This is a genomic window from Aureimonas sp. OT7, from assembly GCF_014844055.1.
Classification (GTDB): Bacteria; Pseudomonadota; Alphaproteobacteria; order Rhizobiales; family Rhizobiaceae; genus Aureimonas; species Aureimonas altamirensis_A.
The window spans coordinates 3,087,535-3,140,996 of record NZ_CP062167.1; the positions used below are offsets into that span (position 1 = coordinate 3,087,535).

Sequence of the window (53,462 nt, forward strand, 5' to 3'; positions counted from 1 at the left end):
GACACGGATGGAGGCCGAAGGCAGGCGGCAGGCGCAGGCGATCTCGGCCCACAACAACCGCACGGCCCTGAACTTCGCCAGCGTCATGAATACATCGGCATCGGCACAAAGCTCCAGCGTCAGGCGCTCGGCTGCCCTGTCAGCAGGCAGGCCGACCCGCTCCATCGAACGCAAGGCCGCGACGGCGGAAGACAGCACCGCCGCGATCTCCTGCACCGCGTCGGCGCCGGCATCGTGATGGGCGCGCCCCGACGCACAGGCCAGCGGGCCCTGGAAGCCCGCTTCCAGCAGCCGCGCGATCGTCGGCGCATGGACCATCGCGGCATCGAGCCGGAACGACACTTTCGACAGCGAGGGCGGCAGCCGCGCGCCCTCCAGGCAGCGCAGCACGGCATCCACCGCATCCAGGCCATGGCCGTTCGCGCTGCAAATCTCGATCGGCTGGCGGTCGAGCTCCAGGCTCGCCAAGGCATCGGGCGCCTGCGATGCGCGCAATCCGAAGCCGAAGGCCGCGTCGCTGCCGGCAAGGCAAAGGCGCAGGACATCCGCGCCCTCGGCGATATCGGCCGTCGCCTGGCTCGCCGCTCGTGCGGGGTCCGTATCGTCGATACGCTGGACGATCTGCCACGGCGCCGCGCCAGCCTGGCGGAAAGCGCGCGGCCGGGCCTGCGGAGCCGGACGGTAGAGCGGCTCCAGTACCAAACCCTCGATGGTCGGCGAGCGCAGCGCGTCGAACGCCTGCTCGCCCAATACCCGGGCAACCCGCCTTCGCCACTCCTCTCCGGCGCTATCCAAATTCGACGTCACGCATCTCTCCCGACGGGCTCGCGGCTGCAGTCCGGTTGCCAGATTAGAGCCTTTCGACCCATGTGTGAAATCCGCGCGCAGTTGTGCCTTGCACCCGGCCTTGCCGCAACCAGGGCGGCATGCCATGGAACATGCGTCAGGCATCGAAAGGCGGATCATGGGCCCGGTCAATCAGGAGGCAGCGGATGTCGTGGTGATCGGCGCCGGCATCGTCGGCCTGATGGCCGCACGGGCGCTGCGCGCCGAAGGGCGGAAGGTGCTGGTGCTCGACAGAAGCGGGCCGGCCTCCGGCGCCAGCGCCGGGAATGCCGGCATCCTCGCCTTTCCCGAGATCCTGCCGCTCGCTTCCCCCGGAATTCTGCGCCAGGCCCCGCGCTGGCTTGCCGATCCGCTTGGACCGCTGGCGATTCGCCCCGCTTACGCGCTCAGGATCGCGCCATGGCTGCTGCGCTTCGCGGCCGCGAGCCGCCCCGCCCGCCATGCCGAAATCCTGGCCGCGCAGGCGACGATCATGCGGCTGGCCGAGGTGGAGATGCAGCGCGTCCTGCAGGATCCGGCCCTTGCCCGGCACGCGGTGACAACGGGCACGCTCGATCTGTACGACGGCGCAGCCGCCTTCGAAGCCGCCCGCGGCGACTGGGCGGCCAAGGAAAAGGCCGGCTTCGCCTTCCGTGTGGTCGGCGATGACGAAATCGAAGCGTTGCAGCCCGGACTGCACCCGCGTTTCCGGCAGGGGGCCGTCTATGCCGAGGACGGCCGCCAGATTATCGATCCTCGCCTGTTCACCCTCGCTTTGGCACAGAGGCTGGAGGCGGAGGGCGGCGCTCTCAGCCGGGACGAGGTCCTCAGGGTCGAGCCCACCGAGGCCGGCGCAGTGCTGGCCCTGCCGGGCAACCGGCACCTGTCCGCAAGGACGGTCGTCGTCGCGGCGGGCGCCTGGTCCAAGCGGCTCGCCGGCTGGCTGGGTGACGCCGTGCCCCTGGATACGGAACGCGGATACAATACGACATTGCCGCCCGGCGCTTTCGACCTGCGCCGGCAACTCTACTTCAACGGCCACGGCTTCGTCGCGACGCCCGTCGGCGGCGGCGTCCGGATCGGCGGCGCGGTGGAACTGGGCGGGCTGAACCTGCCGCCCAACTGGAAACGCTCGGACGCCATGCTGGCCAGGGCCGCCGCATTCCTGCCCGGGTTGCGGACGGAAGGCGGAACGCGCTGGATGGGGTTCCGGCCGTCGATGCCCGACACGCTCGCCGTCATCGGCTACTCGGCAGCCGGCAGAAGTATCATTCACGCCTTCGGCCACGGGCATCTCGGCCTGACGCAATCTGCCGCAACCGCCCGCCTCGTTGCGGAACTGGCCGCTGGCCGCACCCCATCCATCGACCTTGCCCCCTTCTCACCCCGACGCTTCAAGCAGACACGGTAGCGACATGGCACGACATTCCTTCTTCTGCCTCGACGGGCATACATGCGGCAATCCGGTGCGGCTGGTGGCCGGAGGGGGCCCGCTCTTGTCCGGGGCCAACATGATCGAGAAGCGTGCCCACTTCCTGGCCGAGTTCGACTGGGTACGCACCGGCCTGATGTTCGAGCCGCGTGGCCATGACATGATGTCGGGCTCGATCCTCTATCCGCCGACGCGGCCCGATTGCGATATCGCCATCCTGTTCATCGAAACCTCCGGCTGTCTCCCCATGTGCGGCCACGGCACCATCGGCACGGTGACGATGGCGCTGGAACATGGGCTGATGACCCCGAAGGAGCCCGGCACGGTGAGGCTCGATACACCGGCCGGTCTGGTCGTGGCCACCTACCGCCAGGTTGGCGCCCATGTGGAAGAGGTGCGGCTGGTCAACGTTCCGGCCTTCCTGCACTCCGAAGGGCTGGAGGTGGATTGCCCCGGGCTCGGCACGCTCACGGTCGACGTGGCCTATGGTGGAAATTTCTACGCCATCGTCGATCCGCAGGAGAATTTCCGTGACCTGGCCGATTTTGCCGCCGGGCAGCTCGTGGCCTTGTCCGGTCCGCTGCGCCGTGCGCTGAACGACAGGTACACCTTCGTCCATCCGGAGAAGCCGGAGATTTCCGGCCTGTCGCACATTCTGTGGACGGGCGCCCCCCGCCAGGGCGAAGCGCATGCGCGCAATGCAGTATTTTACGGAGACAAGGCCATCGACCGGTCGCCCTGTGGAACCGGCACTTCGGCAAGGATCGCGCAGTGGGCGGCCAAGGGAAAGCTGAAGCCCGGCGACGACTTCGTGCACGAGAGCATCATCGGCTCGCTCTTCAAGGGCCGGGTCGAGGCGGAAACCACCGTTGCCGGGAAACCCGCGATCATACCGTCCGTGGCGGGCTGGGCGCGTCTGACGGGCTACAATACCATCTTCATTGAGGATCGCGACCCATTCGCGCATGGGTTCCAGGTGATCTGAAAAAACGGGCGCCGAGGGTTTCCCCCCGGCGCCCGCCATCGGTCAAAAGACCGCGAGATATCGCAGCAGCGAAATGATCCCGATAATGATGACGATGGCCTGGACGATCTGCTTGATCCGGCCATCCAGCGGCAGTTGCTGGACGAGCCAAAGAACGAGGACCACGACCAGGAACGTGATCAAAATACTGATGAGTACGCCCATCCGCTTAAGACTCCCTGCCGCCAACGCGGCTTACCGACCCTTGCTGCTCAAGGGCCTTCACAGGCTTGTCATCTAGAGCGGACTCACCGCGCGGCGAGGGGTCGCACCGACGGAGGAACGCTTGGCGGCTTTGGGAAGTTTTGCCATCGGGCGCCAGGATCGAACAGGGAGGTTCGAAATGAGAACGCGATCGATCGTTGTCCTCGCAGCGTCCGCATTCATCATGATGCCGGCAGTCGCCTTGGCGGATTGCCACGACACGGCGGGAAAGACCGCGGGAACGATTTCCAAGGATGGAACGACGGCGCCGATGCAGGCGCCGGATCAGATGGCCGAACGCCAACCCGACGGCGGCACGACGACCAACATGGAAAGCGGCTCCATGGCCGCTGGTGCAGCCGGAAACGGCCAGGGCGACGGCATCGTGAAAGACGGTACGACCATGCCCATGGCGACCGAACCCGGCGAAGCGGACACGAACGTGGCGACATCGCCTGCCGATGTCGCGGCCCAGCAAGAGGGCGGCGAGACAGCCGCCGCGCAGGCGCGCGACGGCTGCACGAACTGAAGCCGGGGCACCGGGCAGGTCCTGCCCGGTGCCAACGCATCACATCGCCGGCATCAGCACCGTATCGATGACATGGACCACGCCGTTGGACTTCAGAACGTCGGCCTGCCCCGGCGAAGCGGACACGAACGTGGCGACATCGCCCGCCGATGTCGCGGCCTAGCAGGAGGGCGGCGAGACAGCCGCCGCGCAGGCGCGCGACGGCTGCACGAACTGAAGCCGGGGCACCGGGCAGGTCCTGCCCGGTGCCAACGCATCACATCGCCGGCATCAGCACCGTATCGATGACATGGACCACGCCGTTGGACTGCAGAACGTCGACCTGCCCCGGCGAAGCGGACACGAACGTGGCGACATCGCCTGCCGATGTCGCGGCCCAGCAGGAGGGCGGCGAGACAGCCGCCGCGCAGGCGCGCGACGGCTGTATGAACTGATGCCGGGGCACCGGGCGGGGGCTGCCCGGTGCCGACTCATCACATTGCCGGCATCAGCACCGTATCGATGACATGGACCACGCCGTTGGACTGCAGAACGTCGGCCTGCGTTACCGTCGCGACATTGCCGTTGGCGTCGGTGACGGTGATCGAGTTTCCGGCCATGCCCAGCGTCAGCTCCTCACCTTCGACCGTCTTGACCTTATGGGCGCCGCCATCATCGCGGATCATGCCCATGGCCGCTTCCGCGGTCGCGCGGGCCGGGACCACATGGTACGTCAGGACCTTGGTGAGCTGCCCTTTGTTTTCTGGCTTCACTAGCTCATCCACCGTACCGGCCGGAAGCTTTTCGAAGGCGGCATCGTCGGGTGCGAAGACCGTGAAGGGGCCCGGCCCGGCCAGCGTCTCCACTAGGCCGGCCGCCTTCACCGCCGCGACGAGCGTGGTCAGGTTGGAGGCATTCACGGCATTTTCGGCGATCGTCTTGTTGGCATACATCGGTGCGCCGCCGACCGTCACGCTGCCACCCTCCTGTGACATCGCCATGCTGTCGACAGGCATCGAGCTGCCCTTGTCGGCTTCGGCGAATGCAACGCCGCCGATGGCGAGGCCGAGAATACCGGCGAATAGGATCGTCTTCATGATTTTCTCCCTGTGTGTTCCCTACAGCAGGCAGATACGAAGCCGCGCCGCCACCGGATGCATGCCGGCGAAAACTTCGCCGCCTCCCCCACTCCCTGAAGCGGCAAGCCGCCCTAGTTTGCCGCCTCTGCAGCGATCCGCACCGGGAGCCGATGGGCATGACCCAGCAAGACACACGCATGATCCTTGCGGCGGCGCTGGAGCAGACCGGGCGCGGCGATCACGATGCCTTTGCGACCGTCTACCGCATGACGAGCGCAAAACTGTTCGGCATCTGCCTTCGCATGCTGCCCACGCGGCAGGAGGCGGAAGAGACCTTGCAGGACGTGTATGTCAGCGTATGGCGGAAAGCGGCGCAGTTCGATGCGGGCCGGGCAAGCGCGATCAGTTGGCTTGCGGCGATCGCGCATAACCGGGCCATCGACCGTCTGCGCGCCGCCAGGGCGCACCGGCCCCGCGAGGTGGCCGAGGATGCAGCCTACGATATCGCCGACGACCGACCGGACGCCGACCAGATCCTGCTGTTCGGCGAGGAACTCACCAGGCTCGACCACTGCCTGGACGAGTTGGAAGAGCGTGCAAGATGGGCCATCCGCTCCGCCTTCCTGACGGGGCGCACGCATGATGAACTGTCCAGATCGGCCGCAATGCCGGTCGGCACCTTGAAAAGCATCATTCGCAGAGGCTTGATGAAGTTGCGGGGGTGCATGGAGCCATGAGCGCGGCTGATGAATTTGACGACGAGGATTTTCTGGCTGCCGAATACGCGCTCGGCACGCTGGACGATGCCGCGCGCCGGCGGGCCGGCCATCGCCAGGAAACCGAGCCTGCCTTTGCCGCCGAGGTAGACCGCTGGAGCAATCTCCTTGCACCGCTGGGTGCGTCCACGCCCTCGGTCGCGCCCCCCGCTGCCCTATGGGGCAGAATTGCCGAGCAGACCCGCAGGCCGGTATCCGTGCATGTTGCGGCCGGCCGAACCGTCTCCGCCATCTGGCGCCGGCTTGCGGTCGGCGGCATGGCGGCCGCTGTCGCCAGCATAGTGGCGCTCCTTGTCGTCATGCAGCCGGCGGAGCGCCCGGTCGGGCCGGGCTTCAGCTCTGTCATTGCGGCGCAATCGGGAGAGCCCATCGCTGTCGTGATACTTGCAGCCGACGGTCGTTCGGCCACCGTGACGCCGCTCCGACTGCCACTGGAAGCCGGCCGCGCCGCGGAATTGTGGTACATCCCGGCCGGTGGCACGCCCCGCTCCATGGGTGTCGTCGAAGCGGGCGAGACCCACGTCATGACCCTCGACGATGCCCTGCATGCGGATGCGCATGGCGATGCGTTTGCGATCTCCGACGAGCCGGCCGGCGGTTCGCCGACCGGGCAGCCAACTGGCCCGGTCGTCGGCCAGGGCATGGTGAACGCGGTCTGACGGATGGCCATCTGCGGGCCATCGCCGACGCGCGGCGTCAGCCCGCGCGCAATTGCCGCAGGCCCTTCACCGCGGGCCCCAGCCGGAAGAATGCGTTGAAATTTCGTCGGGCTGCGCCATGTTTACGACATATGGATTCGGGGAGGTTCAACGATGGAATACGACGTCTTCCAGCTGCCGGTTCGAGTCTTTTTCGGCATCGGCGTGCCACGCGATATAGTGACCGTCACTCAGGCCTATGCCTGGCTGCAGAACTGCCGGACGGTGCATCGAACCGAGATGCACGTCGCGGCGGTGCAGGCTTGCAAGGCTGCGTTCGCCAAGCAGGTCAACGCGGAGACGGTCCGCCGATCCGTTGCACGGTTTGCCGAGCATTCCGGCATGTTGGTGCCGGAGGTCGACATTGCCCCCGCAACCACCGGCCTCAAGGTGCCATCGCGCCTGTCGGCCTGATCGTCAGGCGTCTTCCGTCAGATCCTTCAGGGGCGCAACAGCCTCGAAGGCGATGCCACCGCTTTGAAAGTCTATCGAAGCGTTACCATTGATCTCGGCCGACAAGGCGCCTTCGATTATCCGCGTGCCGAAGCCACGGCGTTCAGGCTTGCGGACCGGAGGCCCGCCCTGCTCGTTCCAATGAAACCGAAGGACCGGCCCGTCGACCGCCTCCTCCAGTGTCCAGGCGATTGCGATCGTGCCGTCCGCGGTCGATAGCGCCCCGTACTTGGACGCATTTGTGGCCAGCTCATGCAAGGCGAGCGCGAATGCAGAAACCGACCGCGCGCCCAGCACCACACGAGGCCCCCCGATACGGAAGGCACCACCGTCGAACGGCTTGATGGCCGAGGAGACGACATCCTCCAGTTGAGCCGCCGAGAAACCGTCCTGCGTCAGCAGGTCCTGCGCCATGGACAGCGCCTGCATCCGCCCGAAGGCGATTTCCTGCGCCTCTTCCAGCGTCTTGGCCGAACGCATCGACTGCGCAAAGACAGATTGCGCCGTAGCCAGGGAATTCTTGACGCGGTGGTTCAATTCCCGCGCAAGGAGCTTTCGGTGTTCCTCCGCCTCCTTGCGTGCGGTGATATCCAACGATATTCCCGCCATGCCTGTCGGCCGGTCGGTGATATCGGAACTCACCTGCCCCCGAACCTCGATCCAGCGCGTTTCGCCCGACGGCGTCCTGATGCGATACTCGACATCGAATTCATTGCCCGAGGCGATCGCCGCCTCCACAGTCTCGCGCCACCGGTTCCTGTCTTCCGGAACGATGGCGTCCTGCAGATCCGCGTAGCTGAAAGGCTCGTCTGCCTCGCGACCGAAATTCGCCTTGCAATGCCGGGATGCGACAAGCCGCTGACTTTGGAGATCGAGCGTCCAGACGCCCATCCCCGCAGCGTTTAGGATGAAACGCATCCTGCTTTCGCTCTGCATCAGGTCGAGCATGCGCCGCTCGACTTCCGATTCCATCTCACCATGCGCGTTCTGCAACTCGGACACGCGCCTGCGATCCGGCGAAACGTCGAACTGGGAGGCGAAGAAATAGGTGAGGTTGCCGTCCTCGTCGAACACCGGAGAAACGAGCAGCCGGTTCCAGAAGGACGATCCGTCCTTGCGGTAGTTCAAAAGATCGACCTCGATGGCCTCGCGCCGCGCAACGGCGTTGCGGATGCGGGTGACGTCGTCCGTATTGGTGCCGGTACCTTGTAGGAAGCGGCAATTGCGGCCCAGTATCTCGTGGCGCTCATAGCCGGTCAGCCTGCTGAAGGCGTCGTTGACGAAAATGATCGGGTTGTCGGGCTGGTGCGGGTCGGTGATCAGCATCGGCATGCGCGTCGTGCGCACCGCAGCCGCGAACGGATCGGTGGACGCCGATGCCTTGTGGATCTCGCCTTCGATCCGGCTCTCTTCCTGTCGGTCCATCTCACCTCACAACCGGTGCTTACGAATATCGTACACCATCGAAAGTGGACGTTATTAGCGGCTGAGCACGGCGTTATCCAGACGTCGCGCCAAATGCAGCTTTGCCGCCCGAAGTGATATGCTTAGCGCCCTACGGACTTTATCGGATCGAAAATTTTAGAATTTGGATGATGAGGAACAGTCACGGCTGGTGCGGTCGAGAAGACTCGAACTTCCACGGGTTGCCCCACAGCGACCTCAACGCTGCGCGTCTACCAATTCCGCCACGACCGCACGCCGTGTACCGGTCAAGACCGGCGGGCCGATCTTGCGACCGGTGGCGGGCATGTAACAAAGCGCCGTGACGCACACAAGCCCATTTCGCTCGCCCCGGCGATTTTTCGGTCGATGTTCTGGAACACTTCCGGAAAAGACGGCTCGACGCTACATAGGCGGCATGGACCAGCCCATTGCCCCATCCGCCCCGGCGCGCCTTGCGACGCAAAGTTCCCACTTTCCGGCCCTTCCCGGTACGCCCCCGGTGGACTGGTTGATTCGCGATGGGCTGACGCCCTACCCCGAGGCGCTGGAATGGATGGAGGCGCGCGTGGCGGCCATCGCCTCCGGCGACGCACCAGAGGCCGTTCTCTTGGTGGAGCATCCCCCGCTCTATACCGCGGGCACCAGCTCACACAGCGACGACCTGACGGACCCGAACCGGTTTCCGGTCTTCAATGCCGGGCGCGGCGGAGAGTACACCTATCACGGCCCCGGCCAGCGCGTGGCCTATGTGATGCTGGACCTGAAGCGACGGCGGCCGGACGTCCGCGCTTTCGTCGCCGCGCTCGAACAGTGGATCATCGCAACGCTTGCCGACATGCAGGTGAAGGGCGAGCGGCGGGAAGACAGGGTCGGCGTCTGGGTGTCCCGCCCCGAGAGGCCGCCCGGACCGGACGGCGCACCGGCGGAAGACAAGGTCGCGGCCATCGGCATCCGCATCCGCCGCTGGGTAACGTTCCACGGCATCAGCCTGAACGTCGATCCCGACCTGTCGCATTTTTCCGGCATCGTGCCCTGCGGCGTCCGTGGCCACGGCGTGACCAGCCTTGCCGACCTTGGCCTGCCGGTATCCATGCCCGAGGTGGACTCGATGCTGCGCCGCAATTTCGAGATCGTTTTCGGGCATACGGCATGACCGTCTATGTCGATGCTGACGCCTGCCCGGTGAAAGACGACATCCTGGACGTCGCAAGCCGCTTCGGCGTGGATGTCACCTACGTATCGAATGGCGGCCTTATGCCATCGAAATTTCCCGGCGCCCGGCTGGTCACGGTGCCGGCCGGCGCCGATGCGGCCGATGACTGGATCGCCAAACATGCCGGCCCGGGCGATGTCGTGGTGACGGCCGACATACCGCTGGCCGACAGAAGCCTTGCCAGGGGAGCCACGGTCCTGAACGTCAATGGGCGGCCCTTTACCCCGGAAAGCATCGGGGCGGCGCTTTCCTATCGCGCCTTCAACCAGCATTTGCGCGAAACGGGCGAAAGCAAAGGCCATAATGCCGCCTTCTCGGCGGCGGATCGTTCGCGTTTCAGGCAGGAACTGAACAGGGTACTGCAACGTAGCGCCTGACCGCATCGAGGGGCAGACATGGCCAGGCACAAGGATAGCGGATTGGTTTACCGCCACGCGGCCTTGACGCGGTTGACGCACTGGACCTGGGCGATTGCCCTCTTCTTCCTGCTTCTGTCCGGCCTGCAGATCTTCATGGCACGGCCCGACCTGTATATCGGGCGCCAGTCGGGCTTTGCCTTCGACAACACCATCCTGTCCATCGGAGCCGTGGTCGAAGACGGCCAGCTACGCGGCGTGACGGAGATTTTCGGGTACAGCTTCGACACGACCGGCTGGCTCGGCGTGGTGGAGGAAGCCGGACGCATGACGGCCAAGTCGTTTCCCGGCTGGATGACGATCCCCTCGTACCGCGACCTTGCCACAGGACGCATCGTCCATTTCTTCTTTGCGTGGATCCTTGTCGCCGCGCTGGCGCTCTGGTTGGTATCCAGCCTCGCCAACAGGCATCTGGGGCGCGACATCGTCCCCAGATCCGGCGATGCACGCGCCCTGCCCCAGGACATCGCCGACCATGCGCGATTGCGCCTGCACCACCGTCGCGCCTACGGCCCGCTGCAAAAGCTCAGCTATGCGCTGGTCCTTTTGGTGGCGCTGCCGCTGATGATCGCGACGGGGCTGACCATGTCGCCGGGCGTCAATGCGATGGTGCCGTTTCTGGCCGATCTTTTCGGCGGACGGCAGAGTGCCCGGACACTGCATTTCGCGATCATGCTCGTGCTGGTCGCCTTTTTTGTCGTGCACGTGGTCATGGTGGTCCTGGCCGGGCCGATCAACGAACTGCGCTCGATGATCACCGGCTGGTACCGCACCGATGGAGAACGCCCATGACGCCCGACCCGCGACGCCGGCGGCTGCTTCTCGGCGGCGCGGCGACCCTGGGCACCCTGCCCCTGGCAGGCTGTTTCGACGGCGCCGTCGAGCGTGATGGCACGGTGCGCAAGGTGCTGGCCTCGGCCAACGGCCTGACATACCGGGTCCAGAGGCTGCTGCTCAACTCCAATGCCCTGGCGCAGGAATTTTCCGCCAGCGAGATCCGCCAGCCCATGCGGCCCAACGGCGTCACCAACCCACAGGACGCCGATTACCGGCAATTGGCGGCGAACGCCTTTGCCGACTATCGGCTGACGATCGACGGCCTGGTCGACAGGCCGGCCAGCTACGCGCTGGCCGAGTTGCGCAACATGCCGAACCGAACGCAGATCACCCGTCACGACTGCGTGGAAGGCTGGAGCTGCATCGCAATGTGGACGGGCGTTCCGCTTGGCCTCCTCCTGGATGCCGCGGGCGTGCAATCCGGGGCGCGCTATGCGGTGTTCTCGTGCTTCGACACGATGGAAATGGGTTTCACGGGCCCGGTTCGCTATTACGAGTCGATCGACCTGATCGATGCGCGCCACCCGCAGACGATCCTTGCGCATGCGATGAACGGGCAGCCCCTCCCCATATCCAACGGCGCACCGCTGCGCGTGCGCGTCGAGCGGCAGTTGGGTTACAAGATGGCCAAATATGTCAGCCGCATCACTCTGGCCGCCAGCCTGGACGGCTTCGGAGACGGCTATGGTGGATACTGGGAAGACCGTGGCTACGACTGGTTTGCCGGGATCTGATCCGCGCTGCCCGCAAGGCCGATCGCCCGCCCCGCGGCTACCATGTCGTCGCGGCGCGACGCACGCCTTTGCGCAGCCTCTTCGTCGGCACCCCACAATTCGATGTTCCAGTCTTCGTCGATATGGGCCAGCTCGAACGCGGTCTCGGCATCCAAATGGCCTTCCAGGACCGCGTAGGCCAGCAGCACCGAGCCGGTCAGCGTCGTCATCTGGTGCAAGGCGGCGATCTTCAGCGGGTCCGAAATCGCGGCCATCATGGTGTTGAACGCCCGGACCGTTTCGGTCGGTTGGGCAACATGGACGATGCCGGACGTGATGTTGAACGCCCCCCCGACTCGCCGGCCTGCCCATTCGACGATGGGGTCCCAGCCGTGGGCCTGCTGCGCCACGAGCCTTTCGGGACCGTCGGCGCGGTAGAACAGAAGGTCGCTTTCGACATAACCGGCCAGGTCGTCCCGCGTTTCGGCAAGACGCGGCGCCACGCCGTCGACGGCGGTGTTGAGGAGCCGGGTCAGCGGCATCGAGGACGGATCGATCCGCTCGCCCTGCATCGCCCATTCCTGGGCGATGGCCTCGGCGAGCTCCCTCGTCGTCGCCTCCAGCACCGTACGGCCGGGCGTGCGGACGAGCCGCCCGTCCAGAAGAACGCGCCAGCGTCCATCGACCTCGGCGACCGACGCCGTTTCATAGAAGCGCCGTGGTAGCTCCGGCGGCTTGGGTGCGGTTTCTGTCATGGCATGCACTCAGGCGGTTTCCAGGCGATCGGGTATCCAGCGTACGGGATCTTCATGCGCGCGCCAGGCATCCAGCAGCTGGCCGAGATGGTTGGCATCCGTTGCAACGGCCGTCGCTCCGGCAGCCCGCAGGGCATCCGGCCGCGCCGCACCCCAGGCGACCCCGATGCCCGTTGCGCCGGCCGCGCGTGCCATCGCCATATCGAAGGCGGCATCGCCGATGACGACGGTATCGGATGGAGCGATGCCGGTTTCCGTGCAGCTTTCCAGCACCATGGCCGGATGCGGCTTGGAAGGACAGTCGTCTGCGGTGCGCACCACATGGAAGCGATCGGCCAGCCCATGCGTGGCCAGGATGAAGTCCACCCCGCGCCGTGACTTGCCCGTCACCATGCCGACGAGATTCTCATCGACCGCGGACAGGCCGGCGACGAGGTCTTTCATGCCGGGAAACAGCGGCTCGTGCACCTGCCCCGCCGCGCGTGCCGCCTGGAAGGTCACGCGGTAGGCATCCGCGAGGTCTTCCGCCTCGGCAAGCGTAGAGCCTGGCCGCAATCTCTGCATCGCCTCGGCCAGCGACAGACCAATGATGCCGTGGATGGCGGTGTCGGCGGGCGCCACCAGTCCACGGGCGCGGAAGGCCCCTCGCATCGTGCTGCAGATGACGGCGAAGCTGTCGGCGATGGTGCCGTCGCAATCGAACAGGAACAGGCGCATCAATCCTCCTCCGCGGCCTCGTCGAAGCCGAACAGGTTCCATGTCTGCACCATGTGCGGCGGCAGCGGGGCGATCTGGTCTACGAAACCGCCATCGGGATGGGGAATGATGATGCGCCGGGCGTGCAGATGCAGCTTCTTCTGCACGCCGCCCGGAAACTCCCAGTTGGTGTCATGCTCGAAATATTTCGGATCGCCAAGGATCGGGTGGCCGATATGGGCGGCATGAACGCGCAACTGGTGCGTACGTCCGGTATGCGGCTCCATTTCCAGCCAGGCGAAGCTTTGCGCAACCTGATCGATGACACGGTAGTGCGACAGCGCATGGTCGGCCCCATCGTCGCCGTGCCGGGCAACGCGCATCCTGTCGCCTTCCGGCGTCTGTTCCTTGGCGAGGTAGGTGGAGATCCGGCCCTCCTTAGGGGCCGGAACACCCTTTACCAACGCCCAGTAGACCTTTTTCGTCTCCCGCTCGCGAAAGGCTTTCGTCAACGCGACCGCCGCCGTGCGCGTGCGCGCCACGACGAGGATGCCCGTCGTATCCCGGTCGATCCGGTGCACCAGGCGCGGCCTCTCACCCCGGCGGTTGCGCCAGGATTCGAGCATCTTGTCCACATGCCTCACAACGCCCGACCCACCCTGGACGGCCAGTCCGGCGGGCTTGTTGAAGACGAAGACCTTGTCGTCCTCATAGATCAGCATCTGCGAGAGGACATCCGCGTCATGCCGGTCGCGGATCGTGTTGGCCGTCAGCGGCGCCACCTTCAGCCGCGCCGCATCGCCCTGCATGGGCGGCACCCGGATGACCTGCCCGACCTCGAGCCGCGTATCGGTCTTGGCGCGGCCACCGTCGACACGGACCTGGCCCGAGCGCAACAGCTTCTGCAGATGGCCGAAACCGAGGCCCGGGTAATGCAGCTTGAACCAGCGGTCGAGCCTCAGGCCGGCCTCTTCCGCGTCGACCCGGACCTGCTCCACGCTTGCCATGACATATCCTTAAAATTCGCGTTCCGGCCCCTCGATAGAGCAATATCCGCGCTTAGGCGAGGCTTCTTGCAAGCCACAGGCCGCAGAACAGGGCTGCAACGCCAAGGCCGAGGGAAGCGGCCACGTAAACCATAGCCAGCACCTGCTGCCCGCGCTCCCAAAGCGCGGCCGTATCGAGGGAAAAGGACGAAAACGTCGTATATCCGCCCAGTACCCCGGTTGCGAGCAGGAGCCGCAATGCCTCGGAAGCCTCGAACCTGCGCGCGATCACCTCGATCAGCACGCCCATGGCGAACGAGCCGGTGACGTTGACGATAAAGGTCCCGTAGGGGAAGCCCACGCCGAACAGGCCGCTTGCCGCAACAGTGGCCAGATAGCGCATCACGGACCCGACCGCGCCGCCGGCTGCCACCAGAGCGATGTCGCGCAGGCTCATGGCTCGCCGCGTTCCCGGCGAAGCCGGGCCCACTCTGCCATCCGCTTGCCGATCTCCCGCTCCGCACCCCGCAGAACCGGCCGATAGAAGCTTTGCCGGCCCAGCTCCTCCGGGAAATAATTCTGCCCTGAAAAGGCATCGGGCTCGTCATGGTCGTAGCGATAGCCGCTGCCGTAGCCCTCTTCCTTCATCAGTTTGGTCGGCGCGTTCAGAATCTGGCGCGGCGGCAGCAGGGAACCACCCTCTCGCGCGGTTCGCATCGCGGCCTTGTAGGCCGTGTACAGCGCATTCGACTTCGGGGCCGTCGCCAGGTAGACGGCCGCCTGCGCCAGCGCCAGTTCCCCCTCCGGGCTGCCGAGGTAGTCGTAGGCATCCTTGGCTGCGTTGGCGACGCCAAGCGCCTGCGGATCGGCCAGGCCGATATCCTCTACGGCCATCCGCACAAGGCGGCGGCCGAGATAGAGCGGGTCTTCGCCCGCATCCAGCATGCGGCACAGATAGTACAATGCGGCATCGGGATCCGACCCGCGCACCGACTTATGGAGTGCCGAAATCAAATTGTAATGCCCGTCCTGCCCCTTGTCGTAGATCGGCGCGCGCCGCTGTACGATCTCCTGCAGGGTGTCGGCCGAGAAGGTTTCGCCGGGCTTGGCCGCGCGCCAGACCTCTTCGGCAAGGGTCAGCACCGCGCGCCCGTCGCCGTCGGCCATGCGAAGCAGGGATTGCCGGGCGTCTTCGTCCAGCGGAAGCGGACGTCCCTCGACGGCTTCCGAGCGCTCCAGCAGGCTCGACAGCGCCTGCGTATCGTGCGGACGGAAGGTCAGCACCCGCGCCCGCGACAAAAGAGCCGCATTCAATTCGAAGGATGGATTCTCGGTCGTGGCCCCCACCAGGACGACCGTCCCATCCTCCATGACGGGCAGGAAAGAGTCCTGCTGGGCCCGGTTGAAGCGATGGATTTCGTCAACGAACAACAATGTGCGCCGACCGTTCGACCGGCGCAACCGGGCCGTCTCGAAGACTTTCTTCAGGTCGGCGACACCGGAGAAGATGGCGGAAATCTGCTCGAAGGCGAAGTCCACTTCATGGGCAAGAAGCCGCGCCACCGTCGTCTTGCCGGTCCCCGGAGGGCCCCAGAAGATGACCGAGCCGAGCGAGCGCGATTCCAGCATGCGCGTCAGTACGCCGTCCGGCCCGGTCAGATGCGGCTGCCCGACCACCTCGGACAGGCTTGCGGGGCGCAGCCTGTCGGCCAGCGGCCGGCCGGCATCTCCCGGGCCCGCCCGATCGCCGGGCTTGGGCGCATCTGCCTTGCGCAGCCCCTGACCGGGTTGGTCCTGCCCGGCGAAAAGATCGGCCATGCTCGGCTCCTGGCCTGTGGCGGGTCAGCGGATGGACTGTGTCAGCCTTTGCCCATTGCGCTCGATTGCATAGTTCCAGCCTCTTGAGCGCATATCGAGGACGCTTGCAAGCTTTTCGGTCGAATCGACCGCTTCGCCGTTGATCTCCAGCACGATGTCGCGCGGTTGCAGGCGCAGCCTCGCGGCGATGGACCCTTCCTCGACGCCTGTCACCACCACGCCCCGCTTCGTCGTCGGTATTTCCAGTTCATCGGCGACGCGCGGCGAAAGATTGGCGACCGTCGAGCCCGAGAACGGATTGTTGCCGGCGATCGTGCGCTCATCCCGGGCGGGTGTTTCCGGGGCGACCCGCAACGCCAGGTCCACCGTGCGCTCCTGCCCGCCGGAAAGGATGGTCAGCCGGGCGGTCTTGCCTACCCCGGTCGTCGCCAGCCGGTAACCCAGCGCGTCCGGACCGTCGATCTGGAAATCATCCATCCGCATGACGACATCGCCCGGTTTCAGCCCCGCGTCCGCCGCAGCACCGTCCGGCACGACCTCCTGCACCAGGGCGCCCGTCGGACGCGGCATGCCGAGCGCCTCGGCGATATCGCCGGTCACGGGGGCGAAGCCCGCGCCGATGTAAGGACGCTCGAAGCGGCCCCCGCGCTTTGCCGCGTCCACGAACACGCGCACCATGTTGGACGGAATGGCGAAGCCGATTCCATTGGACCCGCCAGAACGGCTGAAGATGGCCGTGTTGACGCCGATGAGCCTGCCTTGCATGTCGATCAGCGGGCCACCGGAATTTCCGGGATTGATGGCGGCGTCGGTCTGGATGAAATAGCCGAAATCGTTGACGCCGACATGCGTACGCGCCAGCGCGGAAACGATACCGCTGGTCACGGTCTGCCCGATCCCGAACGGATTGCCGATGGCAAGCACCAGATCGCCGATGGAGATCTGGTCGGAATCGGAGAATGCGATGGTCGGGAAGGTTTCATCCGCGTCGATGCGCAGCACGGCAAGGTCGGCCCGGGCATCCTTCATCAGGACCGTGGACGCGTACTCCCGGCCATCGCCCAGCGCTATCTTCACCTCCGCGGCACCATCGACGACATGATTGTTGGTGACGACCAGCCCGCTCTCGTCGACGATCACCCCGGACCCGAGCGATGACTCCATGCGCGGGCGCCCTAGGGCACCTCGGCCGAAGAACTGTTCGAAGAAGGGGTCGCCAGCGAAGGGCGATCGCGCCGCGACCTCGCGGGCGGCATACACATTCACCACCGCCGGCGCGGTTTCCTTGACCAGCGGCGCGAAGGTCAGCCTGATCTGGTCCCGGCTTTGCGGAACCTGCGGCATTCCGGACGCCATCGGCACCGGTACGCCTGCTGGCTGGGCCAAGGCGCTGGACAGGCAGGCGATGGAAAGAAACAGGGCGGAGGCGCTGCGGAGAAGAAAGGAAGACACTGGTGGCAACCCGAATCGTGCGCTGAAGACATCTGACTACTGCCGTCAGACTGGCACGAAAAAAGGGCCACATGGCCCTTTTGCAACCTGTGTTTCGAAAGGAGTCAATTTGCGGCGATCACCGGCTCGAACTTCTGCAAGGTGGCGTTTTCCGCCGGCAGATCGGCAGTGGCATAGCTTGCCGTCAGGATGGCAAACGCAGCCAGGGCTCCGAGGAGAACGAAAACGGTGCGGCGCATCGAGAACTCGCTAGCGGTGGGTTGGGAGTTCACATTGTCCATGGCAGTTGTTTAATCCGCGTAAATGCCGCGCAATGAATGCGCCGACAGGTTCCAGTTGCCAGATACAATGCGGGCGAACGCCTTATGGTTGCTCAAGCAGCCATCGCTTTTCCGCGCGAACGGCATATCGCACGAAGGACCGGCGCTCGCTATCACCTGTTTGCAACAGTGTGGGAGCGCCATCGGAACTATCCAGGGTTACTTATCCCCCGCCGGGGGCCTCACCAGTCCGAAGCGGATGAGGCTGGCTGCCAGGTCCACCGCCGCCGTTTCCACCGACCGGAAGCGAATTCCCAGCATGTCCCGGGCCGGAGCCGTGTCCAGCCGGCGGTCGTTGCCGAGTTCGCCTGCCAGCATCGCTGCTCGCCGCGACACGCGCGCCGCTGCCCGCACGGCCCAATCGGGCAGCGACCAGCTATAGAGCCGCCGCGCATAGGCCGGATACGCCCGGGCCAGAATCTGCGTGATGTCCCGCAAGGGGACGGTATCGGCGCTGACCAGGAAACGGCGCCCGGCCACCTCCGGATTATCGATGGCGCGAACATGCGCCTCCGCCACGTCGCGGACATCCACGATGCCGAATCGGACGTTGGGGAGCGCCGGCACCCTTCCGTTCATCATCATGGCGACGATTCGCGCAGACGTGCCGGCGACGCCATCGAGAAGCGGGCCGAACACCAGCGAGGGGTTTATCGTGACCAGTTCGGTCTCGGTTTGCGCCAGGACTTCCCGGGCAGCTTTCTCAGCCAGTGTCTTCGACACGGCGTAGGGCGAGATAAGGTCGCTGTCGACGTTGGAAAAGTCCGCCTCTCCAAACGCCGTCGTGCGCGGCGGATGGCCATACATGATGGATGCGACGGACGATGTCAGCACCACGCGCCGAACGCCCTGCGCGGCCGCCGCGCGGCAAACCCGGATCGTGCCGTCCCGCGCCGCCGGCACCAGGGCGAATTTGTTGCTCGGCTGCGACACGGGAAAGGGCGATGCCGTGTGGAGCACGGCATGGCAACCGGACACAGCCTCGTCCCACCCCTTGTCCCGTGTCAGGTCTGCGACGACGACCGAGAGGCGATCCACCGGTGCCCCATACTGCACCATGGTCTGCTGCAGCGCCTCCCCTTTCGCAAAGTCGCGAACGGTGCCGCGGACACGGTGGCCCGACTGCAGAAGCTTCAGCACGATATGCTTGGCGATGAACCCCGATGCACCGGTGACCAGAATCCTATCGCCGTCACCGTCGCGCATGATTGCGTCTTTCCGCTGTCGCCGGGCCGTTCTTACAGTTCAGTCGTCAGATAGCGCGGCTGGCGGCCGAATACGACAGCCGCCCGCCAATAAAAAAGGGCCCGATGGGGCCCTTTCTCTATACCGGTCTGGCAGGCTTCGGATCAGGCTTCGTCGCCGGAATCCGCCTCGGCGCGGGCGCGGTCGGCGGCGCCGCGCGCATCCGGATCGCGGTCGACGAATTCGATCACGGCCAGCGGGGCGTTGTCGCCGCGGCGGAAGCCAGCCTTGAGAACGCGGGTGTAGCCGCCATTACGGTCTGCATAGCGGGTCGCCAGCGTGTCGAACAGCTTGCGGATGACGGTCTCGTCACGCACCTGGCTGATGGCCTGGCGGCGAGCATGCAGGTCGCCGCGCTTGCCGAGCGTGATCAGCTTTTCAACCACGGGACGAAGGTCCTTTGCCTTCGGCAGGGTGGTGACGATCTGCTCGTGCTCGATCAGCGAGGCCGCCATATTGGCAAACATCGCCTTACGATGCGAAGCGGTACGGTTGAGTTTACGGCCGCGGTTTCCGTGACGCATGATCTTGACTCCTTGAAGGGCCGGTTTCCCGGCGGTCGGCATCCTCGCTCCCGTTGGCCGGGGCATGTGCCTTTGAATGATTGTTCCCACCGGCCAGGGCCGGCTCTGTCATAGATGTCGCCGCCCCGAAAGCCGGGGCGGCGACCTGTCCGGATCAGTACTGATCTTCGTAGCGCTTGGCCAGGTCGTCGATGTTCTCGGGCGGCCAGGCCGGCACTTCCATGCCGAGATGCAGGCCCATGGAGGCCAGCACTTCCTTGATCTCGTTCAGCGACTTGCGGCCGAAGTTCGGGGTACGGAGCATCTCCGCCTCGGTCTTCTGGATCAGGTCGCCGATATAGACGATGTTGTCGTTCTTCAGGCAGTTCGCCGAACGAACCGACAGCTCCAGCTCGTCCACCTTCTTGAGGAGGGCCGGGTTGAAGGCCAGTTCCGCGATCTGCTCTTCCGAGCCGCGGACATCGCGCTGCGGCTCCTCGAAGTTCACGAAGACGGCCAGCTGATCCTGCAGGATGCGCGCCGCATAGGCGACGGCGTCCTCACCCGAGATCGAACCATCGGTCTCGATCTGCATCGTCAGCTTGTCCTTGTTCAGGTCCTGCCCCTCGCGGGTGTTCTCGACCTTGTAGGACACCTTCTTGACCGGCGAGAACAGTGCGTCCACGGGGATGAGGCCGATCGGCGCATCCTCGGCACGGTTCTGGTCGGCAGGCACATAGCCCTTGCCGGTATTGACGGTCAGTTCCATGCGGATCTCGGCGCCATCGTCGAGCGTGCAGATTTCGTGATCCGGGTTGAGGATCTCGATGTCACCCACGGTCTGGATGTCGCCCGCCGTGACGACGCCAGGGCCGGACTTGCGCAACACCATGCGCTTCGGGCCTTCGCCCTGCATGCCGATGTTGATTTCCTTGACGTTCAGGACGATGTCCGTCACGTCCTCGCGCACGCCGGCGATCGAGGAGAACTCGTGCAGCACGCCGTCGATCTGGATCGCGGTCACGGCCGCGCCCTGCAGCGACGACAGGAGCACGCGCCGCAGCGCATTGCCGAGTGTCAGGCCGAAACCGCGCTCGAGCGGCTCCGCCGTCAGGGAGGCCCTCGTCCGGCTCGTGCTGTTGAACACGACCTGGTTGGGCTTGGTAAGGTCTTGCCAGTTGCTGGCGATCATCGCGCTTGCCTTTCAGCTACCCCGCCACCATCCATTCGTGGCGATAGGTCTCAGTTGAGAAGGATCCCCCCTCTCGAAACGGGCAAAACCGCACTGCCGGATCGACAGTGCGGTTCATGTCCACGATATGGCGTCAGACGCGGCGCTTCTTGCGCGGGCGGACGCCATTATGCGGTATCGGCGTCACGTCGCGGATCGACGTGATGGTGAAGCCGGCGGCTTGAAGCGCGCGGAGCGCGGACTCACGGCCCGATCCCGGCCCGGAAACCTCGACTTCAAGCGTGCGCATGCCATGCTCCTGAGCCTTCTTGGCGGCATCTTCGGCGGCGATCTGCGCAGCGAAGGGCGTCGACTTGCGCGAGCCCTTGAAACCCTGGGCACCGGCGGAGGACCAGGCAATCGTGTTGCCCTGCGCGTCCGTGATGGTGATCAGCGTATTGTTGAAGGAGGAATTCACGTGGGCCACGCCGGACGTGATGTTCTTGCGCTCGCGACGACGAACGCGCTGTGCTTCCTTGGCCATTATCTCTCTTTCTCAAGATCTCGACACCGCCGTTATTCCAGCGGCTACACCCGCGGAGGGCCTGCCCTCCGCAGCGTGGCGCGACGGCTTCGCCGCGCCAGCAGGCTTACTTCTTCTTGCCGGCGATCGGCTTGGCCGGGCCCTTGCGGGTGCGCGCATTGGTATGCGTGCGCTGGCCACGAACCGGCAGGCTGCGACGATGGCGCAAGCCGCGGTAGCAGCCGAGGTCCATCAGGCGCTTGATGTTCATCGACGTCTCGCGACGCAGATCACCCTCGACCTGGTAGTCCCGGTCGATGATCTCACGGATCTGAAGGACTTCGGCGTCGGTCAGATCGTTGACGCGGCGCTCCGACGCGAGCCGGGCCTTGTCCACGATCTCCTGCGCGAAGCGCGGGCCGATGCCGTGAATGTACTGAAGCGCGATGACGACGCGCTTGCTGCTTGGGATGTTGACGCCAGCGATACGTGCCACGTCCGTACTCCTAGTTTCGGGGCCGCTCGGCCCTTACGGTTGAAGGGGGCCGATAAGCGAAAGCGATCGGCGAGCCCCAGACATGAGACCGCACCGACCGCAAAAGATTCGCGAATGGGCGGCTTATAAAAAATCGACGGTCCGGAGTCAACCGAACCCTAAGCGTTTCAGGCTGCGCCGTCGGCGACATGCCCTTCCAGCGCCCTGCGGATCTGCTGCGTCACCTCGTCCATCGCGGCCATACCGTCGATCGTGTGTACAAGGTTTCGCTCCCGGTAGTAGGGGCCTACGGCGGCGGTCATGTCGCGGAACTCGCCCAGACGACGCCGGAACACGTCCGGATTGTCGTCCTTGCGGACCGGCAGCCCCTTCGCCTCCGTTTCGGCGGCGCGGCGCGCGATACGCTCGACCAGACGGTTCTCATCGACCTTGAACTCGATCACGCGGTCGAGCCGGAGCCCCTTGTCTTCCAGCATGGTCTCCAGCGCCACCGCCTGGGCGACCGTGCGCGGGAACCCATCCAGGATGAAACCCCTGCGCGCATCTTCTTTCTCGATGCGGTCCGCGACGATGCGGATGACGACCTCGTCCGGCACCAACTGGCCGGCGTCCATCAAGGCCTGCGCCTTGCGGCCAACCTCAGTGCCTTGTGCGACGGCTTCGCGGAGCATGTCCCCGGTGGAAAGTTGCGGAATGCCGTAGGCTTCCGTCAACCGCTGCGCCTGGGTCCCCTTCCCGGCTCCCGGCGGTCCGAGCAGAATCAGTCTCATCGAGTTCCTCGTTTACCCCCGCGGAGCTTCGCCTTCTTGACGAGCCCCTCATATTGATGCGCCAGCAGGTGTCCCTGCACCTGCGCAACCGTATCCATCGTCACCGAGACGACGATCAGCAGCGACGTCCCCCCGAGATAGAACGGAATACCGACCGCGGATATCAGAAACTCCGGCAGAAGGCAGATGGCGACGAGATAGATCGCCCCCAGAACCGTGATCCGCGTCAGCACATAGTCGATGTACTCGGCCGTGCGCTCGCCGGGACGGATGCCCGGAATGAAACCGCCATGCTTCTTGAGGTTATCCGCCGTGTCCTTGGGATTGAACACGATCGCGGTGTAGAAGAATGCGAAGAAGGCGATCATCGACGCATACAGGATCATGTAGAGCGGCTGGCCGTGGCCGAGCGAGGCGACGAGGCCGGTGGCCCAGCCGGGCAACTGGCTCGTATCCGAGAAATTGGCGATCGTGACGGGCAGCAGCAGCAGCGACGATGCGAAGATCGGCGGAATGACGCCCGCCGTGTTCAGCTTCAGCGGCAGGTGCGAGGTATCGCCCTGGAACATGCGATTGCCTACCTGGCGCTTCGGATACTGGATCAGAAGGCGACGCTGGGCGCGCTCGAAGAACACGATGAAGGCGATGCAGCCGATGGCCACCACGATGACCAAGAGGATCACAAAGCTCGACAGCGCGCCGGTGCGCCCGAGTTCCAGGAGATTGGCGATGGCCGAAGGCAGGTTTGCCACGATACCGGCGAAGATGATCAGCGAGATGCCGTTGCCGATACCGCGCGCGGTGATCTGCTCGCCCAGCCACATCAGGAACATCGTGCCGCCGACCAGCGTGATGACGCTGGACACGACGAAGAACATTCCCGGGTCGGTCACGATGTTGCTGGAGGACTGAAGGCCCACGGCGATGCCATAGGCCTGGACTGTCGCCAGAAGGACCGTGCCGTAGCGGGTATACTGGTTGATGATCTTGCGACCCTGCTCGCCCTCTTTCTTGAGCGTCTCGAGCGACGGCACAACGGAGGTCATGAGCTGGATGATGATCGACGCGGAGATATACGGCATGATGCCGAGCGCGAAGATGGCCATGCGGCCGACGGCCCCGCCGGCGAACATGTTGAACACGCCGAGAATGCCGGTGGACTGCTGCTGGAACGCCTGCGCCAACGCCTCCGGATCGATGCCGGGCATCGGGATGTAGGTGCCGAGACGGTAGACCAGGAGCGCGCCGAGCGTGAACCAGATCCGCTTCTTCAGGTCTTCTGCCTTGGAGAAGGCAGCGAAATTCAGGTTTGCGGCAAGTTGTTCCGCGGCCGATGCCATCTTGAAAATATCTCCGGATAGAACCCATGCCCGCCGGTTGGTGGCACGACGCGGGCATCGGTTTCCCACTTCAGCCTCTGCGCCGCCATTCCTGGCGCGCACCGGGCGTATGCGCCCACGCCCCCTTGGGGTTACGCCCCCGGCAACCGGGAACGAGGCATGGAATCACATGACGAAGCGGCCCATGGAGGCCGCTTCCAAAGTCTCAATCTGGCGAGTTACGCCTCGCGACGCAAGGGGCCCGATCAGGCTTCGGCGACGGCCGGCAGCGTGACGGAGCCACCTGCCTTCTCGACCTTCTCGACCGCGGCCTTGGACGCGCCCTGGACCGTGATCTGCAGCTTGGCCTTCAGCTCGCCATCGGCGAGAAGACGGATGCCGTCGCGCTGGCGACGCACCAGGCCGGCGGCCTTCAGCGCGTCGAAGTCCACCGCCGACTTGGCATCGAGCTTGCCCGCGTCGATCGCCTGCTGGATGCGGCCGACCGAAACGATGTTGTAGTCCTTCGCGAAGATATTCACGAAGCCACGCTTCGGCAGACGACGATACAGCGGCATCTGGCCGCCTTCGAAGCCATTGATGGCCACGCCGGAGCGGGACTTCTGACCCTTCACGCCACGGCCGCCGGTCTTGCCGGAGCCCGAGCCGATGCCACGGCCCACGCGCTTGCGGGAATGGGTTGCGCCGTCGATGTCGGCGAGTTCGTTGAGCTTCATTTCTGCTACTCCCGGCTCACTGGCCGTCAACGACGCGGACGAGGTGGCTGACCTTGGCGATCATGCCACGGACGGAGGGTGTATCCTCCAGCGTCCGGCGACGGTGCATCTTGTTGAGACCGAGGCCGACGAGAGTCTGGCGCTGGTCATTGGGGCGGCGAAGCGGGCTACCGATCTGCTCGACGGTGATCGTCTTCCCGGTCACATTCTTATCGGCCATGACATGGCTCCTTGTTCAATGGTTCGTCCTGCGTCCTGCCGAGGGCGGCCGCGTTGCCGCGACCTCGCCTTCTCAGCCTTCGCTATCGGAACCGACCAGGTCGCGACGCCGTGCCTGCAGCGTCGAGTACTTGATACCACGACGGGCAGCGACATCCTTCGGATGCATCTGGCCCTTCAGCGCGTCGAACGTGGCGCGAACCATGTTGTACGGGTTCGAGGAACCGAGCGACTTGGCGACAACATCGTGCATGCCGACCGCTTCGAACACGGCGCGCATCGGGCCACCCGCGATGATACCGGTACCGGCCTCGGCCGTGCGCAGCAGCACCTTGCCGGCGCCATGACGGCCCTGCACGTCGTGGTGGAGCGTACGCGCGTCGCGCAGCGGCACGAAGATCATGTCGCGCTTGGCGGCTTCCGTGGCCTTCCGGATCGCTTCCGGCACTTCGCGTGCCTTACCGTGGCCGAAGCCGACGCGGCCCTTGAGGTCACCGACGACGACGAGAGCGGCGAAGCCGAAGCGACGACCACCCTTTACAACCTTGGCGACGCGATTGATGTGGACGAGCTTGTCTACGAAGCCGTCGTCACGCTCATCGCGGTCGTTCCGTTCATTACGAGGCGCCATATCCTGTTCCTTGTTCTTTTCCGGAGGCGTCCGACAATGGAGCCGCCCCTGGAGGGAGGCTCCGGTGAAACCGGCGATATCATCCGCAACGCGAACGGCGTCGTGGCATGCGGCATTGCGCATACCCGCCGAGCCGCAGCCGGATGAAATCGAGCGGCTTAAAGCATAATCCGGCGGCCGGGAAAACCCTGACCGCCGGAAAATGACATCTTAGCGAAGACGGCGCCCTGAGGCGCCCTGCCCTGCGTCAGAAATTCAACCCACCTTCACGAGCGGCGTCGGCAAGAGCCTTGACGCGCCCATGATAGATGAACGAACCGCGGTCGAAGACGACATCGGTGACGCCGGCCTGCTTGGCGCGCTCTGCGACGAGCTTGCCGACAGCCTTGGCGGCCTCGACATCGGCGCCCGTCTTGAGGCCACCGCGAAGCGTCGTGTCCAGCGTGGACGCGGCCGCGAGCGTGTGACCGACGGAGTCGTCGATGACCTGAGCGTAGATGTTCTTCGAGGAACGGTGAACCGACAGGCGGGGACGCCCGTTGGCGACCGCCTTGAGCGATCTGCGAACGCGGGCCGCGCGGCGCCGCAAAATATCTTTCTGGCTAGCCATGACCCGACCTTACTTCTTCTTGCCTTCCTTGCGGACGATCTTCTCGCCAGCATAGCGAACGCCCTTGCCCTTGTAGGGCTCGGGGCCGCGATACTCACGGATCTCCGCGGCGACCTGACCGACGCGCTGCTTGTCGATACCGGTGACCACGATCTCCGTCGGCTTGGGGACGGCGACCTGGATACCTTCCGGCACCTCATAGACCACGTCATGGCTGAAGCCGAGCGCGAGCTGCAGGTTCTTGCCCTGCATCGCGGCACGGTAGCCGACGCCGGTGATTTCGAGGCGCTTCTCGAACCCGTCCTTCACACCCGACAGGATGTTCGAGATCATGGTTCGGGACATACCCCATTTCGAACGCGCATCCTTGGAAGTGTCGCGCGGATCCACATGAATGGATCCGTCCTCGAGCTTCACCAGGACTTCGTCGTTGACCACGAAGGACAATTCGCCCTTGGGCCCCTTTGCCTTGACGGTCTGCCCCTCGACGGACGCCGTCACGCCGCTCGGAAGGGAGACCGGCTTTTTACCAATACGAGACATCGTCAAACCTGTCCGTTATACGGTTGGTCGGTTGCCCTGCCGGTCAGAAGACGCGGCAAAGAACCTCACCACCGACATTCTGTTCGCGTGCGCTGTGATCGGCCATCACGCCCTTCGGCGTGGAAAGGACCGAGATGCCGAGGCCGTTGGCGACCTGCGGGATCGTCTTCGACGACACGTAGACGCGGCGGCCGGGCTTGGAGACGCGCGCGATCTCACGGATCACAGGTGCCCCCTCGTAGTACTTCAGCTCGATGTTGAACTCGGCGGTGCCGTTCTCAAACCGGGTTTCGCTATAGCCGCGGATGTAACCCTCTTCCTTGAGGACATCCAGAACGCGGGCCCGCAGCTTCGACGCCGGCGTAGCCACCGTCGACTTGTTGCGCAGGATTGCGTTGCGGATACGGGTCAGCATATCGCCGAGCGGATCTGACAGAGCCATGATCTTCTCTCCTTACCAGCTCGACTTCACGATGCCGGGAATCTGGCCATTGTTGCCAAGCTCCCGCAGCGCGATACGCGACATCTTCAATTTGCGATAATAGGCACGCGGACGCCCCGTAACCTCGCAGCGATTGCGCACGCGAACCTTGGTCGAGTTGCGGGGCAACTCGGCAAGCTTCAGCTGCGCACGGAAGCGGTCTTCCATGCTGGCGGATTGATCGGTGGTGATCGCCTTCAGCGCCTCACGCTTGGCGGCAAACTTGGCCACCAGGCGCTCGCGGCGCTTGTTCTTCTCGATCGCGCTCTTCTTAGCCATTCTCTAGGTCCTTTTCGCCTGCCGTTACTGGCGGAAGGGGAAGTTGAACGCCTTCAAAAGCGCCCGGGCTTCCTCATCGGTCTTCGCCGTCGTACACACGATGATGTCCATGCCCCACATCTGATCAACCTTGTCGTAGTTGATCTCGGGGAACACGATATGCTCCTTGAGGCCCATAGCAAAATTACCACGGCCGTCAAAGCTTTTCGGGTTCAGCCCCCGAAAATCCCGCACGCGCGGAAGGGCGATCTGGATCAGCCGGTCGAGGAACTCGTACATACGGTCCTTGCGCAGCGTAACCTTGGCGCCGATCGGCATGCCTTCGCGGACCTTGAAGCCCGCGATCGAGGTGCGTGCCTTGGTGATGACCGGCTTCTGGCCGGCGATCATCGCAAGATCCTCGGCGGCGACGGAGGGCTTCTTGGAGTCGCCCGTTGCCTCGCCAACACCCATGTTGATCACGATCTTGTCCAGGCGCGGAAGCTGCATCACGTTCGTATAATTGAACTGTGACTGGAGCTCCTTGCGGATCTCGTCGCGATAGACCGCCTTGAGGCGGGGTTCGTACTTGGCCTCAGCCATCGATCTGTTCTCCCGAACGCTTGGCGACGCGAACCTTGCGGCCGTCTTCGAGGACCTTGAAGCCCACGCGCGTCGGTTTCCCATCCTTGTCCTGCAGTGCCAGGTTCGAAAGATGGATCGGCGCCTCCTTGGAGATGATCCCGGCCTCCTGCGAGGCGGACTGGCGCTGATGCCGCTTGACCATATTCACGCCACGGACGACCGCACGGTCCTCCTTGGGCATGACCTGAACGACTTCACCGGAACGACCCTTGTCCTTGCCGGTGAGTACGACGACCTTGTCGCCTTTGCGAATCTTCTGCATGATTCCGGTTCCTCAGAGCACTTCCGGCGCCAGCGAGATGATCTTCATGTGGTTCCGACCACGAAGCTCGCGGGGGACCGGGCCGAAGATACGCGTGCCGACCGGCTCTTTCTTGTTGTCGATTAGGACGGCGGCGTTACGGTCGAACCGGATCACCGAACCATCGGCTCTGCGGATGTCCTTGGCGGTACGAACCACCACGGCCTTCATCACATCGCCCTTTTTAACGCGGCCGCGCGGAATGGCCTCCTTGATGGACACGACGATGACGTCGCCCACCGAGGCGTACTTCCGCTTGGAACCGCCCAGCACCTTGATGCACATGACACGACGGGCGCCGGAATTATCCGCCACATCGAGGTTTGTTTGCATCTGAATCATGTCAGGCCGCCTTCAATAACGGACCGGGGAGCAGCGCATGAACGGCTCACCCGGGCAAAAAACTTCAGTTAGCCGCCGCTTGGTTAGCGACGACGATCCAGGTCTTGTCACGCGAGATCGGACGGGTCTCCTCGATGGAGACGATATCGCCCACCTTGTACTGGTTGGACTCGTCGTGCGCCTTGTACTTCTTGGACCGGCGAACGGTCTTCTTGAAGAGCGGGTGCGTGAAGCGACGCTCCACGAGCACGACGACCGTCTTGTCATTCTTATCGGAGACCACGGTCCCCTGCAAAACGCGTTTCGGCATAGTGTTCTACCTTCAGGCCTTTTTCTCGGCCGCCTTCTGGCGTGCGATGGTCTTGATCCGGGCGATGTCGCGACGGACTTCCTTCACACGCGCGGTGTTCTCGAGCTGCCCGGTAGCACGTTGGAAGCGCAGATTAAACTGCTCCTTCTTCAGATTGCCGAGTTCCGTGTTCAGCTCGTCGGATGTCTTGGTCCGGATATCGGAGGCTTTCATAGTCGCTCTCCCCTCACTCGGCAATGCGCTGGATGAAGCGCGTCTTGATCGGCAGTTTCGCGGCGCCCAGGCGGAGCGCTTCACGGGCGATGTCTTCAGGCACGCCGTCGATCTCGAACATGATCCGGCCGGGTGCAACCCTGGCCGCCCAATACTCGATCGCGCCCTTGCCCTTACCCATGCGGACTTCGGTCGGCTTTGCGGTAACCGGCAGGTCGGGGAAGATGCGAATCCACACCCGGCCCTGACGCTTCATCTGACGGGTGATCGCGCGGCGGGCCGCCTCGATCTGCCGGGCGGTGACCCGCTCCGGCTCCAGCGCCTTTAGACCATAGGCGCCGAAATTGAGCAGCGAACCACCCTTGGAGGCGCCATGGATACGACCCTTGAACGCCTTGCGGAACTTCGTGCGCTTTGGCTGCAACATTTCAGTCTACTCCGAAACCTGTTGATCAGGCGTGTTCGCGCTCGCGGCGACGGTTACCGCCACCCGATGCTTCGCCTTCGACCGCACGGCGCTCGGAGGCCAGCGGATCATGTTCGAGGATCTCACCCTTGAAGATCCACACCTTGACGCCACAGACACCGTAGGCCGTATGGGCCTCGGCCGTGCCGTAGTCAACATCCGCGCGCAGCGTATGCAGCGGCACGCGACCCTCGCGGTACCACTCCATCCGCGCGATCTCAGCGCCGCCGAGACGACCGCTGCAGTTGATGCGGATGCCTTCGGCGCCGAGACGCATAGCGGACTGCACCGCCCGCTTCATCGCACGGCGGAAAGCCACGCGACGCTCGAGCTGCTGGGCGATGGACTGGGCAACCAGCGTCGCGTCCGTCTCGGGCTTGCGGATTTCCACGATATTGACGTGGGTTTCCGCATTGGTCAGCTGCGAAAGCTTCTTGCGAAGCTTCTCGATGTCCGCGCCCTTCTTGCCGATCACGATACCCGGACGAGCCGAGTGGATGGTGACGCGGCACTTCTTGTGCGGGCGCTCGATGACGACCTTCGACACCGCGGCCTGCTTCAACTCGTCGAGCAGGTACTTGCGGATCGCCAGGTCCTCGTGGAGCAGCTGGCCGTATTCGCCGGTGTTGGCGTACCAGCGCGAATCCCAGGTCCGGTTGATGCCGAGACGCAGGCCGGTCGGATTGACTTTCTGACCCATTACGCGGCCTCCTCTTCAGCCACTTCGCGCACCACGATGGTCAGGTGCGAGAACGGCTTCTCGACCCGGCTCGCACGACCGCGACCGCGGGCGTGGAAGCGCTTCATGGTGATCGACTTGCCGACGTAAGCCTCGGCGACGACCAGCGCGTCGATGTCGAGATCATGATTGTTCTCGGCGTTCGCGATCGCGCTTTCCAGGGTTTTCTTCACCGTCTCGGCGATCCGCTTGCGCGAGAAGGTCAGGTCCGCGAGAGCGCGGTCGACCTTCTTGCCGCGGATCAGCTGCGCGACGAGGTTGAGTTTCTGCGGGCTGACGCGAAGCGTACGGGCTACCGCCCTGGCCTCGTTGTCCTTCAGCGCGCGCTCGGCCTTGGCCTTGCCCATGGTTACTTCCTCTTCGCCTTCTTGTCGGCGCCGTGGCCGTAATAGGTGCGGGTCGGGGAAAACTCGCCGAACTTATGTCCGACCATGTCTTCGTTGACCGAGACCGGAATGTGCTTGGAGCCGTTGTAGACGCCGAAAGTCAATCCGACGAACTGCGGCAGGATGGTGGAGCGGCGGCTCCAGATCTTGATCACTTCGTTGCGGCCACCCGACCGAGCCTTCTCTGCCTTCTTCAGCAGGTAGCCATCAACGAACGGACCCTTCCAGACGGAACGTGTCATAGAGAAATCCTTCCCTTATTTCTTGCGCTGATGGCGCGAACGCATGATGAACTGGTCCGTGGACTTGTTCTGACGCGTACGCTTGCCCTTGGTCGGCTTGCCCCACGGGGTCACCGGATGGCGACCACCGGAGGTGCGGCCTTCACCACCGCCATGCGGGTGGTCGACCGGGTTCATGGCAACGCCGCGAACGTGCGGACGCTTGCCGAGCCAGACGGCGCGACCCGCCTTGCCCAGATTGATGTTGCCGTGGTCCGGGTTGGACACCGCACCCACGGTTGCAAAGCATGCACCGGGAACGAGACGCTGCTCACCCGAATTGAGGCGCAGGATCGCCATGCCCTGGTCGCGGCCGACGAGCTGCGCGTAGGCACCAGCCGAGCGGGCGATCTGGCCACCCTTCTCCGGCTTCATCTCCACATTGTGGATGATGGTGCCGACCGGCATCGCCGACAGCGGCATCGCGTTACCCGGCTTGACGTCGACGCCGGAGAGGCCGGACACGACCTGATCGCCGGCAGCAAGACGCTGCGGAGCCAGGATGTAGGCCATCTCGCCGTCTTCGTAGCGCAGCAGGGCGATGAAAGCGGTGCGGTTCGGATCATACTCGATCCGCTCCACCGTCGCCACCGCGTCGAGCTTGCGACGCTTGAAGTCGATCTTGCGGTAGGTCCGCTTGTGACCGCCGCCCTGGTAACGGGCGGTGATACGGCCGGTGTTGTTGCGGCCACCCTTCTGCGTCAGGCCTTCCGTCAATTGCTTGACCGGCTTGCCCTTCCAGAGGCCCGAACGGTCGACGATGACCAGCTGGCGCTGGCTTGGCGTGACCGGTTTGAAGTTCTTCAATGCCATCGATCTAAATCCTCAAGGCTCGCTCTCAGAGGCCGGTCGAGACGTCGATGCTCTGGCCTTCGGCCAAAGTAACGATCGCACGCTTCTGGTCGCTCTGGCGGCCGGGGCGGCCCCGGAAGCGGCGTACCTTGCCCTTGCGGACGAGGGTGTTCACCGCCTTGACCTTCACACCGAACAGCTGCTCGACAGCCGCCTTGATCTCCGGCTTGGTCGCATCGCCGGGGACATTGAAGATCACCTGGTTCTGTTCGGAGACCAGCGTCGACTTTTCAGTGATCACCGGGCTCGTAATGACGTCGTAATGGCGCAGGTCGGTCATTTGAAGCGCTCCTCGAGGGCCTCGACGGCGGCCTTGGACAGGACCAGCGTCTGGCGACGGAGAATGTCGTAGACGTTGATGCCCTGGATCGGCAGCACGTCGATGTTCGGGATGGCGCGAGCCGACCGGGCGAAGTTCGCGTCGAGCTCGGCGCCGCCGATGAACAACGCGTTGCTCAGGCCGAGACCGTTCAGCTGCGTTGCCGTCGCCTTCGTCTTGCCTTCCGTCGAGCTCAGATCGTCGATGACGATCAGGCTGTCCGACTTGAACTTGGCCGAAAGGGCATGACGCAGCGCGAGCTGGCGCAACTTCTTCGGCAGGTCGTGCTCGTGGCTCCGCGAAACCGGGCCATGAGCCTTACCACCGCCGCGAAACTGCGGAGCGCGGGCCGAACCGTGACGTGCGCGGCCGGTGCCCTTCTGCTTGTAGAGCTTGGCGCCGGTGCGCGCGATCTCGGCGCGACCGAGCGACTGGTGCGTGCCCTGCTGGCGCTTGGCCAACTGGTAGCGCACCATGCGCTGCAGAATGTCCGCACGTGGCTCCAGGCCGAAGATCTCTTCTGCCAGGCTGACCGTGCCGGCGTCGCCGCCGCTGAGGGTCTTGATCTTGATGTCAACCATTACTCGGCTCCCTCGGCAGCCGTGGCTTCCGTACCGCTGTTGGCAGCGGACGAGCGAAGCGCAGCCGGCTTCGGCGCGTTATCCGGAAGCGCGGCCTTGACCGCGTCACGAATGTAGATCCAGCCACCCTTCGAACCCGGGACGGCGCCCCGGATGAGGATCAGGCCCTTGTCGACGTCTGTGCGGACGACTTCCAGGTTCTGGGTCGTGACGCGCACGCTACCCATGTGACCGGCCATCTTCTTATTCTTGAAGACCTTGCCCGGATCCTGGCGCTGACCGGTCGAACCATGCGAACGGTGAGAAACCGAAACGCCGTGGGTCGCACGCAGACCACCGAAATTATGACGCTTCATGGCGCCGGCGAAGCCCTTACCGATCGACGTGCCGGTGACATCCACCAGCTGGCCGGCCACGAAGTGGTCCGCCGTGATCTCGGCGCCGACATCGACGAGGTTCTCGGGCGAAACCCGGAACTCGGCGACCTTGCGCTTGGGCTCGACCGAGGCCTGGGCGAAGACGCCGCGCAAGGCCTTGGACGTGTTCTTGACCTTCGCCAGACCGGCACCGAGCTGAACGGCGGTGTAACCGTTCTTCTCCTGGGTGCGCTGAGCGACGACCTGGAGGTTCTCGACCTTGAGAACCGTGACCGGAACATGCTCGCCGGCGTCATTGTAGACGCGGGTCATGCCGACCTTCTGTGCTATAACACCTGAACGCATGGGCGTAGTCCTTCCCGTGCTCGGATCAGAGCTTGATCTCGACATCGACGCCAGCGGCGAGGTCGAGCTTCATGAGGGCATCGACGGTCTGCGGCGTCGGATCAACGATGTCGAGGAGACGCTTGTGCGTCCGCATCTCGAACTGCTCGCGAGACTTCTTGTCGATATGGGGCGAGCGGTTCACTGTGAACTTCTCGATACGGGTCGGCAGCGGGATGGGCCCGCGCACATTCGCGCCCGTGCGCTTCGCCGTCGAAACGATCTCGCGTGTCGAAGCGTCCAGGACCCGATGGTCGAACGCCTTCAGGCGGATGCGGATATTCTGGCCGTTCATTGCATTCGTCCTCTCGTCGGAGCCTTGCCGGAGAACCGGTGCTATCCGAGCGCTTGTCAGTCTTCAGCCAATTCAACCAGCACGCTGAACCTCTCAGCGCACCAACCGCCCCGTCACCGGGGCTTTGGCCGGCCCACCGCACCAGGGCGGCGGGCCGAACCCGAAACTTCGTCGATTACTCGACGATTGCGGACACGATGCCGGCGCCGACGGTGCGGCCACCTTCGCGGATAGCGAAGCGCAGCTTCTCTTCCATCGCGATCGGAACGATCAGCGCGACGTCCATCGTCACGTTGTCGCCCGGCATCACCATCTCCGTGCCTTCCGGAAGCGTCACGACACCCGTCACGTCCGTCGTGCGGAAGTAGAACTGCGGACGATAGTTCGTGAAGAACGGCGTATGACGACCGCCCTCTTCCTTCGTCAGGATGTACGCTTCCGCCTTGAACTTCGTGTGCGGCTTCACCGAGCCCGGCTTGCACAGCACCTGGCCGCGCTCAACGCCCTCACGGTCGACACCGCGGATCAGCGCGCCGATGTTGTCGCCCGCCTGACCCTGGTCCAGAAGCTTGCGGAACATCTCGACGCCCGTAACCGTCGTCTTCTTGGAGTCCCGGATGCCGACGATCTCGACTTCCTCGCCCACCTTCACGATCCCGCGCTCGACGCGGCCCGTCACGACCGTACCGCGACCCGAAATCGAGAACACGTCCTCGATCGGCATCAGGAACGGCTGGTCGATCGGACGCTCCGGCGTCGGGATGTACGCATCAACCGCCGCCATCAGCTCGCGGACCGCGTCCTCGCCGATCTTCTTGTCCGAATCCTCAAGCGCCGCAAGCGCCGAACCCTTCACGATCGGAATGTCGTCGCCCGGGAACTCGTAGCTCGACAGAAGCTCGCGGACCTCAAGCTCCACCAGCTCCAGAAGCTCGGCGTCGTCAACCTGGTCGACCTTGTTCAGAAACACCACGATCGCCGGAACGCCAACCTGACGCGCCAGGAGAATGTGCTCCCGCGTCTGCGGCATCGGGCCGTCCGCAGCCGAACAAACGAGGATCGCCCCGTCCATCTGCGCCGCACCCGTGATCATGTTCTTCACATAGTCCGCGTGTCCCGGGCAGTCCACGTGCGCGTAGTGACGGTTCTCCGTCTCGTACTCAACGTGCGCCGTCGAAATCGTGATGCCCCGCGCCTTCTCCTCCGGCGCCGCGTCAATCTGGTCGTACGCACGGAACTCGCCGAAGTACTTCGTGATCGCCGCCGTCAGCGACGTCTTCCCATGGTCAACGTGACCAATCGTGCCGATGTTGACGTGCGGCTTGTTACGCTCGAATTTGCTCTTGGCCATTTGGCTCTCCAATCAAATTTCGTCAGGCCCGCAGGCCTTGAAGGAATGCCTGTCCCGGATGGGGTCAGGCGTATTTCTTCTGGATCTCTTCCGCGACCTGGTTCGGCACCTGCTCGTAGTGATCGAACTGCATCGAGTACTGAGCGCGACCCTGCGACATGGAGCGCAGCGTGTTCACGTAGCCGAACATGTTCGCCAGCGGGACCATGGCGTTGACCGCAGTCACGATGCCCCGGTTCTCCGTGCCCTGAATCTGGCCACGACGGGAGTTCAGGTCACCGATCACGTCGCCGACATAATCCTCAGGCGTCACGACCTCGACCTTCATGATCGGCTCGAGCAGCTTGGGACCGGCCTTCTGGATGGCTTCGCGGAACGCCGCCCGCGATGCGATTTCGAAGGCGAGGACCGAGGAGTCGACGTCGTGGTATGCACCGTCGATCAGTTCGGCCTTGATGTCGACCATCGGGAACCCGGCCAGAGGACCGGAGGTCATCACGGACTCAACGCCCTTGTTGACGCCCGGGATGTACTCCTTGGGCACCGCGCCACCGACGATCTTCGACTCGAAGCTGAAGCCCTCGCCCAGTTCCGCCGGCTCGAAAACCATCTTGACGCGGGCGAACTGGCCCGTCCCGCCGGTCTGCTTCTTGTGCGTGTAGTCGACCTCGGCCTTGCGGCTGATCGTCTCGCGGTAGGCAACCTGCGGCGCACCGATGTTCGCCTCGACCTTGAACTCGCGCTTCATGCGGTCGACGAGAATGTCGAGATGAAGCTCGCCCATGCCGGCGATGATCGTCTGGCCGGACTCTTCGTCGGTCTTGACGCGGAACGAAGGATCCTCGGCAGCCAGGCGGTTGAGCGCGAGGCCCATCTTTTCCTGGTCGCCCTTGGTCTTCGGCTCGATCGCGATCTCGATGACCGGCTCGGGGAACTCCATCCGCTCCAGGATGACAGGCTTCAGCGGATCGCAAAGCGTGTCGCCGGTGGTGACTTCCTTGAGGCCGGCCAGGGCGACGATGTCGCCTGCGAAGGCCTCTTCGATGTCTTCACGCGAATTGGAGTGCATCTGCAGCATGCGGCCGATGCGCTCTTTCTTTTCCTTGACCGTGTTCTGAAGCGACACGCCCTTGGCGAGCTTGCCGGAGTAGATACGGCAGAAGGTGAGCGAGCCGACGAACGGATCGTTCATGATCTTGAAAGCGAGCATCGACAGCGGCTCGTCGTCCGACGATGCACGCGTGGTCTCCGTCTCGGTCTTCGGATCGATACCCTTGATCGCCGGCACTTCGACCGGAGACGGCAGGAAATCGACGACCGCGTCGAGAAGCGGCTGGACGCCCTTGTTCTTGAAGGCCGAACCACAGAGAACCGGCGTGAACCAGACGTCGCAGGTGCCCTTGCGGATCAGGCGACGCAGCTCTTCGATCGTCGGCATCGTGCCTTCGAGATAGGCTTCCATCGCGGCTTCGTCGACTTCGACGGCAGCCTCGATCATCAGCTCGCGATACTCGGCAGCCTGGTCGGCAAGCTCGGCCGGGATCTCGACCACATCCCACTGGGCGCCGAGGGTCTCGTCGCGCCAGATAAGGGCCTTCATCTCGATGAGGTCGATGACGCCCTTGAAGTCGTTCTCCGCACCGATCGGCAACTGGACGACGATGGCACGCGCACCGAGGCGCGACTTGATCATCTCGACGCAGCGGAAGAAGTCCGCACCCGTCTTGTCCATCTTGTTGACGAAGATCATGCGCGGGACATGATACTTGTCGGCCTGCCGCCAGACGGTTTCCGTCTGCGGCTCGACACCGGCATTGGCGTCGAGAAGCGCGATCGCACCGTCGAGAACGCGGAGCGAACGCTCCACTTCGATGGTGAAGTCGACGTGACCCGGCGTATCGATGATGTTGAAGCGACGCTTCTTGCCGTCACGGCCTTCCCAGAAGGTGGTCGTGGCAGCGGACGTAATGGTGATGCCGCGCTCCTGCTCCTGCTCCATCCAGTCCATCGTAGCGGCGCCGTCATGGACTTCGCCGATCTTGTGGGACTTGCCGGTGTAGAACAGGATCCGCTCGGTGGTCGTGGTCTTGCCGGCATCGATGTGGGCCATGATGCCGAAGTTGCGGTAGTCCTCGATCTTATATTCGCGGGCCATAAGCGTCGCCTTTCAATATCAGCTTCGGGATTACCAGCGGTAGTGCGAGAAGGCGCGGTTCGCTTCCGCCATGCGGTGCGTGTCTTCGCGCTTCTTGACTGCGGTACCCCGGTTGTTGGCGGCATCGAGAAGCTCGCCCGACAGGCGGTCGACCATCGTCGTCTCGTTGCGGTTGCGCGCAGCCGTGATCAACCAGCGAATCGCCAGCGCCTGACGGCGCTCGGGGCGGACATCGACCGGAACCTGATAGGTTGCACCGCCGACGCGACGCGACCGAACCTCGACGTGCGGCGCGACGTTCTCGAGCGCCTGATGGAAGATCACCAGCGATTCCTGGCGGCTCTTCTCGTGGATGGAGTCGAAGGCACCGTAAACGATGCGCTCGGCAACCGACTTCTTGCCATCATACATGATGGCGTTCATGAACTTCGTGACAACAAGGTCACCGAACTTCGGATCCGGATTGATCTCGCGCTTTTCAGCAGAATGGCGACGGGACATCTATTGGTCTCTCGTTCTCGATCTGACGTGCAGGCTTACTTCGGACGCTTCGCGCCGTACTTCGAACGGCGCTGCTTGCGATCCTTGACGCCCTGCGTATCCAGCACGCCGCGAATGATGTGGTAGCGCACACCCGGAAGGTCCTTCACGCGGCCGCCGCGGATCATCACCACGGAGTGCTCCTGAAGGTTATGCCCCTCGCCCGGAATGTAGCCGATGACTTCGAAGCCATTGACCAGACGCACCTTGGCGACCTTACGGAGAGCCGAGTTCGGCTTCTTCGGCGTCGTCGTGTAGACGCGAGTGCAAACGCCCCGCTTCTGCGGGTTGGCCTGGAGAGCCGGAACCGTGTTGCGCTCGGTAGGACGAACGCGCGGCTTGCGGATCAGCTGGTTAATGGTCGGCATCCCAACCTTCCCTCTTCTTTCTCGTCTCGGTTCAAAACGCGACGTCGATCGCAGGATGAGCCAGACGGCTCATACACGAAGCCGGGCAAACCATCCGCATACTGCGGACTGCCCGGCACAAAGCAGAGGACCGGAAACCCGATCATGCGACCAGCGATGGTGCGTCTCGTTGAACTGAGCCTTGTTTGAAACGAATGTCCCGGACGCGGCGTCCTGGAACGAAACTGGCTTCACATCGGCTCTGTTGCGCGGTGTTTAACGATTCCACCTGTCATCGTCAAGCCCCCGCAATACAAGCAGAACTTATCTTTGCAGCCCCGTCCCCGTGACGGGCACGGGGTCATGACGGCCGAAGGGCGGAGCCGGCAAGCCGGCCCCACCCTTCATTCTTTCAATCAGCGAAGATTGCCTTCCGCCTGCCGCACACCGTCGGGCACCTGGCCCGATCCGGACATGTCGGACAGAAGATTGTCGGGCTGACCGGCAGCCGACGTCTTGCGCTTGTCGTCGATGATCAGGTCGTCTCGCGAGGTCGCGATACGGCGGATCTGCGTCATCATTCCGCCGGTGCCGGCGGGAATCAGGCGGCCGACGATCACGTTCTCCTTGAGGCCCTGCAGCGTGTCGGTCTTGCCGGCCACCGCCGCCTCGGTGAGGACGCGGGTCGTCTCCTGGAAGGACGCCGCCGAGATGAAGGACGGCGTCTGCAGCGAGGCCTTGGTGATGCCGAGCAGCACCGGCACGCCGGAGGCGGGCTTCTTGCCCTCCTCTTCCAGTTTCTCGTTCAGCTCCGCCAGCTCGATCCGGTCGACATTGTCGCCCGGGATATAGCCGGAGTCGCCCGAGTCGACGATCTCGACCTTCTGCAGCATCTGCCGGACGATCACCTCGATGTGCTTGTCGTTGATGAGCACGCCCTGCAGGCGATAGACTTCCTGGATCTCGTTGACGAGATAGGAAGCCAACGCCTCGACGCCCCGGATCGCCAGGATGTCGTGCGGTGCCGGGTTGCCGTCGAGGATGTAGTCGCCCTTCTCGATGATGTCGCCTTCCTGAAGATGGAACGGCTTGCCCTTCGGGATGAGATACTCCACCGGCTCGACGCCGTCCTCGTGCGGCTCGATGACGATGCGCCGCTTGTTCTTGTAGTCGCGGCCGAAGCGAACCGTACCGTCGATCTCGGCGATCACGGCATTGTCCTTCGGACGACGGGCCTCGAACAACTCGGCGACACGCGGAAGACCACCGGTGATGTCCTTGGTCTTCGCGCTTTCCATCGGAATACGCGACAGGACGTCACCCGCCTTGACCTTGGCACCCGGCTCCACCGACAGGATCGCGTCGACGGACAGGAGATAGCGTGCATCGGAGCCGCGCTGCAGCTTCAACACCTCGCCATCGGGGCCCTTGATGACGATCGCCGGCTTCAGGTCCGAACCACGCGGGTTGGCGCGCCAATCGATGACCTGACGCTTGGTGATGCCGGTCGACTCGTCGGCCTGCTCGGTGACCGACAGGCCCTCGACCAGATCCTCGAATTCGACGGTGCCTTCCAGTTCGGTGAGGACCGGGCGGGTATAGGGATCCCACTCGGCGATACGCTGGCCGCGACGCACCTTGTCGCCATCGTCAACGAAGATGCGCGAACCATAGGTCACGCGGTGGCTGGCCCGCTCCTTGCCACCCTGATCGAGGATCAGGATCGCCATGTTGCGGCCCATGGCCACGAGACGCCCTTCGGAGTCACGCACCACGTTGCGGTTGCGGATCTTGACCGTGCCCTCGTAGGAGGCTTCCAGGAAGGACTGGTCGACGACCTGCGCCGTACCGCCCATGTGGAAGGTACGCATGGTCAGCTGCGTGCCCGGCTCGCCGATCGACTGCGCCGCGATGACGCCGACGGCCTCGCCCATGTTGACCGGCGTTCCGCGAGCCAGATCGCGTCCGTAGCAGACCGCGCAGATGCCCGTTCGGACCTCGCAGGTCAGCGCCGAGCGGATTTTGATCGACTGCACGCCGGCCTTCTCGATCACCTCGACATCGCGCTCGTCGATGTTGTGGCCACCGGCGACGAGAACGTCGCCCGTCACGGGATGGACGACATCCTCGAGCGCGGTACGGCCCAGGACACGCTGCCCCAGCGTCGCGACGACCTGGCCGGCATCGACGATGGGCTGCATGGTCAGGCCGTTCTGCGTGCCGCAGTCGGACTGCGTGATGATGCAGTCCTGCGCCACGTCGACGAGACGACGCGTCAGGTAACCCGAGTTCGCCGTCTTCAACGCCGTATCCGCGAGGCCCTTGCGGGCGCCGTGGGTGGAGTTGAAGTATTCGAGAACCGTCAGGCCTTCCTTGAAGTTCGAGATGATCGGCGTCTCGATGATCTCGCCCGACGGCTTGGTCATCAGGCCGCGCATCGCGGCAAGCTGGCGCATCTGCGTCGGCGAGCCGCGCGCACCGGAGTGCGACATCATGTAGATCGAGTTCATCGGACGCTGACGGCCGTCATCGTCGAACTCGACCGCCTTGATGCGGGCCATCATCTCTTCGGCGATCTTGTCCGTGCACTTGGCCCAGGCGTCGACCACCTTGTTGTACTTCTCGCCCTGGGTGATCAGGCCGTCATTGTACTGCTGCTCGTATTCCTTCGCGAGCGCCTGCGTCTCTGCGATCAGCTTCTCCTTCGTGTCGGGGATGAGCATGTCATCCTTGCCGAAGGAAATGCCGGCCATGCACGCATGCTTGAAACCAAGCTGCATGATCCGATCGCAGAAGATCACCGTCTCCTTCTGGCCGCAGTGACGGTAGACCTGGTCGATGAGGCGCGAGATATTCTTCTTCGTCATCAGCTCGTTGGCGATGTCGAAGGGAATGTTCACGTTCTTCGGCAGAAGCTGACCGATCAGCAGACGACCCGGCGTCGTCTCGTAGACCTTGGAGACGAGCTTGCCGTCCTTGTCCACGGACTTGAAGCGACCCCGGATCTTGGTGTGCAGCGTGATCGACTTGGCGTGCAGCGCGTGCTCCATTTCGCCGATGTCGGAGAACGCCATGCCCTGCCCGGGCTCGTTCTCGTTCATGATCGAGAGGTAGTAGAGGCCCAGAACCATGTCCTGCGACGGCACGATGATCGGCTGACCATTGGCCGGGTGCAGGATATTGTTGGTCGACATCATCAGGACGCGCGCTTCCAGCTGCGCCTCGATGGACAGCGGAACGTGGACGGCCATCTGGTCGCCGTCGAAGTCGGCGTTGAACGCCGTGCAAACCAGCGGATGAAGCTGGATTGCCTTGCCCTCGATGAGAACCGGTTCGAAGGCCTGGATGCCGAGACGGTGCAGCGTCGGGGCGCGGTTCAGCAGCACCGGGTGCTCGCGGATGACCTCGTCGAGGATGTCCCAGACTTCCGGACGTTCCTTTTCGACCAGCTTCTTGGCCTGCTTGACGGTCGAGGAATAGCCCTTGGCGTCGAGGCGCGCGTAGATGAACGGCTTGAACAGCTCAAGCGCCATCTTCTTCGGCAGGCCGCATTGATGAAGCTTCAGTTCCGGACCGGTCACGATGACCGAGCGGCCGGAATAGTCGACGCGCTTGCCGAGCAGGTTCTGCCGGAAGCGGCCCTGCTTGCCCTTCAGCATGTCGGAGAGCGACTTCAGCGGACGCTTGTTGGCGCCCGTGATGACGCGACCGCGGCGGCCATTGTCGAACAGTGCGTCGACGGCCTCCTGCAGCATGCGCTTCTCGTTGCGGATGATGATGCCCGGCGCGCGCAACTCGATCAGCCGCTTGAGGCGGTTGTTACGGTTGATGACGCGACGGTACAGGTCGTTGAGGTCGGACGTCGCGAAACGTCCGCCATCCAGCGGCACCAGCGGACGCAGGTCCGGCGGAATCACCGGAACAACGCTCATGATCATCCATTCGGGCCGGTTGCCCGACTCCAGGAAGTTCTCCACGATCTTCAGACGCTTCATCAGCTTCTTGGTCTTCAGATCGGATGTCGTCTCGGCCAGCTCGGCGCGCAGGTCGCCCGCGATCTTCTCCAGGTCCATGGAGGACAGGAGCTCCTGGATCGCCTCGGCGCCGATGAGCGCGGTGAAGGAATCTTCACCATACTCCTCGGTGGCGATCAGATACTCTTCCTCCGTCAGGAGCTGATGCTCCTTGAGGGCGGTGAGACCCGGCTCGGTCACGATGTAGTTCTCGAAGTAAAGGACGCGCTCGATATCCTTGAGCGTCATGTCGAGCAGCGTGCCGATGCGGCTCGGCAAGGACTTCAGGAACCAGATGTGAGCGACCGGCGCGGCCAGCTCGATGTGGCCCATGCGCTCGCGGCGCACGCGCGACAAGGTAACCTCGACGCCGCACTTCTCGCAGATGATGCCCTTGTACTTCATGCGCTTGTACTTGCCGCACAAGCACTCGTAGTCCTTGATCGGACCGAAGATCCTGGCGCAGAACAGGCCATCGCGCTCGGGCTTGAAGGTCCGGTAGTTGATCGTTTCGGGCTTCTTGATTTCGCCGAACGACCAGGAAAGGATCTTCTCCGGGCTCGCCAGCGAGATCCGGATCGAATCGAAAGACTGGGCCTGCACCTGAGGATTGAAGAGATTCATGACCTCTTGATTCATGGTGCTTTCTCCTTCTGGGGCCTCGATGCCCCGCTACGCCGCGCAAACGACGCACAACGATAATCCCGGTGGTCAGGCCAGCGCCGCGCATGGCGGCGATGGCCCGGCGCGCCCGTCCTGGGCGCGCCCTGCCGATTACTCGGCTGCGTCGGGCAACTGATCGTCCCGGTTTGCCGCCTGCGGCTGCTCGGCCACGTTCGACAGGTCGACATCGAGGCCCAGCGAGCGCATTTCCTTGACGAGAACGTTGAAGCTCTCGGGAATGCCTGACTCGAAGGCATCGTCGCCGCGGACGATCGACTCGTAGACCTTGGTGCGACCGGCCACGTCGTCGGACTTGACGGTGAGCATCTCCTGCAGCGTGTAGGCAGCGCCATACGCCTCGAGAGCCCACACCTCCATCTCGCCGAACCGCTGCCCGCCGAACTGGGCCTTGCCGCCCAGCGGCTGCTGCGTGACCAGCGAGTAGGGTCCGATGGACCGCGCGTGGATCTTGTCGTCCACCAGGTGGTGCAGCTTCAGCATGTAGATGTAGCCGACGGTCACCTGACGATCGAACGGCTCGCCGGTACGCCCGTCGTAGAGCGTGACCTGGCCCGAACCGTTCAGCCCGGCCTTTTCCAGCATCTCGACGATGTCGTGCTCGTTCGCGCCGTCGAAGACCGGCGTCGCGATGGAGACGCCGCGCTTCATCTGGCGTGCCAGCGTGAGGACGGAGTCGTCATCGAAGACGGCCACCTTCTCGTTGCGATCGCTGTCGCCGAGCAGGCCGGCAATCTCGGTCCGCAACGGCTTGACGTCGTGGCTTTCCTGGTACTGCTCCAGCAGCTCGCCGATACGGCGGCCCATGCCGGCGCAGGCCCAGCCGAGATGCGTCTCCAGGATCTGCCCCACATTCATGCGCGAGGGCACGCCGAGCGGGTTCAGAACGATGTCGACGTGAGTGCCGTCCTCGTTGAAGGGCATGTCCTCGACCGGAACGATCCGCGAGACCACACCCTTGTTGCCGTGACGGCCGGCCATCTTGTCGCCCGGCTGGATCTTGCGCTTGACCGCGACGAAGACCTTCACCTGCTTCATGACGCCCGGGGGCAACTCGTCGCCGCGCTGCACCTTCTCGACCTTGTCCATGAAGCGCCCTTCGAGCGTCTTCTTGGACTCGTCGTACACGTTGCGCAGGTCTTCCAGCTCGCCCTGGAGCTTCTCGTCCTCCACGGCGAACATCCACCACTGGGAGCGGGGATATTCCTGGATGACGGACGCCGACAGGGTCGTGCCCTTCCTGAAGCCCTTGGGACCGGCCACGGCCGACTTGCCATCGAGCATCTCGATCAGGCGGCCGTAGACGTTACGGTCCAGGATCGCCTGCTCGTCATCGCGGTCCTTGGCCAGGCGCTCGATTTCCTCGCGCTCGATAGCCATGGCGCGCTCGTCCTTCTCGACGCCGTGCCGGTTGAAGACGCGCACTTCGACGACCGTGCCGTACGTGCCGGGAGGCATGCGGCTGGACGTGTCGCGGACATCCGACGCCTTCTCGCCGAAGATGGCGCGCAGGAGCTTTTCTTCCGGCGTCATCGGGCTTTCGCCCTTGGGCGTGATCTTGCCGACGAGAATGTCACCCGGCTGGACCTCGGCGCCGATGTAGACGATGCCGGCTTCGTCGAGGTTCTTCAGCGCTTCTTCCGAGACGTTCGGAATATCGCGCGTGATTTCCTCGGGTCCAAGCTTGGTATCGCGCGCCATGACCTCGAACTCCTCGATATGGATCGAGGTGAAGACGTCGTCGGCGACGATGCGCTCGGACAGGAGGATCGAATCCTCGTAGTTGTAGCCGTTCCAGGGCATGAACGCGACGAGCACGTTGCGGCCGAGCGCCAGATCGCCGAGATCGGTGGACGGACCATCCGCGATGATGTCGCCCTTCCGGATCCGGTCACCCATCTTCACCAGCGGTCGCTGGTTGATGCAGGTGGACTGGTTGGAGCGCTGGAACTTCATCAGGCGATAGATATCGACGCCGGACTTGCCGGCCTCGAGATCTTCGGTCGCGCGAATGACGATACGCGTGGCATCCACCTGATCGACGACGCCGGTGCGCCGGGCAGCGATGGCGGCGCCGGAGTCCCGGGCGACGACCGATTCCATGCCGGTGCCGACGAAGGGCGCTTCGGCGCGCACCAGCGGCACGGCCTGACGCTGCATGTTCGAGCCCATGAGCGCGCGGTTGGCGTCGTCGTTCTCCAGGAACGGGATGAGCGCCGCGGCCACCGAGACGATCTGCTTCGGCGACACGTCCATGAGATCGATGTTCTCACGCGGGGTGATCACGTTGTCGCCGGCATGCCGGCAGACCACGAGATCGTCGACGAAGGTGTTCTCGTCGGTCAGGACAGCGTTGGCCTGCGCGACGTGGTGCTTGGCCTCTTCCATGGCGGAGAGGTAGACCACGTCATTGGTGACCTTGCCCTCGATCACGCGGCGGTACGGGCTTTCGATGAAGCCGTATTTGTTGACGCGCGCGAAGGTCGCCAGCGAATTGATCAGGCCGATGTTCGGGCCTTCCGGCGTCTCGATCGGGCAGATGCGGCCATAATGCGTCGGGTGCACGTCGCGCACCTCGAAGCCGGCACGCTCGCGCGTCAGACCGCCCGGTCCAAGCGCCGAGATGCGGCGCTTATGCGTGATCTCGGAGAGCGGGTTGGTCTGGTCCATGAACTGCGACAGCTGCGAGGATCCGAAGAACTCGCGCACGGCCGCGGCCGCCGGCTTGGCGTTGATGAGATCCTGCGGCATGACCGTGTCGATCTCGACGGAGGACATGCGCTCCTTGATGGCGCGCTCCATGCGCAGCAGGCCGACGCGATACTGGTTCTCCATCAACTCGCCGACGGAGCGGACGCGACGGTTGCCCAGATTGTCGATGTCGTCGATCTCGCCCTTGCCGTCACGCAAATCGACCAGCGTCCGCACCACGGCGACGATGTCTTCTTTGCGCAGGACACGCACCGTGTCCTCGGCGTCGACATCCAGACGCATGTTCATCTTGACGCGACCGACGGCCGAAAGATCGTACCGCTCGGCGTCGAAGAACAGCGACTGGAACATCGCCTCGGCGGTTTCCATCGTCGGCGGCTCGCCGGGACGCATGACGCGATAGATGTCGAACAGCGCGTCCTGGCGCGTCTCGTTCTTGTCGGCAGCGAGGGTGCTGCGGATGTAGGCGCCCACGGTGACGTGGTCGATGTCGAGAACGGAAATTTCCTCGTAGCCGGCATCGACCAGGACCTTGAGGGTCTTCTCGTCGATCTCGTCGCCGGCCTCGAGATAAACCTCGCCCGTCCGATCGTTGACGATATCTTCCGCGAGGTAGTTGCCGAACAGGTCCTCGTCGGAGGCGCGCAGCGCCTTGACGCCCTTGTCCTTCAACTGGCGGGCCTGACGCGCGGTGACCTTCTTGCCGGCCTCGACCAGGATCTCGCCCGAATCGGCGTCGATGAGGTCCGTCATCGGCTTCTGGCCGCGGATGCGCTCCATCGAGAACGGAATGCGCCAGCCCTTGGCGTCCTTCTCGAACTGGACGATGTTGTAGAAGGTGGAGAGAATTTCCTCTCCATCCATCCCGAGCGCCATCAGCAGGCTCGTCACCGGAATCTTGCGGCGGCGATCGATACGCGCATAGACGATGTCCTTGGCGTCGAACTCGATGTCGAGCCAGGAACCGCGATACGGAATGACCCGCGCAGCGAAGAGCAGCTTGCCGGAGGAATGGCTCTTGCCCTTGTCATGGTCGAAGAAGACGCCCGGCGACCGGTGCATCTGGGAGACGATGACGCGCTCCGTGCCGTTGACGATGAAGGTGCCGTTGGACGTCATGAGGGGCATGTCGCCCATGTAGACGTCCTGCTCCTTGATGTCCTTGATGGACTTGGAGCCGGTGTCCTCGTCGACATCGAACACGATAAGGCGCAGCGTCACCTTGAGAGGCGCCGCGAAGGTCAGGTCGCGCTGACGGCATTCGTCGACATCGAACTTCGGCTGCTCGAATTCGTATTTGACGAACTCCAGCATCGAATGTCCCGAAAAGTCGGAAATCGGGAAGACAGATTTGAATACGGATTGAAGCCCCTCGTCCGGACGGCCGCCATCGGGCTCGTCCACCATGAGGAACTGATCGTAGGATGCCTTCTGCACCTCGATCAGATTGGGCATTTCGGCAACCTCGGGAATATGCCCGAAGAACTTGCGTACGCGCCTGCGACCGCTAAACGTCGTCGTCTGAGACATCGTCGCTCCTTGCTCTCGACAGTGCCCTCGCCGAAGGGCTCAAACTCCGGAGCCGTCCCGGCCGGGACAGCCCCACCGCCCTCTCGAAGGCGGCTTAGACCTATGCGGACCATCGGCCCATCCGCGTCTTCCCGAGTGCCCGCCGGCTCATACCGGGCCATCGGAAAGAAGCGGCCGCCCCATGCCACATGCCTGTCCCGAAGGAGGCCTGCGGTGGCAGCACGGAAGGCGGAACGGCAAAAAGCCGTCCCGCCCACCAATTTCACGCCGGCTTGCGCCAGAGGCGCAATTACTTGACGTCGACCTTGGCGCCAGCCTTCTCGAGCTGGTCCTTGATCTTCGCGGCTTCGTCCTTGGAAACCGCTTCCTTGACCGGCTTCGGAGCGCCGTCGACGAGGTCCTTGGCTTCCTTGAGGCCGAGGCCCGTGATCGCACGGACTTCCTTGATGACGTTGATCTTCTGCGCGCCGGCATCGGCGAGGATCACGTCGAACTCGGTCTTCTCTTCCTCGGCGGCGGCAGCTGCGCCGGCGCCACCGGCAGCCGCGACGGCAACCGGAGCAGCGGCGGAAACGCCCCACTTCTCTTCAAGCATCTTCGACAGCTCAGCCGCCTCGAGGACGGTCAGGCTGGACAGGTCTTCAACGATCTTGGCGAGATCAGCCATTGTAGTACTTCCTTAGGTTCGAATAATCAGAATGCAGCGAGGAACAATCCTCACGCCGCCTCGTCCTTCTTGGCATATGCCCCGAACACGCGTGCAAGCTGGCCTGCAGGCGCTGCGACCACACCCGCGATGCGGGTAGCCGGCGTCTGAACCATGGCGATAAGCTTGGCGCGCAGCTCGTCGAGCGACGGGAGCGAGGCGAGAGCCTTGACCCCATCGGCGTCGAGGGCGGTGGTGCCCATGGCCCCGCCGAGGATGACAAGCTTGTCATTGCCCTTGGCGAAGTCGTTGGCCACCTTCGGCGCCGCGACCGGATCGGTCGAATAGGCGATCAGAGTCTGTCCTTCGAACAGATTGCTGATCTCCTCGGCGTCGGTGCCTTGAAGAGCGATTTTGGCAAGACGGTTCTTCGCGACTTTGACGGTGCCACCCTGTTCGCGCATCTTGGAACGAAGATCGTTCATCTGCGCGACGGTGAGACCGGCGTAGCGAGCCACCACGATCGACCCCGAGTCCTTGAAGGTCTCGTGAAGATCGGTGACGAACTCGCGCTTTTCCGCTCTGTCCACTGCCACTCTCCAGTTGGAGCCTTCCCTTGCGGGACGCTCCGGTTGCCTTCGCCGCCCGGATCATCCGGGCGACAGCGAGGATCCTGTCCCCTTGGCGTCACTGGAGCCGCAAAGGGCCCCGCATCGTCAGCTCAAGGCATTCAGAGGTTCGAACCAAACACCGGGTTACCCCGGGAAATCCGGAACTCTCACCGTCTCATGCAGGCCTTGTGGATTAAGAAAACCGGACGAACCGGCTCTCGCCTGCAATCTCGGACAGGAAACGAAGACCGTTTCCGGCCTCCGTATACCCGGGCCCGAAGGCCCGGGGATTCTATCAGGGAAGGATGCACATATAGGTGTACAACCCTGCCCTGTTAACCCCCCGACCGGGTCAGGCCTGCGCCTGCACCGTCGAAGGATCGACCTTGAGGCCCGGACCCATCGTCGAAGACAGCGCGACGCGCTGGACGTAGGTACCCTTGGCGCCCGAAGGCTTGGCCTTCTGTACCGCGTCGGCGAAGGCACGAATGTTCTCGACCAGCGCATCAGCGCCGAAAGAGGCCTTGCCCACGCCGGCATGCACGATGCCGGCCTTTTCGACGCGGAACTCCACGGCACCGCCCTTGGAAGCCTTGACCGCTGCCGCCACGTCCGGCGTAACGGTGCCGACACGCGGGTTCGGCATCAGGCCGCGCGGGCCGAGCACCTTGCCGAGACGGCCGACGAGACCCATCATGTCAGGCGTCGCGATGGCGCGATCGAAATCGATCTCGCCGCCCTGCACCTTCTCGACCAGGTCTTCGGCACCGACGATATCGGCACCAGCCGCCTTGGCTTCTTCCGCCTTGTCGCCGCGCGCGAAGACCGCGACGCGAACGGTACGGCCCGTGCCGTTGGGCAGGTTGACCACGCCGCGCACCATCTGGTCCGCATGACGCGGATCGACGCCGAGGTTCATGGCGACCTCGATGGTCTCGTCGAACTTGGCGGTCGCACGCTCCTTGAGCAGCTTCACCGCGTCGGCGACGTCATAGAGCTTGTCGCGGTCCAGACCGTCGCGGGCCTTCGAAATACGCTTGCCGATCTTAGCCATCGTCTCAGCCCACCACTTCCAGGCCCATGGAGCGGGCAGAGCCCTCGACCATCGCCATTGCCGCATCAACGTCGTTCGCGTTGAGGTCTTTCATCTTCTTTTCGGCGATCTCGCGGACCTGGTCGCGCGTGACCTTGCCGGCGCCCGCCTTGCCCGGCTCCTTGGAGCCCGACTTGATGTTTGCCGCCTTCTTGAGGAAGAAGGTGACCGGAGGCGTCTTCATCACGAAGGTGAAGGACTTGTCCTGGTAGTAGGTGATGACCACCGGAACCGGGGAGCCCTTCTCCATCTCCTGGGTCTGCGCGTTGAACGCCTTGCAGAACTCCATGATGTTGATGCCGCGCTGACCGAGAGCCGGGCCGATAGGCGGCGACGGCGTGGCGGATCCGGCGGCAACCTGCAGCTTCAGCTGCCCTGCAACTTTCTTAGCCATTTCTTTCTGCCTTTGTCTTCATGCCGGCTTGCCGGCGATGGAGCCGCCATGAGTGCGGCCCGCTTGCAGTGGCGCGGTGCGGCGAGACCCGGCCGGCAAAAGCCGGAACGCCTTCCGCGCCGGACGCCGCCCGAAGGCGGCTTGACGATCAGACCTTTTCGACCTGACCGAATTCGAGATCGACCGGTGTGGCGCGACCGAAGATGGACACTTCCACCTTGAGGCGGGCACGCTCCTGATCGACTTCCTGGACGATGCCGTTGAACGAGGCGAACGGCCCGTCCGAGACGCGCACCTGCTCGCCGATGTCGAAGGTGATGCTGGCCTTCGGCCGCTCGACACCTTCCTGCACCTGGCTGAGGATATGCGTGGCCTCCGCCTCCGAGATCGGAACCGGCCGATTGTCGGGCCCGAGGAAGCCCGTGACCTTCGGCGTGTTCTTGATCAGCGAGAAGACCTGGTCGGTCAGCTCGGCCTTGACCAGAACGTAGCCCGGGAAGAACTTGCGCTCGGCGTCGACCTTGCGGCCGCGACGCACCTCGACGACCTTTTCGGTCGGTACGAGAATCTTCTCGAACTTGTCGGAGAGCCCCTTCTGCCGGGCCTGCTCCTCGATCGATTCAGCGACCTTCTTCTCGAAATTCGAGTAGGCGTGAACGATGTACCAACGGGCTGCCATTCCTAGATTGCCTTCCTGCACTCAGCGGCCAGCGCTCATGATGAAACCGACCGCAAACCCGAGGGCCTGATCGGCTATAAAAAAGAACGCAGCAGCGAACACGACCATGATGAGAACCATGATCGTGGAGATCAACGTTTCCCGACGGGTGGGCCATGTCACTTTCGAGACTTCGGTCCGCACCTGCTGAAGGAACGTGAAGGGATTTGTCTTCGAGGCCATATACCGCCCATGGCATTAGGCGCGTAAAAGCTGACGACCCAGCCCCACGCACCTCGTGTCCGTTGATCTGCGTATTAGCGTCCTGTGCAACGATTCACAAGAGGCAGGTGGAAATTTCTTGCCGACGCCCGCTGCTCCCGGCAACCGGCATTCAATCGGACGGCGCTGATGCAACGAGGCGAATGGCAGGGGCAACAGGGCTCGAACCTGTGACCTGCGGTTTTGGAGACCGCCGCTCTACCAACTGAGCTATACCCCTACGGACGGCACGCCATGGCGCGTCCGACTGCCGGCCACGAAGGCCAGCTTTCACGCTCGGCAATAATGCCATGGCCGGCATTTTGCAAGCCGATTCGCCGGCCTTCGGCACAGGAAAAATCCCGGCTGCGCCCAAACGAAAACGGCGGCCCGAAGGCCGCCGCGAATACGCTTACCGCGCTATGTCGATTACTCGACGATTGCGGACACGATGCCGGCGCCGACGGTGCGGCCACCTTCGCGGATAGCGAAGCGCAGCTTCTCTTCCATCGCGATCGGAACGATCAGCGCGACGTCCATCGTCACGTTGTCGCCCGGCATCACCATCTCCGTGCCTTCCGGAAGCGTCACGACACCCGTCACGTCCGTCGTGCGGAAGTAGAACTGCGGACGATAGTTCGTGAAGAACGGCGTATGACGACCGCCCTCTTCCTTCGTCAGGATGTACGCTTCCGCCTTGAACTTCGTGTGCGGCTTCACCGAGCCCGGCTTGCACAGCACCTGGCCGCGCTCAACGCCCTCACGGTCGACACCGCGGATCAGCGCGCCGATGTTGTCGCCCGCCTGACCCTGGTCCAGAAGCTTGCGGAACATCTCGACGCCCGTAACCGTCGTCTTCTTGGAGTCCCGGATGCCGACGATCTCGACTTCCTCGCCCACCTTCACGATCCCGCGCTCGACGCGGCCCGTCACGACCGTACCGCGACCCGAAATCGAGAACACGTCCTCGATCGGCATCAGGAACGGCTGGTCGATCGGACGCTCCGGCGTCGGGATGTACGCATCAACCGCCGCCATCAGCTCGCGGACCGCGTCCTCGCCGATCTTCTTGTCCGAATCCTCAAGCGCCGCAAGCGCCGAACCCTTCACGATCGGAATGTCGTCGCCCGGGAACTCGTAGCTCGACAGAAGCTCGCGGACCTCAAGCTCCACCAGCTCCAGAAGCTCGGCGTCGTCAACCTGGTCGACCTTGTTCAGAAACACCACGATCGCCGGAACGCCAACCTGACGCGCCAGGAGAATGTGCTCCCGCGTCTGCGGCATCGGGCCGTCCGCAGCCGAACAAACGAGGATCGCCCCGTCCATCTGCGCCGCACCCGTGATCATGTTCTTCACATAGTCCGCGTGTCCCGGGCAGTCCACGTGCGCGTAGTGACGGTTCTCCGTCTCGTACTCAACGTGCGCCGTCGAAATCGTGATGCCCCGCGCCTTCTCCTCCGGCGCCGCGTCAATCTGGTCGTACGCACGGAACTCGCCGAAGTACTTCGTGATCGCCGCCGTCAGCGACGTCTTCCCATGGTCAACGTGACCAATCGTGCCGATGTTGACGTGCGGCTTGTTACGCTCGAATTTGCTCTTGGCCATGTATCGGTTTCCTGACGCTTAGCTCTGTGAGAACTGCGGCGCGACATATAGGCTTGCAATGAGAAAAACAAGCGCCCCGCGGTTGATGGCCCGATTACCGGTCCTGGGCGACCGGAGCGCTCCAGTCAGCGATGTCATGGACAGGAGGAGTGGAGCGGGTAGCGGGAATCGAACCCGCGTATTCAGCTTGGAAGGCTGCTGCTCTACCATTGAGCTATACCCGCGCACGTCCGAAACGCCATGCAGTCCGAGGCAGTGGTGGAGGGAGTTGGATTTGAACCAACGTAGGCTAAGCCAACGGATTTACAGTCCGTCCCCTTTAACCACTCGGGCATCCCTCCGTACCTGCCTTGCCGGAGCCTGGCATCGAAGCGGCGCCGCCGAAAGGCCATCGCTGCTTCGGGCGGCGTTATGAAGAGGCGGGACCCGTCTGTCAACAGGCCCACGCGCAAAAGCTGCGACAGGCCGGCCAGGCCATTGTTCCACTGCGCGAAACCGCCCGGCCGGGCGCTTCCACCGCCGCTCCAAACCCTGTATGAGCGGGCATGAACGATCATCCGTCCCACACACCCAAAGATTCGCATTATGCCCGGCTGCGGCGCGCCCATCGCGACCGCGCCCGTGAAACGGCGCCTGCCGCCGACGACGGCATCGTGCGCCTGTACGGCCTCCACACGGTTGCGGCGGCCCTGGCCAATCCGCGGCGCAAGGCGATTCGCCTGCGGGTGACGCGCAATGCGCTGAACCGGCTTGGAATCGAGCCGGAAGCCATCACCTGCCTCATGGAGATCGTCGACCCACGGCAGCTCGACGGCGAACTGGGCGACGATGCCGTGCACCAGGGCGCGCTTCTGGAAGCCGAGCCCCTGCCAGGCCGTGGCCTTGGCCAATTGGGCAAGACGGACCTCGTTCTGGTGCTCGACCAGGTCACCGATCCGCACAATGTCGGCGCCATCCTGCGCTCGGCCACGGCCTTCGGCGCCGGTGCGGTCATCACCACCAGCCGGCACTCGCCGCAGGAATCCGGCGTGCTGGCCAAGGCCGCATCCGGCGCGCTGGAGGAGATCCCGTATATCCAGGTCGTCAACCTTTCCGACGCCTTGGAAACCCTGAAGCAGGACGGCTTCCAGACTATCGGCCTGGATTCCGACGGCCCCGTCGCCCTGGAGCCTGCCTTCGACGCGGGCAAGGTGGCGCTCGTTCTGGGCAGCGAGGGC

65 protein-coding genes and 4 tRNA genes (2 of these 69 only partly in view) are annotated in these 53,462 nt (G+C 64.0%); 11 read left to right on the forward strand and 58 right to left on the reverse strand.

Annotated features, from left to right (window positions below; genetic code table 11):
- Positions 1–807, reverse strand: the 5' portion of a protein-coding gene (locus tag IGS74_RS14685) for a methylmalonyl-CoA mutase family protein (RefSeq protein WP_192387118.1). 540 nt of this gene lie to the left of the window's left edge; only the first 807 of its 1,347 coding nucleotides appear in the window; the start codon lies at positions 805–807; the stop codon falls past the left edge of the window.
- 124 nt (positions 808–931) lie between these two features.
- Here IGS74_RS14685 and IGS74_RS14690 point away from each other — a divergent pair, with 124 nt between their 5' ends.
- Positions 932–2,236: an FAD-binding oxidoreductase gene (locus IGS74_RS14690; protein WP_192387120.1), complete on the forward strand. Its 1,305-nt coding sequence runs from the start codon at positions 932–934 to the stop codon at positions 2,234–2,236.
- Between the two features lie 4 nt (positions 2,237–2,240).
- A complete protein-coding gene (locus IGS74_RS14695) occupies positions 2,241–3,242 on the forward strand; it encodes a 4-hydroxyproline epimerase (protein WP_192387122.1) in 1,002 nt (333 codons plus the stop codon).
- Between the two features lie 42 nt (positions 3,243–3,284).
- Here the strand turns inward: IGS74_RS14695 and IGS74_RS14700 are convergent, their stop codons facing one another.
- A complete protein-coding gene (locus tag IGS74_RS14700) occupies positions 3,285–3,446 on the reverse strand; it encodes a Thivi_2564 family membrane protein (RefSeq protein WP_143190113.1) in 162 nt (53 codons plus the stop codon).
- A gap of 178 nt (positions 3,447–3,624) precedes the next feature.
- On the opposite strand from IGS74_RS14700, the gene IGS74_RS14705 reads away from it, so the two are divergent.
- Positions 3,625–4,014 carry a hypothetical protein gene (locus IGS74_RS14705; protein WP_192387124.1) on the forward strand — a complete coding sequence of 130 codons (390 nt, stop codon included), beginning with the start codon at positions 3,625–3,627 and terminating at the stop codon, positions 4,012–4,014.
- Between the two features lie 39 nt (positions 4,015–4,053).
- On the opposite strand, the gene IGS74_RS14710 is transcribed toward IGS74_RS14705, so the two are convergent.
- The 3 genes from IGS74_RS14710 to IGS74_RS14720 all read right to left on the reverse strand — a co-directional run bounded on the left by IGS74_RS14710 (position 4,054) and on the right by IGS74_RS14720 (position 5,009).
- Positions 4,054–4,140, reverse strand: coding sequence for a fasciclin domain-containing protein (locus IGS74_RS14710; RefSeq protein ID WP_192391825.1), 87 nt, complete (start codon positions 4,138–4,140; stop codon positions 4,054–4,056).
- Positions 4,141–4,270: 130 nt separating this feature from the next.
- On the reverse strand, positions 4,271–4,459 hold the full coding sequence (locus IGS74_RS20090; RefSeq protein WP_206688173.1) for a hypothetical protein: 189 nt from the start codon (positions 4,457–4,459) through the stop codon (positions 4,271–4,273).
- Between the two features lie 28 nt (positions 4,460–4,487).
- On the reverse strand, positions 4,488–5,009 hold the full coding sequence (locus IGS74_RS14720; RefSeq protein WP_246723157.1) for a fasciclin domain-containing protein: 522 nt from the start codon (positions 5,007–5,009) through the stop codon (positions 4,488–4,490).
- Positions 5,010–5,248: 239 nt separating this feature from the next.
- Between IGS74_RS14720 and IGS74_RS14725 the strand changes: the two genes are divergently transcribed.
- The 3 genes from IGS74_RS14725 (at position 5,249) to IGS74_RS14735 (ending at position 6,960) form a co-directional block, all read left to right on the forward strand.
- A complete protein-coding gene (locus tag IGS74_RS14725; RefSeq protein ID WP_082016308.1) occupies positions 5,249–5,809 on the forward strand; it encodes a sigma-70 family RNA polymerase sigma factor in 561 nt (186 codons plus the stop codon).
- Positions 5,806–6,507, forward strand: coding sequence for an anti-sigma factor (locus IGS74_RS14730; RefSeq protein WP_192387128.1), 702 nt, complete (start codon positions 5,806–5,808; stop codon positions 6,505–6,507). The genes IGS74_RS14725 and IGS74_RS14730 overlap by 4 nt, the downstream gene beginning before the upstream one ends.
- A gap of 153 nt (positions 6,508–6,660) precedes the next feature.
- Positions 6,661–6,960 (forward strand): DUF982 domain-containing protein, encoded by a 300-nt coding sequence (locus IGS74_RS14735; RefSeq protein ID WP_192387130.1) that lies wholly within the window; start codon positions 6,661–6,663, stop codon positions 6,958–6,960.
- Between the two features lie 3 nt (positions 6,961–6,963).
- Here the strand turns inward: IGS74_RS14735 and IGS74_RS14740 are convergent, their stop codons facing one another.
- A complete protein-coding gene (locus IGS74_RS14740) occupies positions 6,964–8,424 on the reverse strand; it encodes a PAS domain-containing protein (RefSeq protein WP_192387133.1) in 1,461 nt (486 codons plus the stop codon).
- Positions 8,425–8,612: 188 nt separating this feature from the next.
- A tRNA-Leu gene (locus IGS74_RS14745) sits at positions 8,613–8,697 on the reverse strand.
- Between the two features lie 163 nt (positions 8,698–8,860).
- Here IGS74_RS14745 and lipB point away from each other — a divergent pair.
- From lipB to IGS74_RS14765, 4 genes are read left to right on the forward strand one after another with little or no spacing between them, the layout of a single operon-like run.
- Complete coding sequence (gene lipB / locus IGS74_RS14750) at positions 8,861–9,598, forward strand: lipoyl(octanoyl) transferase LipB (RefSeq protein ID WP_192387135.1); 738 nt, start codon at positions 8,861–8,863, stop codon at positions 9,596–9,598.
- Positions 9,595–10,035 (forward strand): YaiI/YqxD family protein, encoded by a 441-nt coding sequence (locus tag IGS74_RS14755; RefSeq protein ID WP_192387137.1) that lies wholly within the window; start codon positions 9,595–9,597, stop codon positions 10,033–10,035. The genes lipB and IGS74_RS14755 overlap by 4 nt, the downstream gene beginning before the upstream one ends.
- Before the next feature lie 18 nt (positions 10,036–10,053).
- Positions 10,054–10,866, forward strand: coding sequence for a cytochrome b/b6 domain-containing protein (locus tag IGS74_RS14760; protein WP_192387139.1), 813 nt, complete (start codon positions 10,054–10,056; stop codon positions 10,864–10,866).
- Positions 10,863–11,645, forward strand: a complete 783-nt coding sequence (locus IGS74_RS14765; RefSeq protein WP_192387141.1) for a molybdopterin-dependent oxidoreductase — start codon at positions 10,863–10,865, stop codon at positions 11,643–11,645. The genes IGS74_RS14760 and IGS74_RS14765 overlap by 4 nt, the downstream gene beginning before the upstream one ends.
- Here IGS74_RS14765 and IGS74_RS14770 read toward each other — a convergent pair.
- The 51 genes from IGS74_RS14770 to IGS74_RS15020 all read right to left on the reverse strand — a co-directional run bounded on the left by IGS74_RS14770 (position 11,621) and on the right by IGS74_RS15020 (position 52,586).
- Complete coding sequence (locus IGS74_RS14770; RefSeq protein WP_192387143.1) at positions 11,621–12,379, reverse strand: ATP12 family protein; 759 nt, start codon at positions 12,377–12,379, stop codon at positions 11,621–11,623. The two genes, IGS74_RS14765 and IGS74_RS14770, sit on opposite strands and share 25 nt — an antisense overlap.
- Before the next feature lie 9 nt (positions 12,380–12,388).
- A complete protein-coding gene (locus IGS74_RS14775; RefSeq protein WP_192387145.1) occupies positions 12,389–13,096 on the reverse strand; it encodes an HAD-IA family hydrolase in 708 nt (235 codons plus the stop codon).
- The gene (locus IGS74_RS14780) at positions 13,096–14,082 is read right to left on the reverse strand and encodes an RluA family pseudouridine synthase (protein WP_039196130.1); all 987 of its coding nucleotides are present in this window, start codon (positions 14,080–14,082) and stop codon (positions 13,096–13,098) included. Before IGS74_RS14780 ends, IGS74_RS14775 begins: the two co-directional genes overlap by 1 nt.
- Before the next feature lie 52 nt (positions 14,083–14,134).
- Complete coding sequence (crcB, locus tag IGS74_RS14785; protein ID WP_192391826.1) at positions 14,135–14,512, reverse strand: fluoride efflux transporter CrcB; 378 nt, start codon at positions 14,510–14,512, stop codon at positions 14,135–14,137.
- A 2-nt stretch (positions 14,513–14,514) separates the two neighbouring features.
- Positions 14,515–15,879 (reverse strand): replication-associated recombination protein A, encoded by a 1,365-nt coding sequence (locus IGS74_RS14790; RefSeq protein WP_192387147.1) that lies wholly within the window; start codon positions 15,877–15,879, stop codon positions 14,515–14,517.
- Between the two features lie 24 nt (positions 15,880–15,903).
- Positions 15,904–17,235, reverse strand: coding sequence for a DegQ family serine endoprotease (locus tag IGS74_RS14795; protein WP_192391827.1), 1,332 nt, complete (start codon positions 17,233–17,235; stop codon positions 15,904–15,906).
- Between the two features lie 200 nt (positions 17,236–17,435).
- Positions 17,436–17,612 carry a hypothetical protein gene (locus tag IGS74_RS14800; protein ID WP_156122451.1) on the reverse strand — a complete coding sequence of 59 codons (177 nt, stop codon included), beginning with the start codon at positions 17,610–17,612 and terminating at the stop codon, positions 17,436–17,438.
- A gap of 198 nt (positions 17,613–17,810) precedes the next feature.
- Positions 17,811–18,857 carry an NAD-dependent epimerase/dehydratase family protein gene (locus IGS74_RS14805; protein ID WP_192387149.1) on the reverse strand — a complete coding sequence of 349 codons (1,047 nt, stop codon included), beginning with the start codon at positions 18,855–18,857 and terminating at the stop codon, positions 17,811–17,813.
- A 143-nt stretch (positions 18,858–19,000) separates the two neighbouring features.
- Positions 19,001–19,420 (reverse strand): 50S ribosomal protein L17, encoded by a 420-nt coding sequence (gene rplQ, locus IGS74_RS14810; protein WP_039193106.1) that lies wholly within the window; start codon positions 19,418–19,420, stop codon positions 19,001–19,003.
- Between the two features lie 154 nt (positions 19,421–19,574).
- Positions 19,575–20,591, reverse strand: coding sequence for a DNA-directed RNA polymerase subunit alpha (locus tag IGS74_RS14815; protein WP_039192611.1), 1,017 nt, complete (start codon positions 20,589–20,591; stop codon positions 19,575–19,577).
- 133 nt (positions 20,592–20,724) lie between these two features.
- On the reverse strand, positions 20,725–21,114 hold the full coding sequence (gene rpsK / locus IGS74_RS14820; protein WP_039192607.1) for a 30S ribosomal protein S11: 390 nt from the start codon (positions 21,112–21,114) through the stop codon (positions 20,725–20,727).
- A gap of 106 nt (positions 21,115–21,220) precedes the next feature.
- Positions 21,221–21,589 carry a 30S ribosomal protein S13 gene (rpsM, locus tag IGS74_RS14825; RefSeq protein ID WP_039192604.1) on the reverse strand — a complete coding sequence of 123 codons (369 nt, stop codon included), beginning with the start codon at positions 21,587–21,589 and terminating at the stop codon, positions 21,221–21,223.
- Between the two features lie 167 nt (positions 21,590–21,756).
- Positions 21,757–22,359, reverse strand: coding sequence for an adenylate kinase (locus IGS74_RS14830; protein ID WP_192387151.1), 603 nt, complete (start codon positions 22,357–22,359; stop codon positions 21,757–21,759).
- Entirely contained in the window at positions 22,356–23,699 is a 1,344-nt protein-coding gene (gene secY / locus IGS74_RS14835) for a preprotein translocase subunit SecY (RefSeq protein ID WP_039192596.1), read from the reverse strand. Before secY ends, IGS74_RS14830 begins: the two co-directional genes overlap by 4 nt.
- Before the next feature lie 245 nt (positions 23,700–23,944).
- Positions 23,945–24,415 (reverse strand): 50S ribosomal protein L15, encoded by a 471-nt coding sequence (gene rplO / locus IGS74_RS14840; protein ID WP_039192592.1) that lies wholly within the window; start codon positions 24,413–24,415, stop codon positions 23,945–23,947.
- 16 nt (positions 24,416–24,431) lie between these two features.
- Positions 24,432–24,635, reverse strand: coding sequence for a 50S ribosomal protein L30 (gene rpmD / locus IGS74_RS14845; protein WP_039192590.1), 204 nt, complete (start codon positions 24,633–24,635; stop codon positions 24,432–24,434).
- A gap of 72 nt (positions 24,636–24,707) precedes the next feature.
- On the reverse strand, positions 24,708–25,265 hold the full coding sequence (rpsE, locus tag IGS74_RS14850) for a 30S ribosomal protein S5 (RefSeq protein ID WP_192387153.1): 558 nt from the start codon (positions 25,263–25,265) through the stop codon (positions 24,708–24,710).
- Between the two features lie 247 nt (positions 25,266–25,512).
- On the reverse strand, positions 25,513–25,875 hold the full coding sequence (gene rplR / locus IGS74_RS14855) for a 50S ribosomal protein L18 (protein ID WP_039192588.1): 363 nt from the start codon (positions 25,873–25,875) through the stop codon (positions 25,513–25,515).
- Positions 25,876–25,884: 9 nt separating this feature from the next.
- Complete coding sequence (rplF, locus tag IGS74_RS14860; RefSeq protein WP_039192585.1) at positions 25,885–26,418, reverse strand: 50S ribosomal protein L6; 534 nt, start codon at positions 26,416–26,418, stop codon at positions 25,885–25,887.
- Between the two features lie 43 nt (positions 26,419–26,461).
- The gene (rpsH, locus tag IGS74_RS14865) at positions 26,462–26,860 is read right to left on the reverse strand and encodes a 30S ribosomal protein S8 (protein WP_039192582.1); all 399 of its coding nucleotides are present in this window, start codon (positions 26,858–26,860) and stop codon (positions 26,462–26,464) included.
- A gap of 12 nt (positions 26,861–26,872) precedes the next feature.
- Entirely contained in the window at positions 26,873–27,178 is a 306-nt protein-coding gene (gene rpsN / locus IGS74_RS14870) for a 30S ribosomal protein S14 (RefSeq protein ID WP_192387155.1), read from the reverse strand.
- Positions 27,179–27,202: 24 nt separating this feature from the next.
- On the reverse strand, positions 27,203–27,760 hold the full coding sequence (gene rplE, locus IGS74_RS14875; RefSeq protein ID WP_039192576.1) for a 50S ribosomal protein L5: 558 nt from the start codon (positions 27,758–27,760) through the stop codon (positions 27,203–27,205).
- Entirely contained in the window at positions 27,753–28,064 is a 312-nt protein-coding gene (gene rplX / locus IGS74_RS14880) for a 50S ribosomal protein L24 (RefSeq protein ID WP_039192573.1), read from the reverse strand. The genes rplE and rplX overlap by 8 nt, the downstream gene beginning before the upstream one ends.
- A gap of 12 nt (positions 28,065–28,076) precedes the next feature.
- Positions 28,077–28,445, reverse strand: a complete 369-nt coding sequence (rplN, locus tag IGS74_RS14885) for a 50S ribosomal protein L14 (RefSeq protein WP_039192570.1) — start codon at positions 28,443–28,445, stop codon at positions 28,077–28,079.
- A 64-nt stretch (positions 28,446–28,509) separates the two neighbouring features.
- On the reverse strand, positions 28,510–28,755 hold the full coding sequence (gene rpsQ, locus IGS74_RS14890) for a 30S ribosomal protein S17 (protein WP_039192566.1): 246 nt from the start codon (positions 28,753–28,755) through the stop codon (positions 28,510–28,512).
- Positions 28,756–28,767: 12 nt separating this feature from the next.
- Positions 28,768–28,968: a 50S ribosomal protein L29 gene (gene rpmC / locus IGS74_RS14895; protein ID WP_039192561.1), complete on the reverse strand. Its 201-nt coding sequence runs from the start codon at positions 28,966–28,968 to the stop codon at positions 28,768–28,770.
- Positions 28,969–28,981: 13 nt separating this feature from the next.
- Positions 28,982–29,395 (reverse strand): 50S ribosomal protein L16, encoded by a 414-nt coding sequence (gene rplP / locus IGS74_RS14900; protein WP_039192558.1) that lies wholly within the window; start codon positions 29,393–29,395, stop codon positions 28,982–28,984.
- Between the two features lie 25 nt (positions 29,396–29,420).
- Positions 29,421–30,134: a 30S ribosomal protein S3 gene (gene rpsC, locus IGS74_RS14905; protein WP_039192554.1), complete on the reverse strand. Its 714-nt coding sequence runs from the start codon at positions 30,132–30,134 to the stop codon at positions 29,421–29,423.
- Entirely contained in the window at positions 30,134–30,520 is a 387-nt protein-coding gene (gene rplV, locus IGS74_RS14910) for a 50S ribosomal protein L22 (RefSeq protein WP_039192551.1), read from the reverse strand. The genes rpsC and rplV overlap by 1 nt, the downstream gene beginning before the upstream one ends.
- Before the next feature lie 2 nt (positions 30,521–30,522).
- Positions 30,523–30,801 carry a 30S ribosomal protein S19 gene (gene rpsS, locus IGS74_RS14915; protein WP_039192548.1) on the reverse strand — a complete coding sequence of 93 codons (279 nt, stop codon included), beginning with the start codon at positions 30,799–30,801 and terminating at the stop codon, positions 30,523–30,525.
- Positions 30,802–30,816: 15 nt separating this feature from the next.
- A complete protein-coding gene (gene rplB, locus IGS74_RS14920) occupies positions 30,817–31,653 on the reverse strand; it encodes a 50S ribosomal protein L2 (RefSeq protein ID WP_039192545.1) in 837 nt (278 codons plus the stop codon).
- A gap of 25 nt (positions 31,654–31,678) precedes the next feature.
- A complete protein-coding gene (locus tag IGS74_RS14925; RefSeq protein WP_039192542.1) occupies positions 31,679–31,972 on the reverse strand; it encodes a 50S ribosomal protein L23 in 294 nt (97 codons plus the stop codon).
- On the reverse strand, positions 31,969–32,592 hold the full coding sequence (rplD, locus tag IGS74_RS14930) for a 50S ribosomal protein L4 (RefSeq protein WP_039192539.1): 624 nt from the start codon (positions 32,590–32,592) through the stop codon (positions 31,969–31,971). The genes IGS74_RS14925 and rplD overlap by 4 nt, the downstream gene beginning before the upstream one ends.
- Complete coding sequence (gene rplC / locus IGS74_RS14935; RefSeq protein WP_039192537.1) at positions 32,592–33,314, reverse strand: 50S ribosomal protein L3; 723 nt, start codon at positions 33,312–33,314, stop codon at positions 32,592–32,594. The genes rplD and rplC overlap by 1 nt, the downstream gene beginning before the upstream one ends.
- Positions 33,315–33,339: 25 nt before the next feature.
- Positions 33,340–33,648, reverse strand: a complete 309-nt coding sequence (rpsJ, locus tag IGS74_RS14940) for a 30S ribosomal protein S10 (protein ID WP_007066362.1) — start codon at positions 33,646–33,648, stop codon at positions 33,340–33,342.
- A gap of 175 nt (positions 33,649–33,823) precedes the next feature.
- On the reverse strand, positions 33,824–34,999 hold the full coding sequence (tuf, locus tag IGS74_RS14945; protein ID WP_039192506.1) for an elongation factor Tu: 1,176 nt from the start codon (positions 34,997–34,999) through the stop codon (positions 33,824–33,826).
- A gap of 64 nt (positions 35,000–35,063) precedes the next feature.
- Positions 35,064–37,154 (reverse strand): elongation factor G, encoded by a 2,091-nt coding sequence (fusA, locus tag IGS74_RS14950; protein ID WP_039192526.1) that lies wholly within the window; start codon positions 37,152–37,154, stop codon positions 35,064–35,066.
- A gap of 30 nt (positions 37,155–37,184) precedes the next feature.
- Positions 37,185–37,655 carry a 30S ribosomal protein S7 gene (gene rpsG, locus IGS74_RS14955; RefSeq protein ID WP_039192523.1) on the reverse strand — a complete coding sequence of 157 codons (471 nt, stop codon included), beginning with the start codon at positions 37,653–37,655 and terminating at the stop codon, positions 37,185–37,187.
- A 35-nt stretch (positions 37,656–37,690) separates the two neighbouring features.
- Positions 37,691–38,062, reverse strand: coding sequence for a 30S ribosomal protein S12 (gene rpsL, locus IGS74_RS14960; protein WP_039192521.1), 372 nt, complete (start codon positions 38,060–38,062; stop codon positions 37,691–37,693).
- Between the two features lie 395 nt (positions 38,063–38,457).
- Complete coding sequence (rpoC, locus tag IGS74_RS14965; RefSeq protein ID WP_052194793.1) at positions 38,458–42,693, reverse strand: DNA-directed RNA polymerase subunit beta'; 4,236 nt, start codon at positions 42,691–42,693, stop codon at positions 38,458–38,460.
- Between the two features lie 135 nt (positions 42,694–42,828).
- The gene (gene rpoB, locus IGS74_RS14970) at positions 42,829–46,977 is read right to left on the reverse strand and encodes a DNA-directed RNA polymerase subunit beta (RefSeq protein ID WP_039192519.1); all 4,149 of its coding nucleotides are present in this window, start codon (positions 46,975–46,977) and stop codon (positions 42,829–42,831) included.
- 289 nt (positions 46,978–47,266) lie between these two features.
- Positions 47,267–47,644, reverse strand: a complete 378-nt coding sequence (gene rplL / locus IGS74_RS14975; RefSeq protein ID WP_039192517.1) for a 50S ribosomal protein L7/L12 — start codon at positions 47,642–47,644, stop codon at positions 47,267–47,269.
- Positions 47,645–47,694: 50 nt separating this feature from the next.
- Complete coding sequence (gene rplJ / locus IGS74_RS14980; RefSeq protein WP_039192515.1) at positions 47,695–48,213, reverse strand: 50S ribosomal protein L10; 519 nt, start codon at positions 48,211–48,213, stop codon at positions 47,695–47,697.
- 373 nt (positions 48,214–48,586) lie between these two features.
- A complete protein-coding gene (rplA, locus tag IGS74_RS14985; protein ID WP_039192513.1) occupies positions 48,587–49,288 on the reverse strand; it encodes a 50S ribosomal protein L1 in 702 nt (233 codons plus the stop codon).
- Between the two features lie 4 nt (positions 49,289–49,292).
- A complete protein-coding gene (gene rplK / locus IGS74_RS14990; protein ID WP_039192511.1) occupies positions 49,293–49,721 on the reverse strand; it encodes a 50S ribosomal protein L11 in 429 nt (142 codons plus the stop codon).
- Between the two features lie 148 nt (positions 49,722–49,869).
- The gene (gene nusG, locus IGS74_RS14995; protein ID WP_039192509.1) at positions 49,870–50,400 is read right to left on the reverse strand and encodes a transcription termination/antitermination protein NusG; all 531 of its coding nucleotides are present in this window, start codon (positions 50,398–50,400) and stop codon (positions 49,870–49,872) included.
- 21 nt (positions 50,401–50,421) lie between these two features.
- Positions 50,422–50,622 carry a preprotein translocase subunit SecE gene (gene secE, locus IGS74_RS15000; RefSeq protein WP_039192507.1) on the reverse strand — a complete coding sequence of 67 codons (201 nt, stop codon included), beginning with the start codon at positions 50,620–50,622 and terminating at the stop codon, positions 50,422–50,424.
- 183 nt (positions 50,623–50,805) lie between these two features.
- A tRNA-Trp gene (locus IGS74_RS15005) sits at positions 50,806–50,881 on the reverse strand.
- 188 nt (positions 50,882–51,069) lie between these two features.
- A complete protein-coding gene (gene tuf, locus IGS74_RS15010; protein ID WP_039192506.1) occupies positions 51,070–52,245 on the reverse strand; it encodes an elongation factor Tu in 1,176 nt (391 codons plus the stop codon).
- A gap of 150 nt (positions 52,246–52,395) precedes the next feature.
- Positions 52,396–52,469: transfer RNA gene (locus tag IGS74_RS15015), tRNA-Gly, on the reverse strand.
- 32 nt (positions 52,470–52,501) lie between these two features.
- Positions 52,502–52,586: transfer RNA gene (locus IGS74_RS15020), tRNA-Tyr, on the reverse strand.
- A 204-nt stretch (positions 52,587–52,790) separates the two neighbouring features.
- Between IGS74_RS15020 and IGS74_RS15025 the strand changes: the two genes are divergently transcribed.
- A protein-coding gene (locus tag IGS74_RS15025) for an RNA methyltransferase (RefSeq protein WP_192387158.1) crosses the window boundary here: on the forward strand, positions 52,791–53,462 show its 5' portion. 141 nt of this gene lie beyond the right edge of the window; 672 of the gene's 813 nt are visible here — the first part of the coding sequence; the start codon lies at positions 52,791–52,793; its stop codon lies beyond the right edge, outside the window.

Coding starts and splice junctions, on each gene's coding strand:
- IGS74_RS14690 (WP_192387120.1), top strand. CDS start 932: ATGGAACATGCGTCAGGCATCGAAAGGCGGATCATGGGCCCGGTCAAT.
- IGS74_RS14695 (WP_192387122.1), top strand. CDS start 2,241: ATGGCACGACATTCCTTCTTCTGCCTCGACGGGCATACATGCGGCAAT.
- IGS74_RS14700 (WP_143190113.1), bottom strand. CDS start 3,446: ATGGGCGTACTCATCAGTATTTTGATCACGTTCCTGGTCGTGGTCCTC.
- IGS74_RS14705 (WP_192387124.1), top strand. CDS start 3,625: ATGAGAACGCGATCGATCGTTGTCCTCGCAGCGTCCGCATTCATCATG.
- IGS74_RS14720 (WP_246723157.1), bottom strand. CDS start 5,009: ATGCCTGTCGACAGCATGGCGATGTCACAGGAGGGTGGCAGCGTGACG.
- IGS74_RS14725 (WP_082016308.1), top strand. CDS start 5,249: ATGACCCAGCAAGACACACGCATGATCCTTGCGGCGGCGCTGGAGCAG.
- IGS74_RS14730 (WP_192387128.1), top strand. CDS start 5,806: ATGAGCGCGGCTGATGAATTTGACGACGAGGATTTTCTGGCTGCCGAA.
- IGS74_RS14735 (WP_192387130.1), top strand. CDS start 6,661: ATGGAATACGACGTCTTCCAGCTGCCGGTTCGAGTCTTTTTCGGCATC.
- IGS74_RS14740 (WP_192387133.1), bottom strand. CDS start 8,424: ATGGACCGACAGGAAGAGAGCCGGATCGAAGGCGAGATCCACAAGGCA.
- lipB (WP_192387135.1), top strand. CDS start 8,861: ATGGACCAGCCCATTGCCCCATCCGCCCCGGCGCGCCTTGCGACGCAA.
- IGS74_RS14755 (WP_192387137.1), top strand. CDS start 9,595: ATGACCGTCTATGTCGATGCTGACGCCTGCCCGGTGAAAGACGACATC.
- IGS74_RS14760 (WP_192387139.1), top strand. CDS start 10,054: ATGGCCAGGCACAAGGATAGCGGATTGGTTTACCGCCACGCGGCCTTG.
- IGS74_RS14765 (WP_192387141.1), top strand. CDS start 10,863: ATGACGCCCGACCCGCGACGCCGGCGGCTGCTTCTCGGCGGCGCGGCG.
- IGS74_RS14770 (WP_192387143.1), bottom strand. CDS start 12,379: ATGACAGAAACCGCACCCAAGCCGCCGGAGCTACCACGGCGCTTCTAT.
- IGS74_RS14775 (WP_192387145.1), bottom strand. CDS start 13,096: ATGCGCCTGTTCCTGTTCGATTGCGACGGCACCATCGCCGACAGCTTC.
- IGS74_RS14780 (WP_039196130.1), bottom strand. CDS start 14,082: ATGGCAAGCGTGGAGCAGGTCCGGGTCGACGCGGAAGAGGCCGGCCTG.
- IGS74_RS14790 (WP_192387147.1), bottom strand. CDS start 15,879: ATGGCCGATCTTTTCGCCGGGCAGGACCAACCCGGTCAGGGGCTGCGC.
- IGS74_RS14795 (WP_192391827.1), bottom strand. CDS start 17,235: ATGGCGTCCGGAATGCCGCAGGTTCCGCAAAGCCGGGACCAGATCAGG.
- IGS74_RS14800 (WP_156122451.1), bottom strand. CDS start 17,612: ATGGACAATGTGAACTCCCAACCCACCGCTAGCGAGTTCTCGATGCGC.
- IGS74_RS14805 (WP_192387149.1), bottom strand. CDS start 18,857: ATGCGCGACGGTGACGGCGATAGGATTCTGGTCACCGGTGCATCGGGG.
- rplQ (WP_039193106.1), bottom strand. CDS start 19,420: ATGCGTCACGGAAACCGCGGCCGTAAACTCAACCGTACCGCTTCGCAT.
- IGS74_RS14815 (WP_039192611.1), bottom strand. CDS start 20,591: ATGATCGCCAGCAACTGGCAAGACCTTACCAAGCCCAACCAGGTCGTG.
- rpsK (WP_039192607.1), bottom strand. CDS start 21,114: ATGGCCAAGGAAGCACAGCGCGTTCGTCGTCGCGAGCGCAAGAACATC.
- IGS74_RS14830 (WP_192387151.1), bottom strand. CDS start 22,359: ATGAGACTGATTCTGCTCGGACCGCCGGGAGCCGGGAAGGGGACCCAG.
- secY (WP_039192596.1), bottom strand. CDS start 23,699: ATGGCATCGGCCGCGGAACAACTTGCCGCAAACCTGAATTTCGCTGCC.
- rplO (WP_039192592.1), bottom strand. CDS start 24,415: ATGAAGCTCAACGAACTCGCCGACATCGACGGCGCAACCCATTCCCGC.
- rpmD (WP_039192590.1), bottom strand. CDS start 24,635: ATGGCCGATAAGAATGTGACCGGGAAGACGATCACCGTCGAGCAGATC.
- rpsE (WP_192387153.1), bottom strand. CDS start 25,265: ATGGCGCCTCGTAATGAACGGAACGACCGCGATGAGCGTGACGACGGC.
- rplR (WP_039192588.1), bottom strand. CDS start 25,875: ATGGCTAGCCAGAAAGATATTTTGCGGCGCCGCGCGGCCCGCGTTCGC.
- rplF (WP_039192585.1), bottom strand. CDS start 26,418: ATGTCTCGTATTGGTAAAAAGCCGGTCTCCCTTCCGAGCGGCGTGACG.
- rpsH (WP_039192582.1), bottom strand. CDS start 26,860: ATGGCTCTGTCAGATCCGCTCGGCGATATGCTGACCCGTATCCGCAAC.
- rpsN (WP_192387155.1), bottom strand. CDS start 27,178: ATGGCTAAGAAGAGCGCGATCGAGAAGAACAAGCGCCGCGAGCGCCTG.
- rplE (WP_039192576.1), bottom strand. CDS start 27,760: ATGGCTGAGGCCAAGTACGAACCCCGCCTCAAGGCGGTCTATCGCGAC.
- rplX (WP_039192573.1), bottom strand. CDS start 28,064: ATGCAGAAGATTCGCAAAGGCGACAAGGTCGTCGTACTCACCGGCAAG.
- rplN (WP_039192570.1), bottom strand. CDS start 28,445: ATGATTCAGATGCAAACAAACCTCGATGTGGCGGATAATTCCGGCGCC.
- rpsQ (WP_039192566.1), bottom strand. CDS start 28,755: ATGCCGAAACGCGTTTTGCAGGGGACCGTGGTCTCCGATAAGAATGAC.
- rpmC (WP_039192561.1), bottom strand. CDS start 28,968: ATGAAAGCCTCCGATATCCGGACCAAGACATCCGACGAGCTGAACACG.
- rplP (WP_039192558.1), bottom strand. CDS start 29,395: ATGTTGCAGCCAAAGCGCACGAAGTTCCGCAAGGCGTTCAAGGGTCGT.
- rpsC (WP_039192554.1), bottom strand. CDS start 30,134: ATGGGTCAGAAAGTCAATCCGACCGGCCTGCGTCTCGGCATCAACCGG.
- rplV (WP_039192551.1), bottom strand. CDS start 30,520: ATGGGCAAGGCCAAGGCCGAGCGCGCGCTGAAGGACAACGAGGCCAGG.
- rpsS (WP_039192548.1), bottom strand. CDS start 30,801: ATGACACGTTCCGTCTGGAAGGGTCCGTTCGTTGATGGCTACCTGCTG.
- rplB (WP_039192545.1), bottom strand. CDS start 31,653: ATGGCATTGAAGAACTTCAAACCGGTCACGCCAAGCCAGCGCCAGCTG.
- IGS74_RS14925 (WP_039192542.1), bottom strand. CDS start 31,972: ATGACCGACCTGCGCCATTACGACGTCATTACGAGCCCGGTGATCACT.
- rplD (WP_039192539.1), bottom strand. CDS start 32,592: ATGGTTGACATCAAGATCAAGACCCTCAGCGGCGGCGACGCCGGCACG.
- rplC (WP_039192537.1), bottom strand. CDS start 33,314: ATGCGTTCAGGTGTTATAGCACAGAAGGTCGGCATGACCCGCGTCTAC.
- rpsJ (WP_007066362.1), bottom strand. CDS start 33,648: ATGAACGGCCAGAATATCCGCATCCGCCTGAAGGCGTTCGACCATCGG.
- tuf (WP_039192506.1), bottom strand. CDS start 34,999: ATGGCCAAGAGCAAATTCGAGCGTAACAAGCCGCACGTCAACATCGGC.
- fusA (WP_039192526.1), bottom strand. CDS start 37,154: ATGGCCCGCGAATATAAGATCGAGGACTACCGCAACTTCGGCATCATG.
- rpsG (WP_039192523.1), bottom strand. CDS start 37,655: ATGTCCCGTCGCCATTCTGCTGAAAAGCGCGAGATCAATCCGGATCCG.
- rpsL (WP_039192521.1), bottom strand. CDS start 38,062: ATGCCGACCATTAACCAGCTGATCCGCAAGCCGCGCGTTCGTCCTACC.
- rpoC (WP_052194793.1), bottom strand. CDS start 42,693: ATGAATCAAGAGGTCATGAATCTCTTCAATCCTCAGGTGCAGGCCCAG.
- rpoB (WP_039192519.1), bottom strand. CDS start 46,977: ATGTCTCAGACGACGACGTTTAGCGGTCGCAGGCGCGTACGCAAGTTC.
- rplL (WP_039192517.1), bottom strand. CDS start 47,644: ATGGCTGATCTCGCCAAGATCGTTGAAGACCTGTCCAGCCTGACCGTC.
- rplA (WP_039192513.1), bottom strand. CDS start 49,288: ATGGCTAAGATCGGCAAGCGTATTTCGAAGGCCCGCGACGGTCTGGAC.
- rplK (WP_039192511.1), bottom strand. CDS start 49,721: ATGGCTAAGAAAGTTGCAGGGCAGCTGAAGCTGCAGGTTGCCGCCGGA.
- nusG (WP_039192509.1), bottom strand. CDS start 50,400: ATGGCAGCCCGTTGGTACATCGTTCACGCCTACTCGAATTTCGAGAAG.
- secE (WP_039192507.1), bottom strand. CDS start 50,622: ATGGCCTCGAAGACAAATCCCTTCACGTTCCTTCAGCAGGTGCGGACC.
- tuf (WP_039192506.1), bottom strand. CDS start 52,245: ATGGCCAAGAGCAAATTCGAGCGTAACAAGCCGCACGTCAACATCGGC.